Raw genomic sequence first — 57671 nt, forward strand, 5'->3', positions numbered from 1 at the left:
TACCTCTGCCGGTGTTTCGGGATCGAGCCCTCGCGCGTCGCGGCTTTCGGGGACGCAGACAACGACGTGGACATGCTGCGCTTCGCCGGGCTCGGGGTCGCGGTCGGGGGGATGACCGGGGAGGTCCGGGCGGCGGCCGACGTGGTGGTGCCCCCGGTCGGCGAGGACGGGGTCGCGCGTTTCCTGGAGGAGCTCATCTAGTGCCCGAGCTGCCCGAGGTCACGGTCATCTCCGAGGACATCCGCACCCTCGCCGCCGGGAAGAGGGTCACGCGGGCGGCGGCCTTCAGGGACGACGTCACCAACGTCGGGGTGGAGAGGTTCGGAAAGGTGCTCGCCGGCAGGACGCTGCGTACGACCGGGCGGCGGGGGAAGATGATCCTTCTGGACTTCGGAGATCTCGTCGGGGTGGTGCACCTGGTGATCTCCGGACGGGTGCTGCGGCTTCCAGGCTGGCGTGTCCCCGACAGGATCCATACCGCGGTGGTCGAGTTCGAGGGTGGTCCCGTGCTCGGGTTCACGAAGCTCTGGCTCGGGTACTTCGACCTCTACCCGCCGGAGGACGTGGAGCGTCACCCCCTCATCTCACGCCTCGGCCCCGACCCTTTCTCCGAAGGATTCACCCCGGAGTACCTGCAGGAGGCCCTCCGCCGACGCGCGACGGTCAAGAGCCTCCTGCTCGACCAGTCGGTCATCGCCGGGCTCGGCAACATCTACGCCGACGAAGTGCTTTACGCCGCCGGCGTCCACCCCGCGCGCAAGGCGAACACGCTGGATCCCGGCGAGGTGCGCAAGATCTTCGAAGCCACCCGCAGGATACTCGCCCGCGCGATAGAGCTTCGGGGTACGACCTTCGACTCCTACCACGACGCCTTCGGGGAGAGCGGCCGCTACCAGCACGAGCTCAGGGTCTTCACCCGGGTGGGCGAGGGCTGCTACGCGTGCGGCATGGAGATCGTGAAGCTCCGGGTCGCGGGAAGGGGCACCTACGTCTGCCCCTCCTGCCAGCCGCTATGATGCGGTGGGATGGGGTATGTCGTGTGAGGCTTCACCTGATTCCGGCACGGCGGTTGGTGCCGCCCGGGATGAGACGGGGATGTGAGGCGGCGATCCTCTGTGCCCGATGGTAGAGGGTCCTCGCCCTGCGGTACTCGGCGTTGGCTCGCAAGACCAGCCTGAGCGCGCTCTCGCTATCCTTGCCGGAGCTCGTGTTCTTCTCGAGCATCCGGTAATATTTCGCCTCATCACCTTCCGCCCTGAGCTGCACGCCCGTTGCCCTCGCAAGCAGTGCTGCATAGTCCCTCACCGCCGGAGCCACATCCATCCCGCTCACCTGCTTCAGCTTGTCCCTCGCTTCCGAGAGCCTCCCCCGGGCCCTGAACACGAGGTGCCCGGCCTCCCGCAGCCTGCGTCGGGCGTCACCGGAGGAGGCCTTGCCGGCTTCGATCTCGCGCCGTGCCCGGCCGTAGGTCGCGTGGGCTCTGTCCAGGAGCCTGTTGTGCTCCTCTATGCTCGTGCTGGCCTGCGAGAGGATTCTACCGGCGCCTGAGGATGCGGCGCAGCCCGCGGCGAGCGTCGAGGTTGCAAGACAGATTACTCCCAGCAGGACGACAGAGTTTAATATACGTGCCATGAGAAGAGAGAGCTTGATGACCTTGCGCCGGTTCGGGGGAGCTTTCCCGTTCTCACCCGGTCCGCTCCTTCAAAGGTTGCAGCGTATCTTGCCGCGCAGATCCGGGGGCCCGGGAGCGGAGGTGTACGAAGAATACCGGGCCGGGGCGGAGCGTGTGATCCTCGAGTGCCACGAGAGGAACCCCGCCGTCTTCGAGCGTGCGCAACGTTTGAGCGAGAGAGCGGAGCGACTCTTTCGCTCCGGTACCCCCAGCGAGAGCGCCTCCAACCGCGCCGTCCGGGCCAGGGAAGACGCGCTGGAGGCGCTTTTCGAGCTGCGGGCCTCGTTCTCGGCCGGGATCCCGGAGAAAGCCCGCATCTTCGATGAAGAAGCCCGCAGGATCTATCCCTTCCTCGAGCTCCCCGGGTTTGGCCCCTGACCTCCCCTCAGCTGCGGGAGGCCAGTGAGGAGTATGCCTCCCGGGCGAACCGCCTCGCCGCGGGGCCGGTCTTGGGGTTGAGGAACAGCACGCCGGTCGCGGCGGCCAGGACGAAAAGGATCTTGCCGGAGGAACTCCCGCCGTCCCTCACCTTTTCCCCCCGTATGCGGCGGCTTCCGGCCTCGGCTGCAGCCACGGCGGCCTCCACCTCCCGCCTGAGCTTGTCGTCGTCCCAGAGCCGCGAGACGACCTCGGTCGGGCTCTGCCCGGAGACCTCGTCGTAGATCCTGCGCCCGGAATCTATCAGGGTGCGGATATTGTTCCTGAGATCGTCGTCGTAGAGCAGCCTCTCGACGAACGGTCGGACCTCTTCGTAGAGGGACTCGAATGAGCCCAGCAGGTCGAAGGATGTGTCTTCGGCCTGGTTCTTGAGTTTCTCGATGCGGCTCGTCCTTCCGAACAACGCAGGAACCTCCCTGTCTATCCTCAAAGGGCCGGTCTATGCCACAGGACACATCATACCCGTTTTGCCAGACTGGTATCTGCCTCCTCTCCTGACGGTTTCTGCAGCTCCACCCGGACCTCTTCGCCTTCGGCCACCAGGAGCTCTCCACCGTACTGCTCCTGCGGCAGCAGGTTGAGCTCCCGGGCGAGCACCTCGGACTCGAAGTATTCCCGCCAGCGTCCCCCGAGCAGACCGAGCACCCGCGGGCTCCCGGAGAGGGTGACCGAGATCTGCTCCTCTATCTCAAAGCCCAGCTCCCTCCTCAGGTTCTGGACCTTGTGCACGAGCTCGCGCACCAGCCCCTCATCCTCGAGCTCTCTGTCGAGCCGGGTGGAGACGGCGACCGAGAGGCCTCTCTCCTGGGCCATCGAGTACCCTTCGCGCTCTTTGGGCTCGACGAGCAGCTCCTCGGGGTAGAGGGTGATCTCCTGTCCTCCGGCCCGTACGCTCACTTCCTCACCGGCGGCCGCCCGCTCCCGCACCTCCGGCGGAGCCTCGTCCAACGCCCGCCTTATCTCCGGGACGAGCCGGCCGTATTTCGGCCCCACCACCGAGAGATTCGGGCGCAGCTCGTAGGCGACGATCTCTTCGGACCGTCCGATGCGCAGTTCCTTCACGTTGAGCTCGTCGAGCACGATGTCTCCCAGGCTCTCGAGCGCCCGGCGCACCAGTTCTTCTTCGTCCCTTCCCGGCGCGACCACGACCTCGCGCAGCGGCTGTCGGGTCTTGATCGCGGCGGCGTTGCGCGCCGCCCGGCCGAGCGTGACGACCCGGCGCGCGGCGGCCATCCTCTCGGAGAGCCCCCGGTCTACGAGGGCCTCGTCCGCCTCCGGCCAGTCGGCGAGGTGCACGCTCTCCGGGGCCTCGTCGTCTACTCCGGCGACCAGGTTGCGGTAGATGGCCTCGGCCACGAACGGGGTGAACGGTGCGGTGAGCTTCGCCACGGTCACGAGACACTCGTAGAGGGTGGAGTGCGCGGCCTTCTTGTCCGTGTCGTCCTCCCCCTTCCAGAAGCGCCGCCGGCTGCGCCTGACGTACCAGTTCGAGAGCTCCTCGACGAAGTCCTGGATCGCCCGCCCGGCCGAGGTCGCGTCGTAGTCGTCGAGCCTCACGGTGACCCGCTCGACGGTGAGCTGCAGCTCGGAGAGCACCCAGCGGTCGAGCAGGCTCCTCTCGGAGGGGGCGACGCGGTCTCTTATCGGATCGAAGCCGTCGATGCGGGCGTAGGTGACGAAGAACGAGTAGGTGTTCCACAGCGTCAGCAGGTACTTCCTGACGGCCTCGTCCACCTGCTCCTCGGAGAAGCGCCGGGTGTTGCCGGGGGCGGAGGCGGTGTAGAGCGCCCACCTCAGGGCGTCGGCGCCCTGCTTCTCGAAGATCTCCCAGGGGTCTATCACGTTGCCGAGCGACTTGCTCATCTTGCGCCCCTGGGCGTCCAGGATTATCCCGAGCACCAGGCACGTCCTGTACGAACTCCTCCCAAAGAGCATCGTCGAGATGGCGAGCAGCGAGTAGAACCAGCCCCGCGTCTGATCTACGGCCTCGCAGATGTAGTCCGCAGGGAAGAGCCGCCCGAACTCCTCCCGGCCGCTCTTCGGGTATCCCCACTGCGCGAAGGGCATCGAGCCCGAGTCGAACCACACGTCGAGTACCTCGGGAACCCGGCGGGAGACCCCGCCGCACTGCGGGCACGTGATCTCCACCCGGTCTATGTACGGGCGGTGCAGGTCTTCCGGAACCTCATTCTTCGCCAGGGCGCGCAGCTCTTCCGTGCTCCCCACCACCGTCACGTGTTCTCGCTCACAGCGCCAGATCGGGAGCGGCGTCCCCCAGTAGCGCTCGCGGGAGAGCGCCCAGTCGACGTTGTTCTTGAGCCAGTCCCCGAAGCGGCCCCACTTTATGTGCTCGGGGACCCAGTTGATCTTCTCGTTCTCCGACAGGAGCTCGTCGAGCACGGCCGTAGTCTTCGCGTACCACGCCTTCTTGGCGTAGTAGAGGAGCGGCGAGCCGCACCTCCAGCAGTGCGGGTAGGCGTGCTCGTAGCGTCCGGAGCGGAAGAGCAGCTCCTTCTTCCGGAGCTCTTCGATGAGCCCCTCGTCGGCGTCCTTGACGAACTGCCCTGCAAACGGCCCGACCCTCTCGTCGAAGGTCCCGTCCGGCTTTACCGGGTGTATCGTCGGCAGCCCGTAGCGCTGCCCGGTGCGCGCGTCGTCCTCGCCGTACGCCGGGGCGGTGTGCACCAGCCCGGTTCCCTCGGTGGTGGTGACGTAATCCGCGAGTACGACGGTCCAGAGGTTCTCGCTCTCCTCGACCTCGACGTAGTCGAACGGCCTGGTGTAGCGCAGCCCCTCGAGCCTGCGGCCTTTCCTCGACTCGAGGACGGTGTAGGTGCCCTCGCCGAGCACCTCGTCGGCCAGCTCTTTCGCCAGGATGAGGCGTTCGCCCTCGCGCTCGGCAGTTATGTATTCGACGTCGGGGTGGGCGGCCACGGCGGCGTTCGAGACCAGCGTCCAGGGGGTGGTGGTCCAGACGAGGAGGCTAGTCCCCTCCTCGTCGGCGAGCGGCAGCCGGACGTAGACGCTCGGGTCCTCGACCGGATCCGGGTACTGCTGGTAGCCGAGCGCGACCTCGTGCGAGGAGAGCGAGACCTGATCCCGGGGGCAGTGCGGGGTGACCTTGTAACCCTCGTAGAGGAGTCCCTTCTCGTGCAACGTCTTCAGCGCCCACCACACGCTCTCGATGTACGAGCCGTCGAGCGTCTTGTAGGCGTTCTCCATGTCCACCCAGAAGCCCATCCGCGAGCTCATCTTCTGCCAGTCGTCGACGTAGCGGAAGACCGACTCGCGGCACAGACGGTTGAACTCCTCGACGCCGTACTCCTCTATCTGCGCTTTGCCCGAGATGCCGAGCTCCCTCTCGACCTGTATCTCCACCGGCAGACCGTGGCAGTCCCACCCCCCCTTCCGCTCGACCCTGTAACCCCGCATCGTCTTGTATCTGGGGATGAGATCCTTGAACGACCGGGCCAGCGTGTGGTGGAAGCCGGGCCTGCCGTTGGCCGTCGGTGGTCCCTCGTAGAAGACGAAGTTCCTGTCCTCGGGCCTCCTCTCGACGGACTTCTCGAACGTGCCGTCCTCCTCCCAGAACTCGAGGATCTCCCTCTCCAGCTCCGGGAATCTCACCTTCGGGTCTACCTTCTCGAAAGCCATGGGTACCCCTCTTCTTCTCTCGAAGACGACCGGCTCCCGCCCCCGGCCGGAGCCTCCTCCACTCCGCCGCAGGGACGGGAGCCGCCCCGGAAGCGCGCTCTCGCGGTACCACCCTGCTTGTCGGCTGCCTTGCGGCACCCGACCTCTCTGCGGGTGCTTCCCACACCCTCCCGCTGTAACGGGCGGACCCGTCCGACCCTACTAACGCCTGGGACCATGCCCTTCGCTTTGGGGCCGGCGGCTCGGGGAGGATCTTCGGAACGCCTCCCGCGCCGGGCTCCCACCATCCCCGGCTCGCTCCTGCGGGACACGGCGGACCTACTCGTTCCCGTCGTCGCCTTTCGAGGAAGTTTTGTAGCCTGCCGGAAAGTGTATGTCAAGCAGGAGCGGCGGGTGATCCGGAACACCGCCCCCTTTCGTTACCGCTGATAGAAATTCCGTAGTGCCTGCCCACCTCTGAGGAGCTGATGAATCTGTCAGGTAATGCATCGAAGAGCGCGCTCGCCGGCGCCGCAAGTGGCGTGCTGGCCCTCGGCGTGACCGAGCTGGCGCACGGTCTCTCCCCGGCGGTGCCTTCGTTCGTCGTCTCGGTCGCCCAGCAGGTGGCCCGCCTCACCCCCGGCAGGGTGGTGACGGGGGCGATAGAGACGCTCGGCACCGCCGATGTGGCGTTCCTGATCGGGGCGACGGTGCTCCTCACGCTCGCCGTCTGCGCCCTGCTGGCGCACCTGAGCCGGAGCAACCCCCCGGTATCACTCGCCGGTGTGCTGCTCCTCGGGGCCGTGGGCGTGCTCTCGGCTTCTTCCGAACCGGGCTCTTCTTTTCTCGCGGTCGCCCTTACCGCCGCGGTGGCGCTCGCCGCCGGCTCCGCAGCGGCCCTCCTCATCCTGCGCAGTCCTCGCCGGGACCCCGGCGCGCTAACCGCCGCCCGGGAGCTCCCCGTCGGACGTAGCCGGCAGACGGGGGAGAGGGAGGTCTCGGTCGGACGGCGGGGTTTCCTCGCGGCGAGCGGGCTCGTCGTCGTGGCCGGACTCGCGCTGGCCGGCGCGGGACGCCTGCTCGGAGGCTCATCCTCCCTACGGACTCCCCGTCCCCGCAGGCTGAAGCTTCCCGCAGGAAACCCGAAAAAGGGTGCCGGCGACGTCCTCCACGAGACGCTCCCGCCGCCTCCGAAGGCCGCCTCGATAGAGGTGAAGGGGATGCCGGAGCTCATCACCCCACCCAGGGACTTCTACCTGATAGACACGGAGCTCTCCTCCCCCCGGCTCGACGCCGATACCTGGAAGCTCAGCGTGAAGGGCGCGGTGGACAATCCCTTCGAGATCTCCTACAAAGAGCTGCTCGAGATGCCCACGATCGAGGCAGACATCACCCTCTGCTGTGTCTCGAACCCGGTCGGCGGCGGGCTCGTCTCGAACGGCCGCTGGACCGGCGTCCTCCTCTCCGACATCCTCAAGGAAGCCGGCATGAGCCGGGATGAGATCACCCGTGCCTCGGAGCAGCTCGTCGGCCGCAGCGTGGACGGCTTCACGACGGGCTTCAGGACCGCCCTGGCCCTCGACGGCCGCAGGGCGCTCGTCGCTTTCGGCCTCGACGGAGACCAGCTCCCCGTAAAGCACGGCTACCCGGTGCGCCTCGTCGTCCCCGGCCTCTACGGCTACGTCTCCGCCACCAAGTGGCTCACCGAGATAGAACTCACAGGCTGGAGCTACGACGCTTACTGGGTCAGGCGTACCTGGTCCAAGCAGGGCCCCATCAAAACCCAGTCCCGGATAGACACAGTGAAGGACGGCCAGACCCTCGAAGCAGGAAAAGTTCCCATAGGCGGCGTCGCCTGGGCCCCACACCGCGGTATCTCGAAGGTCGAGGTCTCGACCGACGGCGGCAGAAGCTGGCATGCGGCGAAGCTCGCCCGCTCCCTGAGCCCCGACGCCTGGCGCCAGTATGTCTACTACTGGAACGCTACCCCAGGCTCCCACACCCTCCAGGTGCGCGCCACCGACGGAACCGGAAAAACCCAGACACCCAGACAATCTCCTCCCCACCCATCCGGTGCAACCGGCTATCACACAATCCGTGTCTCCGTCTCATAGCCGGGGCTCTACCCGTATAACCCAAACCCTGTACTTCAGGTATAGTCTAAGAGATATTCTTTGAGTTAAATATCTAACTATATGCTAAGTTTTGTATAACAAATTTTTGTTACGTAACTGAACTGTAACCTCTGCGAAAGCCAAACGCAACAAAGAAGCGGTATATTGGCAGTCGACCGGATTCCGGCCGCAGGATTTTTCATTTCCCCCCTCCAGATCCTGTGGCCGGATCGGTTTGCTCTGTGGGGTATCATGTCTCCGATGAGGGTTGGTGAGTTATACGGTTTCGATCTCTCACCGTCTGAGGCGCGGCGGCTGCAGGAGGATCTTGCGCCGCGGGTGGTGTGTAGGCCGCCGTTGGATCTCGGTTCTGTGCGGTATGTCGCCGGCGCGGACGTTTCCACGCAGGATGGGATGGCCTACGCCACGGTTGCCGTCCTGAGCTTCCCTGAGCTCGAGGTGGTGGAGGTCGAAGGGGAGGCCCGGCCGCTCGAGTTTCCGTACATCCCGGGGCTCCTGGCTTTCAGGGAGATCCCATCGGTCGCGGCGGCGCTGCGCAAGGTAGAGACGCCGCTCGATGTTGTCATCTTCGATGCCCAGGGTATCGCGCACCCCCGCAGGCTCGGGCTCGCCTCCAACCTCGGGCTCTACCTCGACGTGCCGAGCGTTGGGTGCGCCAAGAGCCGCCTCGTCGGGACATACGAGGAGCCCGGGCCGCGCAGGGGCGAGAGTTCCCCCCTTGTGGACCGGGGAGAGGTGGTGGGGAAGGTCGTCAGGACTCGGGACCGCGTATCGCCCGTCTTCGTCTCGGTCGGGAACAAGATAGATCTCGAGAGCGCTGTGGATCTGGTCCTCGCCTGCTGCACCCGCTACCGGCTGCCCGAACCCACCAGGCAAGCCCACAACGCGGCGAACCGGCTGCGCCGGGAAGGCGGAACAGGGGCACTCTTCTGAGGGCCAGGGGCTGCTGGCGAGCCGCTGCGGCCGATGCTAAGCTACGACTCGAATCGGTTGAAGATTCCACGTGTTTGCTTGTGATCTCGGGAGGGGATCTTAGATGAGGGGCAGAGGAGAAGAGCAACGCGCCGTAAGCCGCCGGGATTTTCTAAAGGCCGGGGGAACGGGGCTGGTTGGGGTGGCGTTGCTTGGCGCGGCCGGTTGCGGCGGGGGCAAGAAGATACAGGGCGGTGCCGGAGGCCAGCAGGCCAGCGGAGGCGCCTCGAGCAAGAACGTGCTCGTCTACGGCCGCGGCGCGGACTCTGTCTCCCTCGACCCGATAAACGCCACCGACGGAGAGTCCTTCCGCGTCACCACACAGGTCTTCGACAGCCTGCTCGCCTTCGCGCCCGGTACCACCGACGTCATACCCTGGCTCGCGGTCGAGGTTCCGAAACCGGAGAACGGCGGGCGCCTCTACACCTTCAAGCTGCGCAAGGGCGTGAAGTTTCACGACGGGACAGACTTCAACGCCGACGCCGTCGTCTTCAACTTCGACCGCTGGAGGGACACCAAGAACCCTTACCACAAGGGCGGCGGCGGGCAGAGCTCTAACTTCGCCTACTACAGCTCGCAGTTCGGCGGCTTCGATGAGAAGTCGATCATCGAGAAGGTAGAGGCGGTGGATCCCTACACCGTTCGCTTCACGCTGCGCGAGCCGCAGGGGCCGTTCCTCAGGAACATAGCCATGCACCAGTTCGCCATCGCCTCGCCCACAGCGATAAAGAAAGACGTCGAGAACTTCTGGCAGCACCCGGTGGGGACCGGGCCTTTCAAGTTCGTCTCCTGGAACCGGGGTTCGGAAGTCGACCTGAAGAAGAACCCCGACTGGTGGGGCAAAGACTACCCGGTCTCCAAGGGCGGGGGAGGCCCGAAGGTCGACAAGCTCGCCATACGCTCCATCCCGGACAACACCTCGCGGGTGGCGGCTCTCTCCGGGGGGCAGCTCTCGATCGCCGATGGGCTCAACCCCGACGACGTCCCGACCCTCAAGAAGAACGGCAGCCTCAAGGTCATACTCCGTCCGCCGCTCGACATAGGCTACCTGGCGATGAACCTGCAGAAGAAGCCCTTCGACAAGAGGGAAGTTCGCCAGGCGGTCAACATGGCGATAAACATGCCGAAGATCGTCGAGGCTTTCTTCGGGAGCACCGGAGAACAGGCCTCGACCTACATCCCGCCCACCGTGCCCTACTTCGACAAGAGCATCAAGCCCTACCCCTATTCCCCCGCGAGGGCGAAGAAGCTCCTCGCCAGAGCCGGGCTTGCTGGAGGGTTCAAGACCGAGCTGTGGTACATGCCGATCCCACGCCCCTACATGCCGGACGGCAAGGGCATAGCGCAGGCGATGCAGTCCGACCTCAAGAAGGTCGGGATAAACGCCAAACTCGTCACCTACGAGTGGGGCACCTACCTGCAGAAGACGAGCAGCGGACAGCACGACATGTGTCTGCTCGGCTGGACGGGTGACAACGGCGACCCGGACAACTTCCTCAACGTCCTGCTCTCCAGCTCGAGCGCCACCCCGAAGGACGCGCTCAACGTCGCCTACTACAAAAATCCCGAGGTCGACCGCCTGCTCAAGACCGGCCAGCAGAGCATAGACCCGGCCGTGCGCCGGCGCGTCTACTACAAGGCGCAGGAGATCCTGCACCAGGACGCCCCCTGGGCCCCGATAGCCTACGCCAAACCGCCCATAGGAGCCCGCAAGGACGTGAGCGGCTACAGGCCGAGCCCGACCGGGAGCGAGGCCCTCAACACTGTATCACTCTGAGGTATAGGTGCAGGTTTTCGGAGGTAGAGGCTGGCCGTCTACATAATCCGCAGGATCTTTCAGATCATCCCGGTGCTGCTCGGGGTATCTGCTGCGGTGTTCTTCATGGTCCGGGCGATACCGGGGGATCCGGCGCAGATCCTGTTGGGGCAGAACGCCACGCACGCCCAGGTGGTGCGTCTCAGGCACAAGATGGGGCTCGACCAGCCCATCGTCGTCCAGTACGTGGACTTCCTGAAGAACGCCGCCCACGGGGATCTGGGGCAGTCCATCGTCACGGGGCGTCCGGTGACGGCGGAGCTGGCGGCGAGGTTCCCGGCGACGCTCGAGCTCACGCTGTTCGCGATGGTGATCGCGGTGGCGATAGGCGTGCCGGTAGGCGTCATCGCTGCGGTGAGGCAGTACTCGCTCCTGGACAAGATCACGTCGGTGTTCGCGCTCACCGGGATCAGCATGCCCATCTTCTGGCTCGCGATGATCCTGATAGTCATCTTCGGGGTCAAGCTGGATGTGCTGCCTTTCCCGGGGCGACTCTCGGCGGGGGAGTCGATCCCGCAGGTCACCGGGCTCGTGCTCGTGGATTCTCTGCTGGCGGGCGACTTCGGGGCTTTCCGGGACGGTTTTCTGCACCTGCTGATGCCCGCGGCGGCGCTCGCGACGATACCCCTCGGCACGATAATGCGGATGACCCGCTCGAGCATGCTCGAGGTTCTGGGCGAGGACTACGTGCGCACCGCGCGGGCCAAGGGGCTGATGCCCTGGAGCGTCGTCTTCAAGCACGCCCTCAAGAACGCCATGCTCCCCACGATCACCGTGATCGGGCTCCAGGTGGGGCTTTTGATGGGAGGAGCGATCATAACCGAGACCATATTCTCCTGGCCCGGGGTCGGGCAGATAGCCTACGAGTCGGTCTACCGCAGGGACTACGCGATGATACAGGGGGTAGTCCTCTATGGGGCGACGCTCTTCGTGCTGGTGAACCTGGTCGTGGACGTCCTCTACGCGGTCCTCGACCCGAGGGTGAGGTATTAAGGTGACCGCGGAGGCCCAGCGCGACGTCGCCCTCTCGCCGGCCGGGGTCGAGACCCGCAGCCGGGCGAAGGATTTCCGGAGGGTCTTCTTCAGCAACCGGCTCGCGCTGTTCGGGACGGTGGTGATGACCATCTTCGTGCTGGCGGCGATCTTCGCGCCGCTGGTCGCGCCCTACGACCCGCTCGCACAGGATCTCACGGCCAAGTTCGCGCCCCCCAGCCTCGCACATCCTCTGGGGAGGGATGAGCTCGGGCGTGACATCCTATCGCGCATCATCTACGGGGCGCGCGTCTCGCTCACGGCCGGGCTCGCAGCGGTTGCCTTCTCCACCGTGGTCGGTACCACCATCGGCCTCGTGGCCGGATACGCCGGACGCTGGGCCGATTCCGTGCTCATGCGCCTGATGGACGTCCTGCTCGCCTTCCCGAGCATCCTGCTCGCGATAGTCGTCGTCTCGATCCTCGGGCAGGGGCTCACCAACGCGATGCTCGCGGTCGGGATCGTCTACGTGCCGCAGATAGCACGGGTGGTGCGCTCGGCGGTAATAAGCGTCCGGGGGCGCGACTACGTCGAGGCGGAAAGAGCCCTCGGCGCCTCGCATCTGCACATAATCCGGGCGGCCATCCTGCCGAACAGCATGGCGCCCCTGATCGTGCAGGCGACGCTCACGCTCGCGACCGCCATCCTGGACATCGCCGCGCTCTCCTTCCTCGGGCTCGGGGCTCAGCCTCCCACCCCGGAATGGGGGGCGATGCTCACCTCGGCGTTCCAGTCCGGTTACGGGGTCTTCGTCGAGGGGCAGCACGCCATACTCTTCCCCGGTATCGCCATAGCGCTCGCCGTGCTTTCGGTGAACTTCATCGGCGACGGCCTGCGGGACGCCCTCGACCCGCGCCACCGGCGCTAGGACGCCGACCCCGTGGCTCGAGGGTGGCTTCAGGAATAAATTCCTGGCTTTGGGGGAATCATAAAGCCCATGACTGTAGTGCATACCGGATTTTCAGGATGCTGGAGCCTGCTCGCCTTACTCCAGAGCGGCGGCAACAGCTTTTCGGTGTCCAAGGCCTGGATCGCGGTCGGGATACTGGTCGTCGTGCTCGTCGTGCTTTTCGCGGCAGGTTTCCTGCGTTCGAGGGGCCGGGAGGGGAGCGGTGTGGAGGGCGCCGAACCGCAGCGTCCCGGGCGGGCCGACCCGCACGCGGGCTCCTCCCCGATAGAGGTCTACAAGAGCGTCGGGGCCCTGCAGGAGAAGGCGGAGCTCAAGATCCTTATTTACACCCCGGAGGAGTATGAGAACCAGCTCGGCGGCGACGAGAAGCTGCTGGACAGGGGGTTCATCGGGGCCGTGAAGGCCTACCGGCAGGTGGAAGGGGAGGGATGGCTGGAGCTGCCGGCCGGTCGGGCCGCGGAGCTTCTGGAACTGCGCGCGGGCGAGTACGAGGAGGACGCCGGGCGTTCGGTCCTGCTCGTCAGACGGCTCCCACCAGGGCTCCCGGCTTCGGTGCAGGACAGGTTCAGGTCGGCTGACTAGCGGAGGTCTGTGGCTGTCCGGCTTGCTCTGAGAGAGTACATGAGCGGCAGCGAAGGCATCCCCTCCGGCAGCCGGTAGATGCCTGGCTCCGTCTCTACCAGAAACGGCCAGCGCCTGAAGAGAGTGTGGTCGTGCTCGTTGAGCATCTCCAGCCGCAGACCGGCGTCTATGAGAGTGGTGATCACTTCACCAAGCGGATGGTTCCACTCGTGGATCCGATTGTGGGTGGTCTGTGCGTCCGGATCCGCGTAAGTCCCCGGCTCGTTGGAGACGACGCCCTCCTTTCGGAAATAGTCGTATCTTACGGTCAGGTCTCCATCGGAGAAGACCCAGGTGATGGGGTGGAACTCGGCGAGGTAGAGGAAGCCACCGGGGCGGAGCAGACCGACGATTGCCTCCGCCCAGCGGCCCAGTTCCGGCAGCCAGTCCAGCGCGCCTATCCCGGTGTAGACGACGTCGAAGCTCTTTCCGGCGAGCGCCTCCGCCGCCTCGTAGACGTTCGCGCAGACGAACTCGGCTTCAAGCCCGGTGTCGGCGGCCAGGCTGCGCGCGGCCTCGACCGCCGCGGGAGAGAAGTCCAGCCCCACCACGCGCGCCCCGCGCCTGGCCCAGCTCAAGGTGTCGAGGCCGAAGTGGCACTGCAAATGGAGCAGGTCCTTTCCCGCGACTTCCCCGACCTCTTCGATCTCGAACGGTGGCAGGGGGTCACGCCCGGCCCTGAAGCCGACGACGTCGTAGAAGCCGCTCCGAAGGTGTATCGGCACCCTCTCGTCCCAGAAGGCCCGGTTTTCTTCCAGCCACCTTTCGTGTGATCCGCTCACGGCAGGTTTTCGATGCGCACGGGCTCGACCGGATCGGCGAGGTCGAAGCCGAAGACGCGCGAGTAGAAGTAGAGCTCGCCCTCGAGCGCGCGCTTTACGTTTTCGGCCCGGCGGAAACCGTGCTGTTCGCCCTCGAAGGGGACGTAGGCGACCGGCAGTCCCTTCTCCTTCAGCGCCTCGACCATCCTCTCTGCCTGGTTGGGGGGCACGACCTCGTCCTCGAGACCCTGGAAGAAGATCACCGGGCACGAGAGCCGCTCCGTGAAGTGTATCGGGGAGCGCTCGCGGTAAAGGTCGGCCCTCTCCGGGTATGGTCCGATCAGGTGCTCCAGGTAACGCGACTCGAACTTGTGCGTCTCTCTGGCGAGCGCTTCAGCGTCGCTCACCCCGTAGTAGCTCGCCCCGGCGCCGAACGTATCCCGGAAGGTGAGCGCGCAGAGCGTCGTGTACCCGCCCGCGCTCCCGCCCGTGATGATGAGGCGTTCCGCGTCGGCCAGGCCACGCTCCGCCAGGTATCGGGCTCCGTTCACGCAGTCGTCGACGTCCACGACCCCCCACCTGCCGTAGAGCCTGCGGCGGTACTCGCGCCCGTAGCCCGTGCTCCCGCCGTAGTTGACGTCGAGCACCGCGATGCCGCGGCTGGTCCAGTACTGTATCTGCGGGCGCAGCGTCGGGGTGGTCATCGAGGTGGGTCCCCCGTGGCTCTTCACGACGAGCGGCGGCAGCTCCCCCTCGGGGGCGGCGTAGCTCTCGTTCTTCGGCGGGTAGAAGAAGGCGTGCGCCGTGAGACCCCCTCCGGTCGGGAACTCCACCGGCTCCGGAACGGAGATGTACGCGGGATCCAACCCGAGTTCGCTCGAGCGGCGCAGAACCTCGTGCCCCCCGGTCGCGGGGTCGAGTCGTACGACCGAGAGCGGCTCTGTCGGCGAACCGCCGATGAAGACCACCCCGGCATCCCCGGAGCGTACGTGGGAGATCGACTGATAGGGCGTTTTTATCTCTTCCAGGCCGCCGGAGCCGACGTGGAGCCGGGCCAGGTGTGAGATGCCGCGTTCTATGTAGCTGCAGACGATCGTCGTGGGGGAGAGGAAGGCGTAGGTGGACGTGCCGAAGACCCACTGCGGCACCCCGAACTCGGCCTCCATCTCGCACAGGGGTTCGACTCCGCCTTCCGTCAGCCGGTAGAGGTTCCACCAGCCCGTACGATCCGAGACGAAGCAGAGTGTCCCCTCCGGAGACCACTCCGGCTGGAAGATGGACTCTTCCTCCCCGCCCGCGAGCCTCACCGGGTCTTTCGGCGAGCCGTCTCCGTCCAGCTTTGCCACCCACAGCTCCGTGCCGTCCCAGGGCATGTTCGGGTGGTTCCATGTGAGCCAGGCCAGCCGGGTTCCGTCCGGGCTCAGGCGGGGCGAGGAGTAGAAGTCGTTGCCGGAGGCGAGCACCCTCTCGGAGCCGTCTTCGAGGTCTATGGCGACCAGCCGGTTCTCCGGTTCCCTGCCCGCCTCCTCGTGGTCCTCGCAAACAGCGATGAGGAGGCCGCGGCGAGCATCCACGACCGTGTCCGCGTAGCGCCGGGCGGAATCCGGGGTGATGGGCTCCGGCTCTCCGCCGGGGGATTGGCGGTAGAGGCGCTGGTCCGAGAAGTTGGAGAAGTAGACCACCCCGTCGTGGACTGCGAAGTCGCCGCCGCCGTACTCGTGCACCCGCGTACGCGCGTTGAAGGGTTGGGGTGCGACCTCTTCCATTCGGCCCTCCGGCGTGCGGCGCACCACCACGTTGCGGCCGCCCTCCTCCGGGCGTGACTCCAGCCAGTAGATGTCCCCGCCGTCGAGCGCCGTCTGGCCCAACCCGACGCTGCCACTCGCGACCATCTCTGCGGAGATGGGGGATCTCCAGGAACCGTAGGGGGCGGTTCTGCGCGCGACCATCCGCTAATCCTCACGCACGTAGCGGGCCGTGACCTCCTGGCGGTTGCCGCACCGCGGGCAGGTGAACGGACGGACCTTCCTGGAGCCGTAGGCCGGGACTATCGTCGTCTTGTTGTAGTCGAAGACGTAACCGCACTCCTCGCACTTCTGGCGGAAGGTGACGACCGTGCCCCGCGTGTTGACCACCGTCGCTCCCGTCATCTCTATGGCCATCTACTCACACCTCCGAAGTGACGTTCTCAGGCAGGATTTTACGACCCGGAGCGTTCCCCGGAGGTTTTAAAGGAACAACGAGGCTATCAGGGTGACACTTCAAGGGGGTGAGGGTTTCGGTGGAGATCGGGTAGGACTTTCATACCCTCTCTCCGGCCGAAGTCTTCCTCTCCTTCCTGAGCTCGAGCCGGGCTATCTGCGCGCGGTGGACCTCGTCGGGGCCGTCGGCGAGGCGCAGGGTGCGCGAGGAGGCCCACATGTACGCGAGGGGGAAGTCGTCGGAGACGCCGGCCCCGCCGTGCGCCTGTATCGCCCGGTCGAGGACGCGCAGGGCGACGTTGGGGGCGACGACCTTTATCTGGGCGATCTCGCTGCGGGCCTCCTTGTTGCCTACCCGATCCATCATGTATGCCGCCTTGAGGGTCAGGAGGCGCGCCTGCTCTATCTCTATCCGGGAGTCTGCGACCCACTGCTGGATGACGCCCTGCTCGGAGAGGGGTTTGCCGAAGGCCACGCGGTTCTTGACCCGCTCGCACATGAGCTCCAGCGCCCGTTCGGCGACCCCGATGAGGCGCATGCAGTGGTGGATGCGCCCGGGGCCGAGCCGACCCTGGGCGATCGCGAACCCCTTGCCCTCGCCCCAGATCATGTTCGAGGCAGGTACCCTGACGTCCTCGAAGGTGATCTCGGCGTGGCCGTGCGGGGCGTCGTCGTAGCCGAAGACGGGGAGCGTCCGCTCTATCTTCACCCCCGGGGTGTCGAGCGGGACCAGGATCATGGACTGCTGCTCGTGGCGGGGTGCCTCCGGATCGCTCTTGCCCATTACGATGGCTATCCTGCACCTCGGGTCCCCGGCCCCCGAGGACCACCACTTCCGGCCGTTTATGACGTACTCGTCACCGTCGCGCACGATGCTGGCCCGCACGTTGGTCGCGTCCGAGGAAGCCACGTCCGGCTCGGTCATGCAGAAGCAGGATCGGATCTCGCCCGCGAGCAGCGGCTCAAGCCAGCGCTTCTTCTGCTCCTCGCTGCCGTAGCGTACCAGCACCTCCATGTTGCCGGTGTCCGGGGCGTTGCAGTTGAAGGCCTCGGGTGCGATGGGGCTGCGGCCCATGATCTCGCACAGTGGTGCGTACTCCAGGTTGGTGAGCCCGGCCCCGTACTCCGAGTCGGGGAGGAACAGGTTCCAAAGCCCCTCGGCGCGGGCCTTCTCCTTGAGCTCCTCCATCACCGGCGGGATGCTCCACCGGCTCTCCGCCGCGTCGAGCTGCTCGCGGAACACCCGCTCCGACGGGTAGACGTGCTCGTCCATGAACGCCTCCAGACGCTTCTGGAGGTCTCTGACCTTCTGCGAGTATTCGAAGTCCACTCTCCCGCCTCTCCTCGCCGTTCCCTGCGTTTCAGGGTGTATTCTAATGGAAGGAGGAATCGTTTTATCCGCCGCTTCCGGCGGGCCTCTGGCCTAGCTTCACGTCTATGGTCTGTTTGCTGCCACCGTGCACGACGGTAACCTTCACGGTGTCTCCCGGCCTGTAATTGCGCAGCGCAGCGACGAGGTCCCCTGTACTTTGCACCTCGTAAGAACCGACCCTGGTTATCACGTCCGTGCGCTTGAGACCCGCGCTCTCGGCCGGGCTGTTCTTCGCCACCTTGACGATGATCGCCCCGTGGTCGACCGAGATCCCGAACCGGCCGGCTATCGAGGGGGTGAGGTCCACCGTGTAGACCCCGAGGTACGGGTGAACCACCTTGCCGTGGCTGATGATCTGGTCGGCCACCGAAGTCGCCACCCGGGCCGGGATGGCGAAGCCTATGTTCTCCGCACCGGTCTGACCCGGCGGCAGGTAGGCCTCGTTTATCCCTATTACCTCGCCTTTGATGTTGGCCAGCGCCCCGCCGGAGTTACCGGGGGAGATGGCGGCGTCCGTCTGGATCAGACCGGTCAGGGACGGAACCTGCACGCCTCCGGTGTAGCGGGACGGGATCGAGCGGTTGGTGCCGCTCACGACCCCGAAGGTGACCGTGGACTGGAAGCCGGAGGGGCTGCCTATGGCTACAGCCCACTCTCCGACCCGGAGGTTCTTCTCGCCGGAGAACTTGGCTGCCGGGAGGTTGTTGCGGTTCACCTTGAGAACCGCGATGTCGTCGTAGGCGTCACGTCCGACGACCTGCGCCCTGGCGATCGAACCGTCCGCGAAGGCGACGTTGACCGAGCTTGCCCCCTGCACGACGTGGGCCGCGGTGATGATGTAGCCGTCGCTGCGGTAGATCACGCCGCTGCCGATTCCCTGGGCGCTTTGCGGTCCGAAGGGAGTCTGCTGGACTTCGCGCACGTTGACCTGTACCACGCTCGGGCTGAGCTGGGCGTAAACCCGCGCCACCGGCTGGTTCTTCGGGATGCTGGAGGGGGCCGCCGGGACCGTCTGGGCCACGCTACCGGTGGTCCGCGAGGTGCCGCCGGAGTTGCTCCCGTTACCGCAGCCGGCGGCCAGCAACCCCACGATCAGCCCGCTCAACAGCAGCAGAAAAGCTCTCCGGGATCTCAAGCTGGCACCTCCCAGGATGTGTCGATGCACATGTCTGTTACGGATCTCTGATTGCCTAGTTTCGTTATACCTTAAGGAAGGAGTGGATGCGTGCAAAACCGAAAAGAAGTTCCCTGGACCTTGCCCGTGCCGGAGGGGCCGTGCGCACCGGTGTCTACCTCTCGGGCTGGAAGGGATGCTGGTGATCGAGCCTCACGGGAACATCGGGGGGCTTGAGATGCAGCCGACCCATCCCGTGCTGGAAGGGCGCCGGAGAGATTTCTCGACCGCTACGAGCTCTCTCCAGGCCGGGCGGTGCTCGTCGAGAATCTCGGGGATGGCGCGCAGGGATGCTTCCGCGTCCCTTCTTTATGTAGAAGAGGCCGGAGGTCGTCTGCGGCGAGGTGGATGCTGGAGACCGGCCCGGTCCGCCGGAAGATCCCCGTCGCCGCCGGATTCGCGCCGGGCGCAGCGGCTCCTGCACGCCGTAGAGCCGGTGGATGCTCTCCGAACGCCCCGGTCCGGCCGGCCTCGTGGCCTACCCGATGGTCGGCTCTCCCGTGTGTGCCAGGTCTACGGTCTTACCCTGGGGCAGGGTCAGGTCGTTCCCCAGATCTTCTGTGCGGTCTCGACGATGGTACGGAGCTTGTGCTCCTCTTCCTCCGGTGTCAGGGCGTTGCCGATGACCGAGGTGGCGAACCCGCACTGGGGGCTTATCGCCAGCCGCTCGAGCGGGACGTAGCGGGCAGCCTCGCGGATGCGCGCTTCTAACTCCTCCACGGTCTCGCGGCGGGGGTTCTTGGTCGTCACCAGCCCGAGGACCGCTATCCTGTCCTCCGGTAGGTGTCGCAGGGGCTCGAAGGTGCCGCTCCTCTCGTCGTCGTACTCGAGCATGAACCTCCCGGCGTTTATGCCGCCGAAGATCCTCCGCGCCAGCGGCTCGTAGGAGCCGGAGACGAGCCAGCGGCTGCCCTGGTTGCCCCGGCAGAGGTGGAACGCGAAGGTCACGCCGGGATGATCCCCGATGACGTGGTTGTCGAGCTCGACGCCGCGGGTGAGCCAGCGGTCGAGGTTCCAGCCACGCGCCTCGTAGAACGCCCGGGTCTTCGGGTCCAGGAGCAGCGGGTAGTGGGGGGCGTCGAGCTGGATGTAGGTGGCCCCGAGCCGCACCAGCTCCTCGACCTCCTCCCGCAAGAGCCGCGCCACGTCCTCCAGGAACTCGTCGAGCGTCGGGTAGGCCTCTCTGGAGACCTCCGGAGACCAGAAGCTGGCGTACAGGGAAGGGCTCGGGAGCGTGACCTTGATGGTCCTGTCCGTGCGCGCCCGGGCGTAGACGAACTCCTCAGCCGAGAGGTTCCGCACCCGGCGGAGTCTGCCTCTGACCCCCAGGTCTTCCGGCCGCTCGGTACTCTTGTCTCCCACCCGCTCGTCGCCGTGCCACTCGCCCCAGAGGTAGGCGTCCACGGTGTGGGGGCCGAAGCCCTCGGTGGACTCGACGAGCTGGCTCTGGAAGGACTCCCGGCGCATCTCGCCGTCGGTCACGACAGAGAGCCCCGCCCGCTCCTGCAACGCGAGGGCCTCGTCCACGGCCCGATCCTCGACGCGCTTGAAATCCGCCGCGGAGAGCTCGCCCGCCGCGCGGCGCTCCCTGGCCTCGAGCAGGTAGGGGGGACGCAGCAGGCTCCCGACCACGTCGGCGCGGGCGGAGATCATACGCCGGGTGAGCGCTCCCCGACGACCTCCACGTCGTCGCGGTACGCCTCGTAAGCCCTGGTGTACTCCATGACCCGCGCGACTTCGGAGACGAACTCCTCGTCGTATCCGGCGCGCTTCAGCAAATAGAAGCCCATCTCCATCCCGGAGGAGATGCCGCCTGCCGTCAGGATGCGCCCGGCGTCCACGACCCGGGCCCGGCTGACTCTGCAGGCGGGCGCGATGTCGGCGAGACGATCGATTGGGGGCTTGCCGTTCGGGGGCTTCTCGGTGTTGTCCGGCTCCTTGCGGTTGGTCGCGGCAAGCCCGTCGAGCAGGCCCATCTTCGCGTAGACCCACGAGCCCGTGCACACGCTGACGAGCAGCGTCTCCTCCGGGAGGGAACGGACGTAGTCGTGCAGGTTGCGGTTGTGCATCTCCGGCCGGGTCCCGATGCCGCCCGGGATCAGGAAAGCGTCCATCGCCGGATGGTCCCTGAAGGAGTAGTTCGGCAGGATGGTGAACCCCGCCTGGGCCTGCACCGGCCGCATCGCCTCCCCGACGAGGAAGACATCGAGCTCCGGATCGAAGCGCCGGGCTACCGAAAATACCCCGTAGGGCGCGGCGAAGTCCACTGTCTCGGCGCCCTCGAACACGTAGATCCCGAGCCTGAACCCCTCTTTTCGTGCCATCCTTGGGCCTCCTCTATGTCGGGGGATGGGCTGTTCCTTTGTTTATACTCCCCGGGAGACCAGCGCGACGGCCCTGCCGGGCCCGCCGCTCGATCCGGCGACCTTGAGGGGGAGGAAGATGAAGTACGCCCCCCGCACGGGCAGCTCTCCGAGGTTCGTCAGGATCTCGACGTAGCGCATCCCCCTGCCCAGGCCCTCCCGGTGCACCGGCACCCCGTCGTGTGCGCTGCCGATGCTCGGGGCGTCTATGCCGAGCGCCCTTATCCCCTTCTCGTGCAGGTAGACGGCGAGCTCCGGTGAGGGTGCGGGCCAGCCCGGGGATTTCCCGGTGACGAGCGGGGCCCGCATGAACCTCTCGCCCTCCTCGCCCTCGGCGTAGTAGCGGTCCCAGCCGGTCCGCAGCAGCACCACCTCGCCCTCCTCCAGCTCCCCGTGCTCTTCCTCGAAGGCCCTTATGTGCTCCGGCTCGATGAAGGGGCTCACCCCGGGCTTACCCTGCCCGGAGAGGAACCGCACGTCGACCACGACGGCGGGTCCCATCAGCTCCTCCGGCGGCACCTTCTCCCCACTCTGGCTCCCGAGCGGGCCCGCCGCTGGGAGTCCCGAGCTCTCCGGCGGGATGAAGTGGGTGGGGGCGTCGAAGTGTGTGCCGCAGTGTTCGTCGATGACGATGAAGTTGGTCTGGTAGGGGGCTGTGCTGCGGGTCCTGCCGGTGGGACCCTCGACCTCGGCGAACCAGTTCCAGTTGTGGTGGGCGAAGCTCATGTGTCCCGGCCAGGTGCCCGGAAGCCGCTCGGAGAGCGTGACCGAGAGGTCGACCACCCGCGCCGCGCCGATCCCGCCGAGATCTATCACCGCGCCTCCTTCCCGCCGAGCATCTCCTGCAGGCTCGCCTCCGCCCGCACCATCGGGTGCTGCATCACCCGGGCGTACAGCTCCTCCAGCGCCTTCTCCCCCTCCTGGCGTTTCGCGGACCACTCCGCGTCGAAGCTCCCTGAGCGTATGCGCTCCTCGAGCGCCTCGCGCAGGAAGGATTCTATCCCAACCCGGTCCGTCTCCGCGAGGCGGGAGAGCTGCCCGTACTGGCTCGTGTGCGAGTGGAGCCTGAGCTGCTCGAAGAAGCCCACCTCGGCCGCCCGCTCGAAGATCTCGGCCGGCTCCTTCGAGACGTAGAGCTCCAAAAGCGCCGCCTCGGGCGGTATGCCCGCCTCGACCTCGAGCTCGAACGCCGCGAGGAAGATCCTCATGATGAGCGGCCAGATCCCCTGCTCGGCGAGGAGGTCCATCCAGGTCTCCTGCTCGAAGCCGACCTCTATCGCCCCGGCCCGCGTGCAGCCTATCGCCTTCGCGAGCGCCAGGCAGTCCTCCCGGGCGTGCCCGGAGGCGTCCCGGTGGACATCCACGAAGCACGGCGCCCCCTCCCCGGAGAGGTAGAGCGCCCTGAGGGCCTCCCCGATCATGCGTGGGGCGACCATCACCACGTCCACCCCCTCCGGCGGTTCGATGTGGGAGAAGGTCACGTTGTAGCCACTCGCGAAGACGAGCGTCTTCCCGGGGGTGAGGTGCGGCCCGATATGCTCCGTGTAGACCTCCGGAGCCACCTCGTCGGGGATGAGCAGGAGGATCACCTCCCCCCTTCGTGCGGCCCCGGGGATGGGCATGACCGGGAAGCCGTCCTCCTCCGCCTGGTCCCAGCTCTCGTCGCGGACGTTGCCGACGATGATGTCCTCTATCCCCGAGTCGCGCATGTTCAGGGCCTGGGCGCGGCCCTGGTTGCCGTAGCCGATCACCGCGACGGTGCGCCCGGAGAGCCTCCCGATATCCGCGTCCTGGTCTGTGTAGATGCAGGCCAACTTTCCCTCCTCTCTTTTCCGGTGGGGCGATGGTAAGCCCGGAGGGGCTCGAAGTGAAGCCCGGTGTACCGGGGGATGAAAAAGGGCCCCGAAAGGGGCCCCGACGGGAGGAGGTCCGCGGTATCCCTACCGCGGGCAGGAGGTGATGAACGGCGAAGCCTCCTTCAGGACCTGCTGCTTCGACTTGGGTTTGTCGAAGGAGGCAGGGAAGGGGACGTAGCCGTTTATGAGGTTGAGGTAGGAGGCGTGGCGCGCCTCGACGGTCGCTATCGTCGCGCCGGCGGTCAGCAGGTCGGGGTTCTTTATCTTGTGGATCGCACCGTCGTAGGCCGAGACGCCAAGGTTCTCGAAGATGCGGGCGAGCTGCACGAAGCCCTTCACGTTCTTGTACGGGAAGCGGTAGCGGCACTCCGGCACGGGTTTGCCGCCGAGCTGCCGGATGACGGCCGTCAGCGTCTTGACGTGGTCGTGCTCGTGCTCCCGGATGAGCTCGAAGTACTTCCTTACCTCGGCGCCGTCGAGGATGCGTATCCCCGCCTTCTGGTAGCGACGGTACCTGAGGAACGCGAGCCGGAAGTCCTGGGTGGTGAACCTCTTCAGGCCCTCCCTGTAGAACGCGTACTCCAGATGTTCCAGCGTGAGCGCGTAGTTGAGGACGGCGATGTCCCCCGCCGTGTTCGCGGCCTCGGCGGTCTTCGGGAGCAGGGCTCCGCCGCCGAGCGCGAGCGCCAGCGCCCCCCCGCCGAGAAGCCTGCCCGAGCCGGAGAGGAAGCCGCGCCGCGAGAGGGCCTCCTCCGTGAACGACTGCTGGACCATTACCGCTCCTTTCTCCAGAGACCGGTTTCGGATACGCCGTATACGGCGCCTGCGGGTTCCCGGATCACAGGAGTCGGCTCGATTCCGCCAGCGGCCTCAGGTTCCCTGATTCATCGAAGCTCAGCTCTGCGGGCCCATCCACGATCTCTGCGTCGCCCGCCGCGAGCACCTCTTCGAGCAGGTTCTCCGAGACGAGGGCGTATCTGAGGTCGAGCGTGTTCGGGATGCGCACGAAGCGCGCCCTCTCCGGCGGGACACCCCAGTTGCAGCGGACGGCGGCCTCGAGCGCCTCGCGGTCGTTCTCCAGGATCAGCGGGATCTTACCCCGCTCGACGAACGTGCTGGTGAGGACGTTCTGGTTGGTCGCGGCGAAGTCCATCTTCTCGAAGAGCCGCTTCGTAGTGAAGTCCGCGAGCCCCACCCCGAGCGCGTTGCCGTGCGAGGCCTCGCTGAGATCACCCACGATGATGTACCTGACCTTCGGGCTCTCCGGCTCCTCGACGCCCGGGATGCGGTAGCGGCCGATGACGTTGGTGTCCATCCCGGTCCCGCTGTAGTTCTTGCCGAGCTCGTCGACGAAGAGGATGTCGATCTCCTCTGCGGGGAGCTTCGGGGCAAGGTTTCTCGCCCGCCGCAGCAGCGCCTTCTCGCGTTCGATTACGGCCTCCGGCAGGATGGCCTCCAGGATCGCGGTCTCCTCGCAGGCGTTCTCGACGAGCGCGACCCCGAAGAGGATCTTGCCGGAGGAGAAGACGAGGCTTCCGGCCTCGACCATGTGGTCGCGGATGCCTGGGATGCCGCGGGCGTGCAGCTTCAGGGCCCCGGCGTGCTTGCCGAGTCCGATCGCGGCCATCTTCAGGAGCCCGCTCTCTATCTCCGAGTGGAAGTCGGTGTGCTGCTTGATCCGGCCCACGACGACCACGCCGTCCGCCTGCGCGGCCAGCCGGTCCATGTAGACCGGGATGCCGTGTGGGGTGCGTCCGATCTCGACGGTCTCCATCGAGGAGCGGATCGGTGCTCCGACGCTCCGCTCGGTGACGCCCAGGCTCTCGAGCACCTCGAGCTGTCCCTCGGCGGTGGCCCCGCCGTGGCTGCCCATCGCCGGGACTATGAACGGCTCCGCCCCGGCCCCTCGCACGATGCCGACGAGTGTCTCGAGCACCTTCGGGATGTCCGAGATGCCGCGGCTCCCGGCGGTGATCGCGACGCTCATCCCCGGTCGGAGCTTCTTCCGGATCTCCGGGCGCGCGCACTGCCTGCGCAGCTCCTCCTCTACGTCCTCCACCCGCGGCCGCGGGAACCCGCGGCGCACGAGGGCCACCTTCGGAAACTCCACCCCCATCACCTCCTCGCTATCCGGCCGCTCAGCTCGCGGGCAAGCTCTATCGCGGCCTTCATGCTGCGGTGGTCCGCCATACCCGTACCCGCGATATCGAAGGCGGTCCCGTGGTCCACGCTGGTGCGGAAGAACGGCAGGCCCACCGTGACGTTCACCCCCGTTTCGAACCCCGAGAGCTTCACCGGGATGTGGCCCTGGTCGTGGTACTGCACGACCACGATGTCGAACTCCCCCTTCCTGGCCCGCGAGAAGATCGTGTCCGGCGGGTAGGGACCGCTCGCGTCGATCCCCTCTTCCCGTGCCCGTTCCACCGCCGGCCTTATGAGTCTTTCGTCTTCCTCGCCGAAGAGGCCGTTCTCCCCGGCGTGGGGGTTGAGGCCCGCGACGGCTATCCTGGGTTCCTCGATGCCGAGCTTCCTCAGGGTCTCGTGGGCGAGACGGATCACGGCGAGCTCCCGCTCGGGCTGCACCAGCTCTATGGCCTCTCTCAGTGGGACGTGGGTCGAGACGTGGATGACGCGCAGATCCTCTGAGACGAGCATCATCGCGTAGTCTCTGGTGCCGGTGAGGTCGGCGAGGATCTCGGTGTGACCGGGGTATTCGTGCCCGGCGAGGTGTATCGCCTCCTTGTTCAAAGGCGCGGTGGCGACCGCGTCCACCTCTCCCTCGAGCGCGAGGGAGGTCGCGTGGCGGACGTACTCGAAGGCGGCGTCTCCGGCCCGGGCGTCGAGCTTGCCGAACGGGAGGTCCATGGGCAGCTCGCTCCGGGTGATGACGTCGGCGATGCCCGGCTCGAAGCGGGCCTCCGAGACTCCTCCTATGACGTTCATGCTCAGGGGGAGCCCGAGGAGGCTTATCGCGCGCCCGAGGATGCCCGCGTCCCCGACGATGACCGCGTGGTTTTCTCGCTGAAAACCCTCCTCGGCGAATGTCCTGGCGACCACCTCCGGGCCGACGCCCGCCGGGTCTCCCATCGTGACCGCGACGGTGGGAAGTGCTCTTCTGTCCTCGGTCATCGTCCTCCTCCGGTCAGGGTGAGAAGCGCGTTCCAGAGCGTCTCGGGCCCTCCAAAACCCCCGGCCTTGGTCACGACCGGGTACGGGCGATCCCCGATCAGGGTGCCCGCTGGAACGCCGGGCTCCACCTCTCCTCTCAACAGGATACCGCGCGCTCCGAGCGCCGAAGCGATCCGACGGGCCGTCTCTCCTCCGGTGAGCGCCAGCGCGTCGAAGAGGTCCTCCTCGGCCAGGCTGACCACGACCCGCGCGAGCGCGGCGGATATCCTCTGTTCCGCCCTCGCACTCCTCTGCAGGGCGGAGCACAGAGCGGCGCTGCGACCGGCCATGAGGACGCGGCACAGGCAGTCGGTAGCGTCTTCTGCGAGCGGGACGACCTCCAGGCCTCGTTGCTTGAGGACATCGAGCTGCTCACGGGCGGTGGCGCTGGTACTCCCCACGACGACGAGCACCCTGCGGGCGGAGAAGGTGGGCGGGCCCGGCACCTTCCGCGGGCCGGGATGGACCGAGCCGAGCGCCCGGGCGAGCCCCGCCGAGCCGGCCCAGAGTACGGAGGCGGGATCCCGAACGCAGCGTACCAGATGCTCCAGGTGGCTTTGCTCTTCTGCGTCCGCCACGATCCATCGCGCCCGCGCCAGCGATCGGCCTGCGTCTTCGCGGCGGGCTCTTGCCGCCAGCACTTCCACCGGACCGAGCCCGGCTCTCTCGAGCAGGGTCGGGAGGTGCCCCCCGGGTAGCGGCTCTCCGTGGAGAACCTGCGTCCCCTCACGGGTCGTGCGGCCCATCTCCGGGAAGGCAGGGGCGAGGAGGCAGGCCCGGCGTCCCGAGGTCTCGAGCGCGGCGCCGAGCTCCGCGGCGACGTTGCCCCGCAGGGTGGAGTCGAGTTTCTTGTAGAGGATGGTGGCGTGCCGCACGCGCTCCGTGGCCCCGGCGGTTATGTCCGCGGCCCCTTCTCTCCCCAGTTCCCTGGAGCCGGTGTCCAGCGCCAGGGCGTCGGCCTCCGGCAGGGTGGTGCTGTTCTGGAAGAGCACGGCCGTACGGTACCCGGAGCGGGCGAACTGCACCCCGCAGTCCGCCGCCCCGGTGAGGTCGTCGGCGACGATGGCGACTGCCGGTTGCGCAGGCGGTCGCATTTCAGGTGCTTATCGCCTCGAGCTCCTGCCCGGGCGGTATCCTGCGCAGCGCGAGCGTCAGCAGCTGACCGAGGGCGAGCACTACGGCCACCACGACCCAGGCCGTGGTCTCCGTGGTGAAGGTGGTGAGGATGGTCCAGATGCCGGCCCCGATCAGGAGCCCGCCGGCGAAGATGGCCCCGAGGAAGCCCACCGCCGTGCCGCGCACGCGGGTGGGGAAACTCTCCGCCTGGTAGGCGTAGCCTGCTCCGGACCAGGTTCCGTTGGTGACCTGGTAGATCAGGAAGTAGATTATGCCGGCGAGCACGGTGCCGTGCACGAGCAGGAAGATCAGGTTGAGCGGTGCCACGAGCATGGTCGTCCGGATCAGAACCTCCCTCCGGCCCCACTTCTCACCGAGCCATCCGCCGAGGATGTAGAAGAAGAACCCTATCCCCCCGGAGAGCAGGAGCAATACCCCGGCCTCTCCTCCGGTGAACCCTTTGACCCGGGTGAGGAAGTCGGTGACGTAGAGGTTCGAGGCGGCGAAGGAGCTCGAGTAGAACAGCCAGACGACCGTGAGGAGCAACAGCTGGCGGCGTACCGGTCCGGGGTGGGCGAAGGGCTGCTTGAGCGTGACCTCCTCGACCTCTTCGACGTTGACCTCGTACTTCTCGAGTAGACGGGCGAGGTGTTCTTCGTCCCCGGCCTTCTTGGCTCGCTTGACCTCCTGCGGGTGCCGGAAACGGTCGCTCTCCCTTATGAAGGCCCGGCCGATGATGACGACGATGATCGGGATGACGCCGAACAGGAATACGAAGCGCCAGCCGTAGCCGATGAACAGCGTGTAGACCGCCGAGGCGAGGAAGACGCCAAGCGGCCAGCCTCCCTGCACGATGGAGTACAGGAGCCCCCGCCGGCGCGCGGTAACCTGCTCGTTCACGAGCGTGATCGAGACGGCGAGTTCCGACTGGGCGAAGGCCGAGGCGAGCATCCGGATCACGACGAGCTGCCAGAAGTTCTGCACGAAGAAGGTGAGCCCGGTGAAGACCGCCGCCGCAGCGAGGCAGATCATCCACATCCTCTTGCGCCCCAGGGTGTCCATGCCGTATCCGACGAAGAGCGTGACCACGAACTGCGCAGCCGAGACGAAGAAGACCAGGGTTCCCACCAGGGAGGCCGAGAGCCCGAGATCCTGTGAGATGTTCGGGATCGTGAGGACCAGGAGGTTGAGGTCGTACGATGCGAGCGACCAGCCGGCGAGCGCTATTATTATCAGATAAAGGGTGTATGCTCTACCTCCTTCGGTGCTGCCGAGCATGCTTTCGTTTTGCGTGGTCATCGGTGTTCATCCTCCTAACCCTTTCCCCGTTTGTTTTCGTGGAGTCCACCTCTACGCTTCGTTCAGACGAGATGCACCTCCAATCCTCCGATCTTCGAGATCTCCCGCAGCTTCGCTTCTGACAGCGAAGAGCCGGTTACCAGATCGTCCACCTCCTCCAGGGTGCACACGTCGAAGAAGGCCGGAGGCCCAAACTTGCTGTGGTCGGCGAGCAGCACGACCCTCCGCGCGGCGCGGATGATCGCCCGCTTGACCGCCGCGACCTCCAACCCGGCCTCGGTGAGCGTCGTGCCCGCGACCGCGTGTATCCCGACGAGCGCGACGTCCGCGTGCAGCCGCTCGAAGAACGCCTGGGTCTCGGGCCCGAGCAGCGTGAACGAACGCTCCCTCACCACTCCTCCTGAGACCAGGACCTTCACCCCGGAGATCGGCGCGAGCAGCGAGGCCGCATACACGTCGTTCGTGACCGCGGTGATCCGGAGGGGCCGCCTCGCGAACGCCTCTATCGCCGCGATCACCGTCGATGAGGAGTCGAAGATGACGCTCTGACCCTCCTCCAGGAGCGAGGCGGCATGCCCGCCTATCCTCGCCTTCTCCTCCGCGTGGCTGCGCCGCCGGTCTTCGAAGAGGGGCTCGAAGGTCGCCCTCTCGGACGCCACCGCCCCCCCGTGCGAGCGGCGTATGACACCCTCCTTGTCCAGCAGCCTGAGATCCCTGCGCACCGTGGACTCCGAAACCCCCGTCTCCCGCGCGATCTCGGCCACCGACGCCGCCCCCCGCGACCGTAGCAGGCTCAGAACCCGCGTCCTGCGCTCCGCCGGTATGCTCCTGTCCCTGCTCCTGCCCTTCATCCGCCTCTCCCCGCTGGCACGAACAATTTACCAGTATCGGTCATATGTTGTCAAATAAAGTCGTTTATGAGCAAAAATGAGCGGAAGGCACTTCATGGTGAGGTGTTTAATTACCTGTATGGGATATACGCTTTTGTGATGTTTGGAGGCAGAGGAGGTTTTGAGGATTGATCTTTGCCGGAGGGGTTGACGAGAGCGGAAGGGTGTTTTGAGTTTTGATCTGTGGCAGGGGGTGGTGCTTGCGGGTGCGGGGTTTCTCTCCGGCGCGCTCAACGCCGCCGCAGGGGGAGGTTCTCTGATCAGCTTCCCTGCCCTGCTGTGGGTTGGTTATCCGCCGATAATCGCCAACGTCACCAACAACGTCTCGGCCGTGCCGGGTTACGTGGGAGGGGGATGGGGGTATCGGGAGTACCTCTCGGGGCAGAGAGGCAGGATCGTCGCCCTCTCCGCGGCGAGTACTTTGGGCAGCGCGATCGGGGTATTTCTGATCCTGAAGAGCTCGCGGGCCCAGTTCGAGGGGGTGGTGCCTTTCCTGGTGCTGATGGCGTGCGCCCTGCTCGCGCTGCAGCCTTATCTGGGCAGGATACTCGGCGGATTTCAGAAGCGGAAGAGGGAGCGGCCCGGCCTCGGGGCGCTGGTGGCCCAGACCCTCGCCGCCGTTTACGGGGGATACTTCGGGGCTGCGCTCGGTGTGGCCGTGCTGGCGCTGCTCGGGATAGCCATAGACGACAGCCTGCAGAGGATAAACGCCCTGAAGGCGTTCCTTCAGATCGTGATAGGCGGGGTCGCTGCGGTGGGGTTCATACTGCTCACCCCCGTCGCCTGGGGAGCGGTGGCCATCGTCGCTCCGGCTTCGATCGTCGGCGGGAGGTTTGGTGCCTGGGTGGCTCAGCGGCTCAGCGACCGCGTCCTGCGCGTCTCGATAATAGTCTACGGGGTGACGATAGCGGGCTGGCTGTTCATGCGTTAGGGACGAGTCAGGCTGTAGAATTCCGTTCCGTGGGACACGGTAAGCTCTGGAGAGAGGCTGCTCGTGCCGGCGTGCGGTGGGGGATAACCGGCGGCGTCGTCGGTTTCGCCGTCTCCCTGCTCGGCGCCCTCGCCGGGATCATCGCCGCCGGCTTCGTGGGAGTGTTCTGCGGGCGTCGGGTGGCCCGTTCTGCGGTCGGTGGGGACCATCCGTCGGAGGGGGCCGCTGCCGGGCTCGCCGGCGGCGCCGTGGCGATGCCCCTCTTCGTCGTGGGCAGCGCCGCCGGAGCGCTCGTCTCAGCGAGCAGCCTGGGCTCCCGCAGGATCGCCGCAACCCTCTCCGACGCCACCGGGATGGAGCTCGGTCCCGGCGAGGCCTGGCAGATCTTCCTGCTCTCAGTAGCCCTCGCCGCTTTTTTCGAGGCCGTGATCTTCATGGTCTCCTCCTGCATCGCCGGTGCCATGGCCTGCAGGAAGGACCGCTCCTAGCCGCCCGAGACTGGGACGCTGACCCCCTCGAACTGGCCGGTCTTCGCGCTCGCGGAACCCACCTGGAGCGTGCCAGTACCGCTGAAGTCCCTGAAACCGAGGGTCGTCCTGAAGTAACCCCAGGTGTTCGACCAGTCATTGGCCTTCGTGCTCTTGCGGGCGATGACGTCTCCGTTCGAGTTCTTGAGCAGGACCGTGACCTGCCCCTCGAAGGTGCGAGCGTATCCCTCCACCGTGAGCGGACTCGAGACCGACTCGCCCTTGCGGGGCTCCATGACCACGACCTGCCTGCCACGCACCGGGAGCGGGCGTCCTAGAGCGGAACCCGACGGCTGGTAGTCGATCACCAGCCGTCCCGGGTTGTCCAGGCCGAACACCCGGTAGCGGAACCCTCCGGTCGCGAACACGTCTACGAAGAGCCCCCCGTTCGGGGCACGGACCACGTAGTAGTCGTCCATGATGGAGCCGCCCAGCTTGCCGCCGGAGGCGGAAGTGGACCTGACCCCGGGGAGGTAGATGCGGCTGTAGCCCTCACCTGCCGGGCTCGAGAGCCTCCACAGCGGAACCGAGACGGCGGCACCGTCTTTCTTGCCGAAGTCTATGACCAGTCGGTCATAGCCGCCGTGTCTGCCGAATCTGATGTCTTGGATGCTGTCCGCGGCTCCCGGTGTGCCTCCTCGAGCCTGCGGCACTGCACTGAAACCCGCGGACGCGATCCGAGCCTTGGCTGTCGAGCCCGGTGCACCGCTGGTTCTACCTTTGCCGGTCTCTGCCTTCGCCGCGACACCGGTGCTACCCGCGTCCTGCCCGCCCGAAACGACGTCGGAGGAACTTCGAGAGGAGGATCGGGGGGAAGACCCCGTACTCTGAGAAGGGGTGGCGGACGTGCCGGAACTTGCAGCCGCCGCAGACGCGGTACCCGACGAGGCGCCACCCTCTCGCCCGCCACTCCCCTGGCCGCCCTGGCTGCATGCCACCGCCAGTGCAGTTGTAGCAAGAATGGCAAAAAGTGCCAGAGCCAGCCTTCTCATCTCCTCCTCCCCTACGATACTCCGCGCACGGGCCGCTGGCGCGGTTCGTTCTCAGATAAGGATAAAGCAAAAAGGAGCTACTTTCTGCGAGCTGCCTCCTCGGCGCCCTCTCCGAAGACCAGCCCCTCGCTCTCCTCGCGCTTCACACCGGCCTCGTCGAGCCGCAGGTCCTTCTGATAGCGCCGGATCGCGGCCTTGAGCGTACCGAGGCCCAGGGTGGCGCACCTCGGGCGGGAGGCGACGATCTGACGCCCAAGCTTCTCGATCATCTCGTTGTAGTCCATCTCGAGGATCTCGTCCATCGTCAGATTCTTCTCGTGGACCTCCTCGAGGAGCATGCTCGCGGCCGCCATGCTTATCGTGCAGCCCTCCCCCTCGAAGGTCACGTCCTCGATGTGCTTTTCGTCCTCTGCGCCCTTCAGGTAGATAGTGACGACGTCGCCGCACCCTGGGTTGCCCCCGGGCATCGTGACGTCGGCGTCTTCGAGGGACCCCCGGTGACGCGGCCTCTGATAGTGATCGGTGAGGATCTGTATCTGGAGCTGCCTGTCCAAGACTCGCCACCTCTTCGCTGCTCGCTCTCGCAGAGAAGGATTCTACCTCAGGCTTGCAATACGTACGCCGGAGACTCCTCTTGAAGAGGAGCTAGCTCAAATATTTCGCATGCGACCCATAGACACGGGACCGCTCCGGTGTAATATGTCGTATACGACGTGTAGAGTGCGGCATATAGGAGTGAGCGGTATGGCGGGGGATACAGAGGATCGTGATGCGGTGTTGATCCGGGAGGCCGAAGAGGTGACGGCGCACGTGCACGCGCTACCCCGGCTACTGCGGCGTTCCTTCGAGCCGGACATCGCCCGCAGCGGGCTGACTGCGCCTCAGATCCGGGCGCTCGACGAGCTTACCAGGGAGGATGGTATTAGCCTCAAGGAGCTCAGCTCCAGGATGGAGCTCTCTCACTCGACCGTCTCGGGCATCGTAGACCGTCTGGAGCAGAAGGGTTTTCTCTGGAGGACGCCGGACCCGAAAGACCGGCGCTACAGCTGCATCTTCCTCTCCGAGGAGGTTAAGGACTACCTGCGGACCGAGATGCCGTTCCGCAGGCGGGACCCGATCCTGCGAGCGCTCGCGCTCGCCAGCCCCGAAGAGAGGTCGCAGGTCCTCCAGGGTATCAGGGCGCTCAGGCGCCTTCTGGAGATGTCCATCACGGCCGGGGATCAGCAGGTAGAGCCGGAGCCGGCCTGGGGTACGGAGGAGTAGTGGAACCGGCGACGAATACGGAGGCTCCTGATGGCAGGGGTCTCTCGTTTCTGGCGCAGATCGGGCTTTTAGCCGGTCCTTTTCTCTCCATGGTTGACTCCAGCGTCGTCACCGTCGCCCTGCCGGAGATAGCCAGAGGGCTCTCCAGCACGCTCGCCGGCGCCCAGTGGGTGGTGAGCGGGTACCTTCTGGCGCTGGCAGCGGTGCTCGGCTTCAGCGCCTTCCTCGCCAAACGTTACGGTACCCGGCGGGTCTACCTGGCGAGCCTCCTCGGCTTCACCGCCGCGAGCGCCATGTGCGCCCTGGCTCCGGATATCGGGTTCCTGATCGCCGCGCGAGCGTTGCAGGGCTCCCTGGGCGCGCCCCTAGTGCCGCTGGCGATGAGTATGCTGCTCGGCAAAGGCGGGGCCGGGCGCGAGATGCCGGCGACCAGCGGTCTACTACTCTTCCTCGCCCCGGCGGTAGGGCCAGCACTCGGCGGAGTCCTGGTAGAAGCCTTCGGGTGGCCCTCCATCTTTCTTGTCAACGTTCCTCTCGGGTTGCTCGGGGGCTTCGCCGTGCTCCGTGCCGTAAGGGACCCCGGAGGCGGCGACCGCAACGTCCGTCCGGACCTGGTAGGAGTCCTGTTACTCGCCGGTGGGCTGGCGCTCGCCACCTACGGCGCCTCGGGAGGTCCGGACCTCGGCTGGTTTGCCGCAGACGTGTGGCCGTTTTGGGCTGCCGGCGGATGCCTCCTGGGACTCTACGCGCTGTGGGCCCTGCGCCGGGAGCAGCCGGCCGTGGACCTCAGGCTCCTGCGCCACCCTCAGAGCGCCCTCGCTATCTCTCTGTGCGTCCTCGTCTCCGTGGTGCTGTTCTTCGTGGTCTTCCTGCTCCCCGTGTTCATGCAGGATGTCCAGGGCTTCTCGGCCTTCGAGGCCGGAGTCGTCCTTTTGCCGCAGGGCATAGTGACCGGGGTAGGGACCATCCTCGGCGATATGCTGACCAGGCGTTACGGCGTGCGCCGGACCGTGGTCCCGGGCATGGGGATCCTCACCGCCGGCACGGCAGCCCTGTTGATGGTCGGCTACGGCACCCCTGTCTGGCTCACCGCCACGGTCCTCAGCGTCCGGGGTCTGGCCCTGGGGCTGACCATACAGCCTCTGCTGGCGGCTACGATCGGCGACCTCGACACCCGTGAGATCGCCGACGGCAACGCGCTGTTCAACGTCGCCGAGCGTCTCGGGGGCTCGGCGGGCATCGCCCTCCTGGCCACCTTCTTCCAGGTCCGCGAGCGCCTCCATATCGAAGGAGCCCTGCGGGGTGTCGGCGCAGCCGGTACCGGGGGACGGAGGGTGGGGATGGGCGGCCTCGGCGCTTTGCCCGCCGGGGTACGGGGCAGGCTGGCTGAAGCGGCCACGAGCGGCTTCCACGACACAGTGTGGGTGCTCGTAGCCGTCTGCGCGCTCGGGTTGTGCGCCGCGACGTTGCTCGGAGGTAAAGCCCGGCCAGCCGGGGATTAGAGCCGGTCCCGGCAGGAAACGATCCTCTCCTCTGCGGATACAATAGCCCTCATGAGAGTAGGGATAGTCGGTCTGCCCAACGTAGGAAAATCCACGCTGTTCAACAGCCTCACCCGGGCGGGAGCGGAGGCGCAGAACTATCCGTTCACCACGATAGAACCCAACCTGGGCGTCGCCGCCGTGCCCGACGACAGGCTCGACGCGCTGGCGCAGACCATGAACAGCCGCCGCAAGGTCCCGGCGACGGTCGACTTCGTCGACATAGCCGGGCTCGTGCGCGGGGCGAGCCGGGGCGAGGGGCTCGGGAATCAGTTCCTCGGGCACATCCGCGAGTGCGACGCGATAGCCCACGTGGTGCGCTGCTTCGCCGACGAGAACGTCTCCCACGTGCACGCGGGCGTGGACCCCGAGGGCGACATAGAGACGATAAACACCGAGCTTCTGCTCGCCGATCTCGCGACCGTGGAGCGCAGGATCGAGCGCGTCTCGCGTGCGGCCAAGAGCGGCGAGAAGAGCCTGGTCGAGGAGGCCGCCGCGCTCGAGCGGCTGCGCGAGCACCTCTCCGAGGGAAACCCGGCGCGCACCTTCCCGGAACGGGAGCCCGTCGAGGAGGCCTTACGGACGCTCATCACCGCCAAGCCCACCCTGTACGTGGCCAACGTGGACGAGGATTCGCTCGCGGAGGGGGATGCCTACAGCGCCGGGGTGGAGAAGGTGGCGGCGCGCGAGGGTGCGGAGGCCGTGCGGCTCTCGGCGAAGCTGGAGGACGAGATCGCCGGTCTCTCGCCGGAGGAGGCCGGGGAGTACCTCGCGATGCTCGGCGTCGGCTCCAGCGGGTTCGAGGAGTTCGTGCGGGCGGCGTACCGGCTGCTCGGTCTCATAACCTTCTTCACCGCCGGGGAGAAGGAGAGCCGGGCCTGGACCGTTCGCGAGGGGGCGACCGCCAGGGAAGCTGCAGGCAGGATCCACTCCGACATGGAGAAGGGCTTCATCGCCGCCGAGGTCGGTCGCTGGGACGACGTCGTCGAGGCCGGATCGTGGGCGAAGGCCCGCGAGGAGGCGAAGGTCCGGCTCGAGGGCCGCGACTACGTCGTGAGAGACGGCGACGTGATGCTGGTTCGCTTCAACACGTGATGGTGCCGTTCGCGCGGCCGGAGAAGCCGCTCTCCGAATGCCGGGTCGCCCTCGTCTCGACCGGTGGGGTGCACCTGCCGGAGCAGCCCCGCTTCGACATAGACGACCCCGCGGGCGACTGCTCGTACCGCGAGATCCCGGCCGGGGCAGAAGAGCTCACCTGGACCCACGCCTACTACCCGCGTCCGGGACGGCCCGTGGAGGACCTCGACAGCGTCTTCCCGCTCTGGACCCTGCGGAAGCTCGCGGAGGAGGGTGTGGTGGGAGAGCTCAACCGGAGACACTTCAGCTTCATGGGGGCGATCCACGATCCCGCCCCGCTCGCAGGAGAGACCGCTCCCGAGGTGGCCGGGAGACTGCTCCGGGATTCGGTCGACGCCGTACTCCTGACCCCTTCCTGACCGCTGTGCCACCGGTCCGTGGGGCTGGTAGCACAGGCGATAGAGGGACGTGGGATTCCGACGGTCACCCTCGCGATGGAGGAGGGGGTCGAAGCCCCCAGGGTGGCCCGGGTGCCCTTCCCTTACGGGTTCCCGGCGGGGGAGCCCCACGACGCACGCAGGCACCGGGAGGTCGTTCTCGCCGCGCTCGCGCTGCTCTACGAGCTCGACGCTCCCGGCGAGCTCAGGCTCCCTTTCCGATGGAGCGGGCCGTGAGAACTTTACCGCCCGGGATCGGGTGGCGGGGTATACTCTTCAGGAGATGTGAGTCTTCGTACGGGGCACAAGTGAGAGTGAGACGTTGAGCATAATATTTCTGTTCGTTGGGGTCTTTCTGGCCGTGTTCTTCCTGTTCTTGCTGCCTGTGATCTTCTCTTTGCAGGCCGTGGGTAGCCTCTTCGTCTACCCCAGACAGCTCGCCGCGATGTTCGGGAACAGGATACTCAGGCGCAACCACGCCCTCGAGCATGCCACCATAGCGGTGATGATGGAGCGGGAGCCCGGCCGCAGGCTCAATGGCTTCTCCACCGACGAGGGGTTCTTCGTTCAGGGTGTGCGCTCGATCGAGGAGGTCGAGAGCGCCGTGCGCGAGGCGCTCCAGCGCCTGAAGCGGGGCGAGAGGAGGCTCGCCATCCACCGCAACTGCGGCACTACGATCGTCGCGGCGAACCTGCTCGCTGCAGTCTTCTTCCTCATCGCGCTCGGCGTGGGCATATACCTGGGTGGCCAGGGTCTCTACGCCATGATCGTGCTCGGGGTCTTGCTCTCCTTCCTGCTCAGGGTGCCGTTCAGCCTCTTCCTGCAGCGGTTCGTGACCACCGACGCCGACCTCTCCAACGCCGAGGTCGGCTGGGTCGATCCCGCCCGACCGCAAGAGCTGCGCGCCGGTATCCTCGGCATGCTGCTCGCGGCCACCACCGTCAAGGTTTGGGTCTTCCACACCGATCCTGAGGCCGTCGAGTTCGTCCCCGACGACGAGACGATAACCCGCTAGCGAGATCAGCTTGTCAGGGGGCGAGGGTGCGGCCGAGCCGCCCGGCGACCTCGAACGGGTCGGAGGCGACCACCGGCGCCGCGTAGAGCTCCATCGCCCCGATGTCCGAGGTGCGGTTCGCTGGTGAGCCCCGGTCCACCAGGCGCACCATCGCCGGGAAGCTGGACCAATCCTCCTCTACGGGGGCGAGCGGCGGCAGGTAGAAGGCCACGTTGAAGCTCTTCGCCCCGAGATCCTCAACGAAGGCCGCGAGTACCCGGGCGAAGGCGCGGCGCAGGGACCCGTCCTCCGGGTCTCTCCCCAGCAGGATCACCTCCCTCTCCTTGACCGGCGTGAGGCTCGCGAAACCCCGGGCGCCGGAAGGGAAGGGGATCGAGAGCCCCAGGGAGTCGTGGACGCGGTAGAGGTCCTCGAAGTAGTTCGAGCCGTACTCCGCGGCGTATCCCAGAGCCGAGCGCCGCAGATGTTCGATCTTCGGGTAGTGGCCGTGGCGGGTCGCGGTGACCTGGGCGTGGCCGTGGATGATGGAACCCCCGGCGCGCCACAGGCAGTTCCAGATCAGCAGGAAGTACCGGGCGTCCGGATCCGTCTCCAGCACCCTCCTGCTCCATTCGAGTCCGACCGAGACGTAATCGTCAACCCTCTCCGGGGTGAGTAGCAGCGGGTCGTGCTCGTCGAAGACGATTACACCGTGGAAGGCATCGTACTTGGCTATGTTCGAGGCGGTGATGGAATGCGCCCCCCGCACGCGCCCGAAGATGTCCTCAGGGGTGCCTTTCTCGGGCTGGCAGAACGGGTCGCCTGTGGTGCGGGAGATCTCTGCTTCCAGGTTCGCGTCCACACCGGTGTCGAGCGGGCGGGAGGCCCGCAGGCCGTTGAAGAGGGCCCCTTCCAGCGTGATTCTGTTGGTCACCCGCACGATGCGCTGCTCTTCGACCTCCTCTACCGACCCGAATGCCTCCCCGACCCACGCTCGCATGCTACCGGGGATGACGAGCCTTCCCGTGGCGGTGTCTACCGCAAAGAGGCGGTGGGTGAGGACCCGCTCCTCGTCCGGCAGGGTCTCTATGCGCTCCTTCAGTTGGGTGATGGAACACCTGCTCATGGCGTTGATCGGGTCGGGTGAGAACCTTTTGAGAGGGCCTCGATATCCTGCACGACCCTTGCCAGTTCGTCCGCGAGCGGCCCGCCGTCGGTCTCCTCGAACACCCGGGCCAGCGTGCGGTAGTACCAGAGCGTGCCCTCCCTGCCGCCGTGGAAGCGCCTGAAAACCACCTCCCCGCAGGTTCTGAGGTCCGTGAGGATGCTCCTCGCGTTGTGCAGCTTGTCTGCGGCGGAGACGAGCCGAACCGAGCGCGAGGCGTGGCGCATGCGTTCTATGTGGGACTCCTTGCGCTCGCGCCAGGGTGGTTTGGGGATCGTGTCGGCATCCGAGCAGCCTGCTACTATACTTGCGACATCCTCCCCGAAACGAACGGCCAGGTCTTCCCTGGTCGTAGGGGTGTCCTCGATGGTGTCGTGCAGCAGCGCCGCCGCGACCTCGTCCTCATTCCCGCCGTGCTCGCCGACGATGGCGGCGACCGCGAGCAGGTGGGTTATGTAGGGGATCCGGGTGCCCTTGCGCCACTGTCCCGCGTGCACCCGATTGGCGAAGAGCAGCGCTTTCTCGAACTTTATGCCGTAACCCGAGCTCATCACGACTATTCAAGCAGCGCCGGGTCAATAATCCAACCCTCGTCCGGTTCGCACCCCTCCGGAACGCCCCAGCGCTCCTCCCTCCTCGAGTACGCCCACGCCGCCTGCACAGCGCACAAGACCGAGTCCAGCGTGTCTGCGGCGGGTTCCCGGGTAAGCCGCTCGCGCCACGGCTCGTCCAGCTCGACCGTGAGCCCGTAGACGTGCCGCAGACCGGCAGATGCGAGCCCGGCGATGAGAGCCTCCCTGGCAGCGCGCAGCTCCTCCGTCCGCTTGCCGCGTTCGTCGCTCTTGTATGGTCTCCTCCCGATGAGGCACCGGGCGACGAGCGCCGGGTAGGATTCCACCGCCACCCGCGGGTCTTCGTTCTGGCGGCAGGGCACGACGCTCATACCAGAAGCGAGCAGGAGCGGCGCCCCTCGGTAGAACATCTTCGCCACCGGCACCCGGAAGAGCATCATCGCGCTCGCGGAGCCCGAGAGCCGGTCGGCCAGGCGGTGGCGAAACCTGCTCCCGACGGGCCTCTTGGCCATGTCGTCCCGGATGGCCTGCTCGAAATCCTCTTTGGAGAGCTGACCGACCTCGGCGACGTATCCCTCCCAGCGTTCGGGCCAGCCCAGCGCCTCGACGAACCCTTTGGGCTGTCCGAACGGGAAGTCCAGCCCGCAGACCCACGGCTCCGGCCGCCGTAGGAATTCCCTCAGCTCCTCGAAGCTTCGCATCTCCCGCGCTCTCTCGACCCGCAGTATCCCGCCGCCGAAGCTGCACCCGACCGCGACGAGCGGCTTGCGCCTGCCCGGGGAGCTGGTGAAATCGAGGCCGTAGATCCTCACCGCGTCATATCCGTCCGCTCCCGTGCCGGGCGATGCTCCGCGAGCCGGGGGGCGGGATGCTCACCGTGGCGGTGGTCATCCGTATCCCGGCGGCTTCTCGCCTTCGCGGCGGACCGTCCCGGACGGATGGTCTACGTCGTGGTCCAGCAGCTTCGCCATGTAGAGCTCGTCCACGAACGAACCTTCGACGAAGAGCGAATCCCTCCTGCGTCCCTCGACGGCGAACCCCATCTTTTTGTACAGCGAGACCGCGGCCTCGTTGTGCTCCATCACCGTGAGCTCCAGACGGTGTATCCCGTGCTGGCGGGCCCAGCGTTCGGCCTCGGACATGAGAGCTGTCCCTATCCCGCGGCCGACGAACTCCTGGAGGATGCCTATCACGAGCTCGGCGGTGTGGCGGTTGCGCCGGTAGTCACCGCCGCGCGCCTCCAGATACCCCACCAGCTGGCCGGAGGCCTCGGCTACCAAAATCGTGCGGTTGCCCGCGTCGAAGGAGCGTCTTATCTGCGCGGTCTCCTGGCGTACGGTGGTGGTGCGTTCCCCGGGCTCGAGCAGCATGAAGGTCGTCTCCCGGTCGAGCTGCCGCTGCAGACTCAGCAGATCTTCGGCATCACCCTCCCAGGCGTGCCGGATGCGTATCCTCTCCCGGCCGTGATCTTTCACCGTTCGGCGGGCTCCTTCATCGAGGTCACCCCCTGCCTCTCATGGGTCCGAGCAGTCGCGACGGTAGCCGCAGTTGGGGCAGATGAGTTCGCAGTGGAGTTCGTACATCCTTGTATTGCAGATCTCGCACCGGATCTCTTCTCGTTCTGGACGGTTCTGCGACGAGTCCGTTCCGGTCTCTTTTCCCACGTATCTTCTCGACGGGGATTTATCCTTCGACACACGACCTCCGGAGACTTTACAAACCCCGACCCGATGATAAACTATCTCCCGCGACGCGGGGTGGAGCAGTCTGGTAGCTCGTCGGGCTCATAACCCGAAGGTCGCGGGTTCGAATCCCGCCCCCGCTACTATCTGCCCCGGGCTCTCCCGGGGTTTTCATTTGCCCGTATACTCGTCACCGTGAACGGCGGTTCCCCAGACCCTTTCGTGGGCAAGGTCGGCGAGACGGCGCGACGCTACCGGATGGATCTCTCACGCCCGCTGGTGCTCGTCTCCGGGGGGCCGGATTCGGTGGCGCTTTTGAGGGCCTTGCTCGATCTTGGGGAAGACCCCGCCGTGCTGCACGTGGACCATGGGCTGCGGGGTGAGGAATCGCGGGCGGACGCCAGGTTCGTGCGCGGGCTGTGCGCCGAACTCGGGGTGCGTTGCGAGGTGAGGCGCCTGCAGCTGCGCGGCGGGAGCGGCGTCGAGGAGCGGGCGCGCAGGGAGCGTTACCGGCTGGCCCGGGAGGTGTCTGCGGAGATCGGGATGCGCACGATCGTCACCGGGCACACGGCGGACGACGTCGCCGAGACGGTGCTGCTCAACGTCTCGCGCGGTGCGGGGTTGCGCGGGCTCGGCGGCATCCCACCGGTCGCGGGTCGGGTCGTGAGGCCGCTCATCGGCTGCCGCCGCAGCGAGGTGCTCGCCTACCTCGAGCGGCTCGGGCAGCCGTACCGCACGGACAGCACCAACCTGCTCCCGGAATATGCCCGCAACCGGGTACGCCTGGAGGTGGTGCCGGTGCTGGAGGAGCTGTACCCGGGCGCGGCCTCGAACATCGCCCGCATGGCTGCCCTAGTCCGCGAGGATCTCGAGGCCCTGGAGGAGATCGCCGGCAGCCTGCTGGAGGTGCGCGGGGAAGAAGTGTTCCTGGTCCGGGAGAAGATCGAAGGCGCCCACCCCGCCCTGCGGCGCCACGCGGTCAGGATGGCGTACGACCGGCTCCGTCCCGGATCTCCGCCACCGGAGGCCAGGATGGTCGAGGATGTCCTCGGCCTGTTGCGACTGGGAGGGCCCACGAAGACCCTCAATCTCCCCGGTGATATCGTGGCTGCCAGCCGTCCCGGTGGGGATGTGGCCCTCTACCGCAGGCCCGTGCCGGACGAAAGAGAGGAAGCGCTGCGTCCCGGCGTCATCTCTTTCAGCGGGTGGACCTTGGAAGTCAGGGAGGTTTCGGGCTTTAATCTGGAAGATGCCGCCCGTCCGGAGGTCGCCTACCTGGATGCCTCCCGCGGCCCCTACAGGCTGAGGATGACGCGCGAAGGAGACACCATGAGACCGCTCGGTCTCGGGGGGCGCAAGAAGGTGATGCGGGCTATGATGGACCGCAAGATGCCCAGGGATCGCAGGCGCAGGACCCCCGTCGTGGTCGACGAACGTGGGGAGGTGGCCTGGATTCTCCTCGGTGAGCTTGGTGAGGAATTCAAGGTTGGCAGCGGGACGAGCAGGGCGCTCAGGCTGGAGGTGAAGGGGAGTCCATGGAGATGAAGAGCATGATGCCCGACGTGGAGAAGATCCTCATCCCTTCCGAGGAGATCCAGCAAAAGGTACGCGAGCTGGGTGGGAGGATCACCGAGGATTACCGGGACAAGAATCCGCTTCTCGTCTGTATCCTGCGCGGGGCGGTGATAGTGCTCGGGGACCTCATGCGATACATCGACCTGCCGTGTGAGATAGATTTCATGGACATCTCCTCCTATGGGACCGGAACCTCCTCGAGCGGAGTGGTTCGCATCCTCAAAGACCTCGAAGAGAACATAACCGGCCGGCACGTGCTCATCGTGGAGGATATAATCGACACGGGGCTGACCCTCTCCTACCTGAAAAGATCGCTGCTTGCGCGCAACCCGGCGTCTTTGGAGATCTTTGCGCTTCTGAGCAAGCCGAGTCGCAGGAGGGTTGAGATAGAGGTGAAGTACCTGGGTTTTGAGGTGCCGGACGAGTTCGTCGTCGGTTATGGGCTCGACTACGCCGGGGCGTACCGCAACCTCCCTGACATCTGCGTGCTCAAGCCCGAGGTGTTCCAGGGAGACGGGAAGCGCTAGAGTCGCGGAGAGCCTTCGCTTGCCGGAGCGGGCCGGGTAGTATAATTCCGGTGTCCCTTGCCGTATTTCGTGAGAGGTTAGAGAGTTGGGCAGATTCTTGAGAAACGGCGGACTGCTGTATTTCATCATACTGCTGATCTTCGCCGTTATCCTGGTACGGGTGCTCTCCACGGGTAACCAGAACGTCGAGACACTCAACTCCCAGCAGTGGATCAAGGCCGTCAGGCAGCACGAATTCGTCACCAATGTTTCGAACGGCAGCAGCAACATGCTCACGGTCCACGACCAGGAGCAGAAGGTGACGGGCAAGCTGAAGAACGGCAAACACTTCCAGTACTCCTACCCTTCGGGTTATGACGTCGCCGGCGTTCTCAATCAGCACAACATAGCTTTCGTCACCGACGTCCAGAAGTCCGGCTTCTGGCTCAACCTGCTCAGCTACCTCGCTCCCGCTATCCTGATCCTGATCCTCTTCGTCCTGTTCATGAGCAGCATGCAGGGCGGGGGCAACCGGGTGATGAGCTTCGGGAAGAGCCGGGCCAGGCGAATGAGCAAGGACCAGCCTAAGGTGACGTTCAAGGACGTGGCCGGGGCCGACGAGGCGGTGCAGGAGCTCACCGAGATAAAGGAGTTCCTGGAGAATCCACAGAAGTTCCAGCGGCTCGGGGCGCGTATCCCGAAGGGGGCGCTCCTGGTAGGGCCTCCGGGGACCGGCAAGACGCTGCTCGCCAGGGCCGTCGCCGGGGAGGCCGGCGTGCCCTTCTTCAGCATCTCCGGCTCGGACTTCGTCGAGATGTTCGTCGGCGTTGGGGCGAGCCGGGTGCGCGACCTCTTCGAGCAGGCCAAGCAGAACTCCCCGTGCATAATCTTCATGGACGAGATCGACGCCGTGGGGCGTCAGCGCGGGGCCGGGATGGGCGGCGGCCACGACGAGCGCGAGCAGACCCTTAACCAGCTTCTGGTCGAGATGGACGGGTTCGACACCAAGAGCGGGATCATCATGCTCGCGGCGACCAACCGGCCGGACATCCTCGACCCGGCACTGCTGAGGCCCGGACGTTTCGACCGGCAGATAGTGGTGGACAGGCCCGATTTGCCGGGGAGGGAGAAGATCCTGCAGGTGCACACCCGCGGCAAGCCGCTCGCCGACGACGTGGACATCTCCACCATCGCGCGCAGCACGCCCGGGTTCACCGGAGCGGATCTGGCCAACCTGGTCAACGAGGCTGCGCTGCTTGCGGCGCGGCACAACAAGGACCAGATCGGCATGGCCGAGATGGAGGAGGCCATAGACCGGGTGATAGCCGGGCCGGAGCGCAAGACCCGCATCATCTCCGAGAAGGAGAAGGAGATCACCGCCTACCACGAGGCCGGTCACGCGATAGTCGGTGCGCTCCTGCCGGACGCCGATCCCGTGCACAAGATAACGATCATCCCGCGCGGGCAGGCCCTGGGTGTCACGATGAGCCTGCCGGCCGAGGACCGGTTCATGATGAGCCGCAAGCAGATGATGGCCCATCTGGCGCAGATGCTCGGGGGGCGGGCCGCCGAGCGGGTGGTCTTCGACGAGATAACCACCGGTGCCTCCAACGACCTCGAGCGGGTTACCCAGACCGCCCGGCAGATGGTCACCCGCTACGGCATGAGCGACAAGCTCGGCCCCCTCGCGCTTGGCCGCAACGACGGGCAGGTGTTCCTGGGGAGGGACTTCGCCTCCCACCAGCCGGATTACTCCGACGAGATAGCATTCCAGATCGACAAGGAGATAAGGCGCATCGTCGACGAGTCCTACGACACGGCGGAGGACATCCTGATCCGCAACCGGACGCTTCTGGACAAGCTGGCCCAGGCGCTCATCGAGTACGAGACCGTCGACTCCGAGCACCTCAGGAGGCTGGTCGAGGAGTACGCGGTGGACGAGGTCCATTTCGAGGGCCCGTCGGCGAGAAACGGCCACTAGGAGACCGCGGGTTTTGGTCTGGCAGATCACGCGGGAGGTGCCCGGCGGGGCCGGGGAGTGCGGGGTATCCGGCTCCTCGCCCCGCCTCATGGGGGTGCTGAACGTCACCCCTGACTCCTTCTCCGACGGGGGGGAGTTTTTCTCTGTCGAGTCCGCTCTGGAGCACGCTCTTGCGCTGCTCGACGAAGGGGCGGAGATCCTCGATGTAGGCGGCGAGTCCACCCGCCCCGGCGCCGAGCCCGTACCGCAGGAGGAGGAGCAGAGGCGGGTGCTGCCCGCCATCCGTGCCGTCCTCGACGCTCGGCCGGGAACGAAGATCTCCGTCGACACCTACCACGCGCAAACCGCGGAGGCCGCTCTCGAGGAGGGGGCGAGCATCGTCAACGACGTCACCGCGTTGCGGGGGGACGAGCGGATGGCTTCGGTGGTCGCCGGGGCTGGATGTGAGGTCGTGCTCATGCACATGCTCGGGGAGCCGAGGACGATGCAGCGGGACCCGCGCTACGAGGATGTGGTGCGCGAGGTGAGGGACTTCCTGCGCGAGCGGGTGGATTACGCGGTCGGGTGCGGCATCGACCCCGGCAGGATCATACTCGATCCCGGCATCGGGTTCGGCAAGACCGTGGAGCACAACCTGGAGCTCTTGCGCCGGCTGGGCGAGATCTGCGAGCTCGGGTTCCCGGTTCTCGTGGGAACCTCCCGCAAGCGTTTCATCGGGACCATAACGGGCGTGCAGACCCCGAAGGAGCGCCTGTTCGGAACCGTGGCGACCACCGTGCTGGCCTACGAGCGCGGCGCGAGCATCTTCCGGGTGCACGACGTGCGCGCCAACCGGGAGGCGCTGGACGTCGCGAGGATGCTTCTGATCGGTGAGCGGGGTGGGTGAGAGGGTCTTCCTCAGCCTGGGGAGCAACCTCGGAGATCGCCTGGGGCACCTGCGCTCGGCGCTCGACGCGCTAGATCTGGGCTATCCCACGGCCATCAAGGACATCTCCCGCCTCTACGAGACGGAGCCGGTGGAGGTCTCGGGGCCCCAGCCCCCTTATCTCAACCTCGTCGCGGAGGTCGACTCCCTGATATCTCCGATGGAGCTTCTGCGTTTCTGTCAGGGTGTTGAGGCCGGACTCGGACGGCGGAAGAAAGGGGAGAAGGCGCCGCGCACGATCGACATCGACATCCTGCTCTTCGGTGATGTGGTCGGCGAGTGGCCCGGGCTTTCGCTCCCGCACCCCGGCATCCTCCGGGCGTTCAACCTCGTGGGGCTCGCGGACATAGACGCAGGGCTGTGCATCCCCGGTGCGGGGCTGGTCGTCGATCTGCTGCAGCGTTCGGACCGGGGCGGCATCAGAGAGGTAGAGGGGGTGGAGCTGCGTTGTTGATGGCGGCTGACGTGGGCAACACCCAGACCGTGCTCGGCATCTTCGAGGGGGACGAGCTGCGCGCGACGTGGCGGATGGCGACCGAGCCCCACCGCATGGCCGACGAGGTGGGGGCGAGCTGTGCGTCGCTGTTCGCGCTGCGCGGGGTCGGGCTCGGGGACATCAGCGCCATGATCATCTCCAGCGACGTACCGCCGCTCGTCCGCTCCTACAAGCACCTCGCCGAAGACCTGATGGGGGTTCCCTTCTACGCCGTCTCGGCCGGGATGAAGACCGGGCTCGAGAACCGCTACGACAACCCGGCGCAGGTCGGTTCCGACCGGATAGTCAACTCGGTCGCCGCGAGCCGCCTCTACGGCACCCCGGTGATAATCGTGGATTTCGGTACGGCGACGACCGTCTGCGCGGTCGACGCACGCGGCAGCTACCTCGGGGGGGCGATCATGCCCGGCATCTACGTCTCGCTCGAGGCCCTCGTCTCGCGGGCCGCCAAGCTCACCAGCGTGGATCTGGAAGAGAAGGTTCCCAAGGCCATCGCGACCAACACCCCGGATTCGATCCGCAGTGGCTTCGTCTACGGGTACGCGGGGGCGGTGGACTCGCTCATCCGCCGTTTCAAGGTGGAGCTCGACGCCGGCGAGGACACGAGGGTCGTGGCCACCGGGGGACCAGCTCCGGTCATCGTCGATCATTGCCGGGAGATAGAAGTCTTCGACCCCGCCCTGACGCTCAAGGGGCTCAAGATACTCTACGAGATGAACGCGGCGTGAAGCCGTTCGGAAAAATTGTCCGCGGCCTCGTTGAAACCTGCGGGGGGCGCTCTTATACTCTGCCAGCTTATGAGCGAGAAGAACCAGGAACTGCTGACTCCAGAAGGTTACAGGAAACTGCAGGAAGAGCTCGCCTACCTGACCGAGCACCGGCGCAAGGAGGTGGCCGACCGCATACGTCAGGCCCGGGAGTTCGGGGATCTCTCCGAGAACTCGGAGTACGACGACGCCAAGAACGAGCAGTACCTGCTCGAGCGTAGGATCAGCGAGATCCAGCGCCGCCTGCGCAATGCACGGGTGGTCGAGCGTTCGGCTTCAAACGGGGATGCCGTGGAGCTGGGCAGCCGGGTCACGATCCGGGCCGTGGGCGAGGGGAAGGAACGTACCTTCGAGATCGTGGGTGCCAACGAGTCCGACCCCACGAGCGGCAAGCTCTCCCACGCCTCCCCGGTCGGGCGTGCCGTACTCAAGCGCCGCCCGGGAGAACGCGTGGTGGTCTCCACGCCACGCGGTTCGACGGAGTACGAGATCGTGAGCGTCGAGGACGCTGGCTAGGGAGGGCCGGTATACCCGTTTCACGATCCGGCCCTACGCCGGCGGACGGTGAGATCTTGAACAGCATGGTGCGCGCCACGACACCCGGATGGGCATCGCAGGTGGCAGGGGCCCTCGGGAGGGGCCCCCATGTCGTCGTCTCCGGGATCAGCCCCTCCGGCAACATCCACGTCGGCAACCTGCGGGAGGTGCTGGTCGCCGAGGCTGTGGCGCGGGCGCTGCGCGAGCGGGGGGAGAGGACGCGCTTCATCTTCCACGCCGACACGATAGACCCGCTGCGCAAGATCGCGCCGGGTATCCCCGAGACCTTCGGTGAGTTTCTGGGCCAGAGCCTCTCGCACGTACCCGACCCGGTCGGGGACTGTCATCCCTCCTACGCGGAGCACTTCCTCTCCCCGTTCGAGGAGGCGCTCGAGGAGATGGGGATGGAGATAGAGGTCCTGCGCTCGCACGAGCTCTACGAGAGCGGCGTCTACACCGACGTCATCCGCGAGGCCCTGGAGCACACGGAGGAGCTGCGGCGTATCCTGCAGGAGGTCACGGGCAGGAGGATGCCCGAAGGGTGGTCGCCCTTTCTGCCGCGTGCGGCCTCCGGACGCCTCACCGGCAACCGGGTGGTGGAGCACCTGCCGGAGGAGAGCCGGGTCGTCTACGTGGACGAGGAGGGGCACAAGGAGGTGGCGGACTACTCGAAGGGCGAGGGGAAGCTCGGCTGGAGGGTCGAGCTTCCGGCGCGCTGGAAGGCGCTCGGGGTGACCTTCGAGCCCTTCGGCAAGGACCACACCAGCCGCGGTGGATCGACCGACTCGGCGGACAGGATGGCCCGGGAGGTCTTCCGCTACCCGGTGCCGGGCCGTTACGAGTACGAGTGGATCAACATCCGGGGCCAGGGGGCGATGAGCAGCTCCAGGGGCGTGGTTCTGCTCCCGAAGGAGCTGCTCGAGGTGATGCCGCCCGACGCCCTCAGGACCATGGTGCTCGGCGCCGACCCTTCGCGGGCCCTGGACCTCGATCTGGAGAACGGGTTGCCGCGCTTCATGGACGAATACAGGCGGGAGAGTGGACGTCCGTTCGTCCCGTTCACCCATCTGGCCATCGTCGCACAGACCGTCGGCGAGGACGTCGAGGCGGCCGCGGCGATGCTGCGCCGGGGAGGGTACGGGGAGGCTGCGGCGGATACCGGGAATCTGGCGCGGGACCTCGCCTACGCCCGCAACTGGGCTGCGCGGTGGGCGCCCGCGTCGCTGCGCTACGAGCTGCTCGACCCCGCGCAGCTGCCCTCCGCCGTCGAGAAGCTGGACGAGGAGCAGCGGGCTTATCTCAGGCGGGTGGGGAACAGGCTGCCCGACGAGTCGGAAGCCGCAGAGATACAGGACCTTCTCTACTCGACGGCCAGAGAGATGGGGCTCAAGCCGAAGAAGGCCTTCGCGGCGGTCTACACCGTGCTGCTCGGCAGGCAGAGCGGGCCCAAGGCCGGGCCCTTCCTGGCCTCTCTCCCCACCGAGGTCGTGAGGGAGCGCTTCATGGTGTAATATTTATCACCAGTTCGATCCGTCGGGGTGCTAGACTCGCGGATGTACTGGCGTTTCTAAGGTTGAGGAAGAGACATCTTTAGCGCTCTTAGCGTAAAGGCCCGCGAAAGTCAAATGGGCGTGGCCGAATCCTTGTATACTTCATGGTGGTTGGTGTGATGAGAAAGAGGTTCCGCAGGTGGCCCCGAAGAGCAAGCTCTCACCGATGTACAGGCTATATAGATCAAACCATATACACAGAGTAACTGTACCCTATACCGTGAAGGACCCTCGGGATTATAGAGGAGGCTCCCGCTGATGTTTGAACGATTCACGGAGAGGGCCCGCAAGGTCGTCGTTCTGGCCCAGGAGGAGGCCAGGCACTTCAACCACAACTACATCGGGACCGAGCATCTGCTCCTCGGTCTGCTGCGCGAGGACGAGGGCGTCGCCGCCCGGGCGCTGACTTCACTCGGGGTCACGCTGGACGACGTCAGAGAGCAGGTCGAGAGCATCGTCGGCTACGGCGAGGAGGGGACCGGTGGTCAGGCTCCGTTCACGCCCCGCTCGAAGAAGGTTCTCGAGCTCGCGCTGAGAGAGGCGCTGCAGCTCGGGCACAACTACATCGGCACCGAGCACATCCTGCTCGGGCTCGTGCGCGAGTCCGAGGGGGTGGCGGCGAGGGTGCTCTCCAACCTCGACGTCGATCCGGACAAGGTCAGGCGCAAGGTGGTGGAGCTCCTCGGCGGCGGCCGGGCCCAGAGGGGGCGCGAGGCCGTCGGGAGAGGTGGGGCCGAGGCCCGCAGGCCGAAGACGCGCCAGCTCGACCAGTACGGGCGCAACCTCACGGCGCTCGCGATGGAGGACAAGCTCGACCCGGTCATCGGACGCACGCAGGAGATCGAGCGGATCATGCAGATCCTGGTGCGCCGCACCAAGAACAACCCGGTGATCATCGGCGAGCCGGGGGTCGGCAAGACCGCGATCGTCGAGGGGCTGGCCAACGAGATCGCGGCCGGGCGTGTTCCGGACCTGCTCGCCAACAAGGAGGTCTACACGCTCGATCTGGGGGCGCTGGTCGCGGGCTCGAAGTACCGCGGCGAATTCGAGGAGCGCCTCAAGAAGATAATGAAGGAGATCACCGACCACGGTGACATCATCCTCTTCATCGACGAGATCCACAACCTCGTCGGAGCGGGGGCGGCGGAAGGGGCGATCGACGCCGCTTCGATCCTCAAGCCAGCTCTCGCCAGGGGCGAGCTGCAGGTGATCGGTGCCACGACGATCGACGAGTACCGCAAGCACCTGGAGAAGGACAAGGCGCTCGAGCGTCGCTTCCAGGTCATCCAGGTCGGCGAGCCGAGCGTCGAGGAGACCGAGCTCATCCTCAAGGGGCTCAGGGACAAGTACGAGGCGCACCACAAGCTGCACATAACCGACGAGGCGCTGCGCGCCGCCTCGCAGCTCGGCGACCGCTACATCTCCGACCGCTTCCTGCCGGACAAGGCGATAGACCTGGTCGACGAGGCGGCCTCGAAGATGCGCATAAAGACGATGTCGCAGCCCCCGTACTACAAGGAGGTCGACGAGGAGCTCGCGCAGGTTCGGGCCCAGAAGGAGGCCGCCATCGACGCGCAGGAGTACGAGAAGGCGGCGCGACTGAGGGACAGCGAGCGTGAGCTGGCGCTCAGGCGCCGCGAGCTCGACCAGCAGTGGCGGCAGGGCGAGGGCGAGAAGCAGGTCTCCATCGGGGAGAACGAGATCGCGGAGATCGTCTCCATGTGGACCGGCATCCCGGTCAAGAAGCTCACCGAGGAGGAATCCGAGCGGCTTTTGCACATGGAGGAGGCCCTGCACGGGCGCGTCGTGGGGCAGGACGAAGCCATAAAGGCAGTCAGCCGCTCCATCCGGCGCACGATGGCGGGCCTCAAGGACCCGAACCGCCCGAGCGGCTCGTTCGTCTTCCTCGGGCCGACCGGCGTCGGGAAGACCGAGCTCGCCCGCACGCTCGCAGAGTACCTCTTCGGTGACCAGAACGCGATGATCCGGCTCGACATGTCCGAGTACATGGAGCGGCACACCGTGAGCCGGCTGGTCGGCTCGCCTCCGGGGTACGTCGGCTACGACGAGGGTGGACAGCTCACCGAGGCCGTCCGGCGCAAGCCGTACTCGGTGGTGCTCTTCGACGAGATCGAGAAGGCCCACCCGGACGTGTTCAACATCCTGCTGCAGATCCTGGAGGACGGGCAGCTCACCGACGCCCAGGGGCGCAAGGTCGACTTCAAGAACGTCGTCCTGATCATGACCTCCAACGTCGGGGCGCAGCACATCAACAAGACCAAGACTCTGGGCTTCGGCGCCGGTGAAGAGGGGCTCTCCTACAAGGAGATGAAGTCCCGGGTGACGAGCGAGCTGAGGAAGATCTTCCGTCCCGAGCTCTTGAACAGGATCGACGAGGTCATCGTCTTCCACAAGCTCGAGCGGGAGCACGTGCGCCAGATCATCGAGATCCAGATAAAGCGGCTGCGCAACCAGCTCGCCGAGCGCGACGTGACCCTGGAGTTCACCACCGAGGCGCTCGACAAGCTCGCCGAGGCCGGCTACGACCCGGCGTTCGGGGCGAGGCCCTTGAAGCGGGTCCTGCAGCGGATGGTCGAGGATCCGATGAGCGAGATGATCCTGCGGGGTGAGGTCCCCAACGGGTCGAAGGTGATCGTCGAGGCGAACGACATCTCGGCCGACGATGCCACCGACGACCAGTCCATCGTGGACTTCAAGGTCATCCAACCCAAGGAGGTCGTGAAGGCCGAGTAGCCGCTCTCTCTGCGAGAGCTGGTTCTGCCGGGAAGGCTGCGCCCCCACTCGAGTGGGGGCGCAGCTCTTCTTTCACTGTTTTCTTCTGGAGAAGGACCGACGATACCTTACAATCACCTCATGCCTTCGAAGACCGTCTACGTCTGCTCTAACTGCGGTCACGAGGAGCCCAAGTGGCTCGGCCGCTGCCCGGAGTGCGGGCAGTGGAGCACGTTCGCCGAGGAGCTGAGGGATTCCGCAAAGGGTTCGGCCACGGGTTTCGCGAGCCGGGCCGCGAGGCGTGGCGCCGCCGCACCGACGTTCTCGATGGGGGATGTGGTAGCGGAGCGGGAGAGACGTCTCAAGACCGGTATGGCCGAGCTCGACCGGGTGCTCGGGGGCGGTCTCGTGCCCGGGTCTCTGGTACTCGTCGGAGGGGAACCCGGGGTGGGAAAGAGCACGCTGCTTCTGCAGATGATGGGACACCTCGGGGGGAGGTGCCTCATGGTCTCGGGCGAGGAATCCCCGCGGCAGGTCGCGATGAGCGCCCGCAGGATAGGGGTCGGGGAGTCCGGTTTCCGGGTGCTCGCCGAGACCGACGTCGACGTGATAGAGGCGACCATCCTGGAGGAGAGGCCCGAGGTCGTGGTGGTCGACTCGATCCAGACGCTCTACTCGCCTGATCTCTCCGGGGCTCCGGGGAGCGTCGGGCAGGTACGAGAGAGCGCCGCCAGGCTGATGCGTGTGGCCAAGAGCGAGGGAATCGCGGTCGTCCTCGTCGGGCACGTGACCAAGGAGGGTTCGATCGCCGGGCCGAGGGTGCTCGAGCACATGGTGGACACAGTGCTCCAGTTCGAGGGGGACCGCTTTCAGGCCTTCCGCGTGCTGCGGGGGTTGAAGAACCGTTTCGGCTCGACCAACGAGGTCGGCGTCTTCGAGATGACCGGCAGGGGGATGGTCGAGGTCTCCGATCCTTCGGCTTTCTTCCTCTCCGAGCGTGAGGGAGGGACTCCGCCTGGGGTGGTGACGGTCTGCCTCATGGAGGGTACGAGGCCGATGCTGGTCGAGATAGAGAGCCTAGTTTCTCCGAGCCACCTCGCCGTGCCGCGCCGCATGGGGGGTGGGGTGGATGCGGGCCGGGTGAGCATGCTCTGCGCCGTGCTCTCGCGCCGGGCCGGCCTCTCCCTCGGCTCTCAGGACGTCTACGTCAACGTCTCCGGAGGGGTGCGTGTCGAGGAACCCGCGGCCGACCTCGGGGTGGCGCTGGCCATAGCATCGGCCCTTCGGGACCGCCCGATACAGGCGGGAACGGCGTGCTTCGGCGAGGTAGGGCTGACCGGAGACCTGAGGGCCGTCCCCGGGGCCGAGCGGCGTGAGAGGGAGCTCCTCAAGATGGGCTTCACGCGTATAATTAGGCCGAAGGTCCGTTCCAGGCGTCGTGCGGCAGACGGAGGTGCCCGTCGAGCAGGAAGAGATCCAGGTCCGGTGGAGGTAAGGACGCTGCAGGAGGCGGTAGAGGCCGCACTCTCGTGAGCGGCCGGCAGCGCAGGATGCCTCCCGAGCTGGCCGAGGCGCTCGCGCTGGTGGCCCCCGGGACCGAGCTCAGGGAGGGCATAGACAACATCATCCACGCCAACAACGGCGCTCTGATCGTCGTCTCCACCCCGGAGAAGCTCAAGCGCCTCGGCATCATCTCGGGTGGGATAAAGATAGACTGTTCCTTCACCCCGATGCGTCTCTACGAGCTGGCCAAGATGGACGGGGCGCTCGTCGTCTCTCCGGACTTCTCGGTCATCCACTACGCCAACGTGCAGCTGAACCCGGACCCTTCGCTTCCCTCCGAGGAGACCGGGATGCGACATCTCTCCGGTCACCGCACCGCGCAACAGACCGGGGATCTCGTGATCGTGGTCTCCGAGCGGCGGCGGGTCGTCAGCCTCTACCAGGGCTCCTACGGGCCACACGTGCTGGAGGACATCGGGGTGATGCTCTCCAAGGCTGACTCCGCGCTCGCCACCCTGGAGAAGTTCACCCGCCGGCTCAGGGACGAGGCGAGGATACTCACGCTGCACGAGTACGACGGGGTGGTAACGCTGCGGGAAGTGATAAGCGCGGTGAGCACTTTCGAGACCTCGGTGAGGATAGCCGAGGAGATAAAGGCCTACATCCGGGAGCTTGGCAGCGAAGGACGGCTGGTCGAGATGCAGCTCGAGCAGGCCTTCCACGACGTCCCGGAGCAGTATGAGGCCCTGCTCCGGGACTACGTGGAGGAAGATGTGGGCTATCGAGATGCGCTCGGGCGGCTGCGGGCCCTCACTCCCGAGGAGCTCTCCGAGCCCATGCAGATAAGCCAGGCCCTCGGCTACGGCTCGGTCGGGCAGACCGAGGACTTCTTCGTCAAGCCCAGGGGTTACAGGCAGCTGGCGCGCGTTCCTCGCCTGCCGAGGAAGGTGGCCGAGCGGCTCATCAACGAGTTCGGTTCCCTGAAGGGGTTGCTCGAGGCTTCCGAGGAGGAACTCGACGACGTCGAGGGGGTTGGGCAGGCCCGCGCCCGGGCCATCCGGCGCGGCCTGAAGCGGCAGCGGGATCTCGATCCTTCGGAGGATGCCCTCTGAGCTCCGTGGGTCCATCCCGGCTTCGAGGAGGTCTTCCGGGCGGGTCGTGAGCGTAAGGACCAGGTTCGCGCCGAGCCCCACCGGGATGTTGCATCTAGGGGGGGCTCGGACCGCACTCTTCGATTACCTCTTCGCCCGGCACGAGGGTGGTGAGGTGCTCCTTCGGATTGAGGATACCGACCGCTCGCGCAGCCACCGCCGTTTCGAGGAGGCTCAGCTCGAGGATCTCGCCTGGTTGGGGCTCACGTTCGACGGGAGCCCGGTTCGTCAGAGCGAGCGGGGGGAGCTGTACCGGGAGGCTGCGGAGAAGCTACTGCGTTCGGGGTTCGCCTACGAAAAGCGGGACGAATCCGGGAGGCGGGCGCTCTACTTTCGCCCGCCCCTGCGGCGAGGGAGCTTCCATGACGGGTTGCGGGGGGAGATCCATTTCTCAAGGATCGAAGACTTCGTCATCATGAAGTCCGACGGGATGCCCGCCTACAACTTCGCCTGTGTGGTCGACGACGCCGAGATGTGCATAACCCAAGTGATCCGCGGCGAGGAGCACCTCTCTAATACGGCCCGGCAGGTTCTGCTCTATCGTGCTCTGGGACTCCGGGAGCCGGAGTTCATCCACCTCGGGGTGGTCCTCGGGCCCGACGGGAAGAAGCTCAGCAAGCGCAGCGGGGCGACGAGCGTTTGTGAGTACAGAAAGGATGGGTACCTGCCGGAGGCACTCGTGAGCTACCTGTCACTCCTTGGTTGGTCTCATCCCGGGGGAAGGGAGGATTTCCGAGGTCTCGACGAGCTCGTGCGGGAGTTCGACCCCTCCCGGTTGCACGCGAGCCCGGCGATATTCGACCCGAAGAGGCTCCTCGCGGCCAACGCCCGCCGCATCCGCTCGCTCCCGGCTGGTGAACTCGAGAGGCTACTCGAACCCGCGCTCGATGGGGCGGGTATCCCCCCCGGGCGCAGGCCCGCCGCCGTTGAGGCGATACGGAGCGAGCTGCGCACCCTCTCCGAAGCTCCCGGGCTTCTGAGTGCGATCACCTCTCCGGTCGATCCGGAGGACTTCGTCCGGGACCTTCCGCGCTCGAGTGCTGAGGTCTACGGATGGGTGGCGGTGATGTTGGAGGAGCGGGAGATTGAGGATGTGGAGGATGCCCGACGTTTTGTCGAGGAGATCCGGGGCCGGGCGAGGGAGGAAGGAATAAGCGCTCGGGAGCTACTGCATCCGCTGCGCCTCGCGCTCACCGGCAGGGAGAAGGGGCCTGGGATGCCCTATATCATCGCCGTTCTCGGGGTGGAGGAGTCAGTGAGGAGGATAGAAGCCGCGAGAGAGGCTAGACTAGGGGCACTATGAGCGTGATGGTCAGAGACACCCTGAGCGGAGGGCTGGTGGACGTGGTCCGGGACGGGCGGGTGGGACTCTACGTCTGCGGCCCGACCGTTTACAACGACATACACATAGGGAACGCCCGGGCGCCTCTTTTCTGGGACGTCGTCGTGAGGTACCTGCGCAGCAGGGGGTACCGGGTCACCTTCGTCCAGAACATAACGGATGTGGAGGACAAGATCATAAACCGGGCCAACGCCGAAGGTGTCTCCTGGAAGGAGATCGTACGCCGCTACACCCGCTCCTACCACGAGCGGCTCGCGGCGCTGGGGGTGGGCCTGCCGGACGTGGAGCCCCGGGCCACCGAGCACATACCCGAGATCATCTCGCTCGTGGAGGTGCTCATCAGGCGGGGGCACGCCTACGCTCCAGGTAACGGTGATGTCTACTACCGGGTGGGGAGCTATCCCGGGTACGGCCGGCTCTCGCACCAGCGCCCGGAGGAGATGCGCGAGACCGAAAAAGGGGCCAGCGGCTACAAGGAGAGCCCGCTCGACTTCGCGCTGTGGAAGGCCTCCAAGCCGGGAGAACCCTCCTGGGAGAGCCCGTGGGGGCCGGGGAGGCCGGGCTGGCACATCGAGTGCTCGGCAATGGTCATAAAACACCTGCCGGATGGGGCGGACATCCACGGTGGCGGCACCGACCTGCGCTTCCCGCACCACGAGAACGAGCTCGCGCAGAGCGAGGGGGCCAACCCCGGGCGCACCTTCGTGCGGGCGTGGGCGCACCACGGGATGGTCAACTTCGCCGAGGACAAGATGGCCAAAAGCGTGGGCAACGTCGTGGACGTCATGGAGGCCGTCGGCCGCCACGGCAGGAACGCCATCAGGATGTGGCTTTTGCAGAGTCACTACTCGCAGCCGGTTGAGTACGCTGATGAGATCCTCCTGGAGAAGGGGCGCTCCTCCGAGCGGCTGTTCCGTTTCTACCGGGAGATTTCCGACTCGCGCGATTCCTCCGCTCTCTCCGAGAGTCTCGCTGCGGAGCTGCGCGAGCGATACCACGCGGCGATGGCCGACGACCTCAACACGCCGGAGGTGGTGGCGGCTCTCTTCGATGCCGCCCGCGCTGCGGGGCGTGAGATCGCCGGGGGTCGGGAATCCGCAACCCGGTTCGCCTCGCTCGCGGCGGCGATGCGCGAGATATTCGACGTCTTCAGCTTCGAACTCTCGGAGGAACGGACGGCGGAGGTAGACGGTGTCACCATCCGCTATGCCGGTGGGGACCCTGGCGAAGAGCTTCTGCGGATGGTTGCCGAGCGGGAGGCGGCGCGCCGACAGAAGAACTGGTCCGTCGCAGACGGGCTGCGCGAGGAGATAAGGGGACGCGGCTGGGTGCTGGAGGACACGCCGGCTGGACCCGTCCTGAACCCGTTGAGGTAGTGGAGCCCGAGCTGATCTACGGCGTGCGCCCGGTGCTCGAGGCGCTGCGGAGTGGTCGCCGGGAGGTGCTGGAGGTTCTGATGGCAATCCGCAATCCCGAGATCTCCTCCCTCGCGGCTTCGCGCAAGGTGCCAGTGAGCGAGGTGCCGCGCCGGGAGATAGAGCGCCTCGCCTCCGGGGTGGTGCATCAGGGGGTCATAGCCCGCACGGGTGACTATCCCTACTCGGACCTTGACGAGATCCTCGACACTCCGAGCCCCCTCGTCGTCGTTCTCGACGGGGTGACGGATCCCCGCAACCTCGGGGCCGTGCTGCGCGCCGCCGACGGTACCGGATCGAGCGGTGTCGTCATACCGAAGGACCGCGCCGCCCCGGTGACACCGGCCGCCGTCAAGGCGAGCGCCGGGGCGAGCGAGCACGTGAGGGTCGCCAGGGAGACCAACCTGCGCCGGGCCATCGAGAGGATGAAGCGAGCCGGCATCTGGGTCTATGCGGCCGAGAGCGGGGAGCATACCCTCTACACGGACATCGACCTCAGCGATCCGGTGGCGATCGTATTCGGTGGCGAGGAATCCGGGATCAGACGCCTGGTGCGGGAGGGTTGCGATGGGGTCTTCTC

The 57671-nt window shown here is 66.3% G+C and carries 55 protein-coding genes and 1 tRNA gene (2 of these 56 only partly in view); 32 read left to right on the forward strand and 24 right to left on the reverse strand.

Translation table 11 applies throughout. The features are described from left to right. Together PJB24_RS02095 and mutM are read left to right on the forward strand one after the other, a co-directional pair. A protein-coding gene (locus tag PJB24_RS02095) for a Cof-type HAD-IIB family hydrolase (RefSeq protein ID WP_273842160.1) crosses the window boundary here: on the forward strand, positions 1-201 show its final stretch. 630 nt of this gene lie to the left of the window's left edge; 201 of the gene's 831 nt are visible here — the last part of the coding sequence; the start codon falls outside the window, past its left edge; its stop codon occupies positions 199-201. Then, entirely contained in the window at positions 201-1016 is an 816-nt protein-coding gene (gene mutM / locus PJB24_RS02100) for a bifunctional DNA-formamidopyrimidine glycosylase/DNA-(apurinic or apyrimidinic site) lyase (RefSeq protein ID WP_273842161.1), read from the forward strand. The genes PJB24_RS02095 and mutM overlap by 1 nt, the downstream gene beginning before the upstream one ends. Before the next feature lie 31 nt (positions 1017-1047). Here the strand turns inward: mutM and PJB24_RS02105 are convergent, their stop codons facing one another. Further along, positions 1048-1632 (reverse strand): hypothetical protein, encoded by a 585-nt coding sequence (locus tag PJB24_RS02105; protein ID WP_273842162.1) that lies wholly within the window; start codon positions 1630-1632, stop codon positions 1048-1050. 121 nt (positions 1633-1753) lie between these two features. Between PJB24_RS02105 and PJB24_RS02110 the strand changes: the two genes are divergently transcribed. Continuing rightward, the gene (locus tag PJB24_RS02110) at positions 1754-2050 is read left to right on the forward strand and encodes a hypothetical protein (RefSeq protein WP_273842163.1); all 297 of its coding nucleotides are present in this window, start codon (positions 1754-1756) and stop codon (positions 2048-2050) included. A gap of 7 nt (positions 2051-2057) precedes the next feature. Here the strand turns inward: PJB24_RS02110 and PJB24_RS02115 are convergent, their stop codons facing one another. Then, entirely contained in the window at positions 2058-2513 is a 456-nt protein-coding gene (locus tag PJB24_RS02115; RefSeq protein WP_273842165.1) for a hypothetical protein, read from the reverse strand. Between the two features lie 53 nt (positions 2514-2566). Further along, positions 2567-5764 (reverse strand): isoleucine--tRNA ligase, encoded by a 3198-nt coding sequence (ileS, locus tag PJB24_RS02120; protein ID WP_273842167.1) that lies wholly within the window; start codon positions 5762-5764, stop codon positions 2567-2569. A gap of 467 nt (positions 5765-6231) precedes the next feature. On the opposite strand from ileS, the gene PJB24_RS02125 reads away from it, so the two are divergent. From PJB24_RS02125 to PJB24_RS02150, 6 genes are all read left to right on the forward strand, one after another. Further along, complete coding sequence (locus PJB24_RS02125) at positions 6232-7857, forward strand: molybdopterin-dependent oxidoreductase (protein WP_273842168.1); 1626 nt, start codon at positions 6232-6234, stop codon at positions 7855-7857. Between the two features lie 261 nt (positions 7858-8118). Next, on the forward strand, positions 8119-8811 hold the full coding sequence (nfi, locus tag PJB24_RS02130) for a deoxyribonuclease V (protein ID WP_273842169.1): 693 nt from the start codon (positions 8119-8121) through the stop codon (positions 8809-8811). A 103-nt stretch (positions 8812-8914) separates the two neighbouring features. Continuing rightward, positions 8915-10627: an ABC transporter substrate-binding protein gene (locus tag PJB24_RS02135; RefSeq protein WP_273842170.1), complete on the forward strand. Its 1713-nt coding sequence runs from the start codon at positions 8915-8917 to the stop codon at positions 10625-10627. Between the two features lie 30 nt (positions 10628-10657). Further along, positions 10658-11659, forward strand: coding sequence for an ABC transporter permease (locus PJB24_RS02140; RefSeq protein ID WP_420541870.1), 1002 nt, complete (start codon positions 10658-10660; stop codon positions 11657-11659). 1 nt (position 11660) lies between these two features. Then, complete coding sequence (locus tag PJB24_RS02145) at positions 11661-12566, forward strand: ABC transporter permease (protein WP_273842173.1); 906 nt, start codon at positions 11661-11663, stop codon at positions 12564-12566. A gap of 147 nt (positions 12567-12713) precedes the next feature. Then, the gene (locus PJB24_RS02150) at positions 12714-13190 is read left to right on the forward strand and encodes a hypothetical protein (RefSeq protein ID WP_273842175.1); all 477 of its coding nucleotides are present in this window, start codon (positions 12714-12716) and stop codon (positions 13188-13190) included. Here the strand turns inward: PJB24_RS02150 and PJB24_RS02155 are convergent. The 15 genes from PJB24_RS02155 to PJB24_RS02225 form a co-directional block, all read right to left on the reverse strand. After that, positions 13187-14011 carry a class I SAM-dependent methyltransferase gene (locus PJB24_RS02155; RefSeq protein WP_273842179.1) on the reverse strand — a complete coding sequence of 275 codons (825 nt, stop codon included), beginning with the start codon at positions 14009-14011 and terminating at the stop codon, positions 13187-13189. The two genes, PJB24_RS02150 and PJB24_RS02155, sit on opposite strands and share 4 nt — an antisense overlap. Continuing rightward, positions 14008-15939 carry a S9 family peptidase gene (locus PJB24_RS02160; protein ID WP_273842181.1) on the reverse strand — a complete coding sequence of 644 codons (1932 nt, stop codon included), beginning with the start codon at positions 15937-15939 and terminating at the stop codon, positions 14008-14010. Before PJB24_RS02160 ends, PJB24_RS02155 begins: the two co-directional genes overlap by 4 nt. A gap of 3 nt (positions 15940-15942) precedes the next feature. Continuing rightward, positions 15943-16152 (reverse strand): hypothetical protein, encoded by a 210-nt coding sequence (locus PJB24_RS02165; RefSeq protein ID WP_273842182.1) that lies wholly within the window; start codon positions 16150-16152, stop codon positions 15943-15945. Between the two features lie 139 nt (positions 16153-16291). After that, positions 16292-17521 (reverse strand): acyl-CoA dehydrogenase, encoded by a 1230-nt coding sequence (locus PJB24_RS02170; RefSeq protein WP_273842184.1) that lies wholly within the window; start codon positions 17519-17521, stop codon positions 16292-16294. A 64-nt stretch (positions 17522-17585) separates the two neighbouring features. Further along, complete coding sequence (locus PJB24_RS02175; RefSeq protein WP_273842187.1) at positions 17586-18698, reverse strand: S1C family serine protease; 1113 nt, start codon at positions 18696-18698, stop codon at positions 17586-17588. Between the two features lie 576 nt (positions 18699-19274). Then, complete coding sequence (locus tag PJB24_RS02180; protein WP_273842189.1) at positions 19275-20390, reverse strand: cobalamin-independent methionine synthase II family protein; 1116 nt, start codon at positions 20388-20390, stop codon at positions 19275-19277. Then, positions 20387-21061: a DJ-1/PfpI family protein gene (locus tag PJB24_RS02185; protein WP_273842191.1), complete on the reverse strand. Its 675-nt coding sequence runs from the start codon at positions 21059-21061 to the stop codon at positions 20387-20389. Before PJB24_RS02185 ends, PJB24_RS02180 begins: the two co-directional genes overlap by 4 nt. A gap of 42 nt (positions 21062-21103) precedes the next feature. Then, positions 21104-21916 (reverse strand): cyclase family protein, encoded by an 813-nt coding sequence (locus PJB24_RS02190; protein WP_273842193.1) that lies wholly within the window; start codon positions 21914-21916, stop codon positions 21104-21106. Next, entirely contained in the window at positions 21913-22914 is a 1002-nt protein-coding gene (ilvC, locus tag PJB24_RS02195) for a ketol-acid reductoisomerase (RefSeq protein WP_273842195.1), read from the reverse strand. Before ilvC ends, PJB24_RS02190 begins: the two co-directional genes overlap by 4 nt. A gap of 126 nt (positions 22915-23040) precedes the next feature. Beyond that, on the reverse strand, positions 23041-23730 hold the full coding sequence (locus tag PJB24_RS02200) for a ferritin-like domain-containing protein (RefSeq protein WP_273842200.1): 690 nt from the start codon (positions 23728-23730) through the stop codon (positions 23041-23043). A gap of 64 nt (positions 23731-23794) precedes the next feature. After that, positions 23795-25066, reverse strand: coding sequence for a nickel pincer cofactor-dependent isomerase, group 22 (locus PJB24_RS02205; protein WP_273842202.1), 1272 nt, complete (start codon positions 25064-25066; stop codon positions 23795-23797). Between the two features lie 5 nt (positions 25067-25071). After that, positions 25072-26085: a 4-hydroxythreonine-4-phosphate dehydrogenase PdxA gene (gene pdxA / locus PJB24_RS02210; RefSeq protein ID WP_273842204.1), complete on the reverse strand. Its 1014-nt coding sequence runs from the start codon at positions 26083-26085 to the stop codon at positions 25072-25074. Further along, positions 26082-27218: a four-carbon acid sugar kinase family protein gene (locus PJB24_RS02215; protein WP_273842207.1), complete on the reverse strand. Its 1137-nt coding sequence runs from the start codon at positions 27216-27218 to the stop codon at positions 26082-26084. Before PJB24_RS02215 ends, pdxA begins: the two co-directional genes overlap by 4 nt. 1 nt (position 27219) lies before the next feature. Then, complete coding sequence (locus PJB24_RS02220; protein WP_273842210.1) at positions 27220-28539, reverse strand: MFS transporter; 1320 nt, start codon at positions 28537-28539, stop codon at positions 27220-27222. Positions 28540-28601: 62 nt separating this feature from the next. Then, the gene (locus PJB24_RS02225) at positions 28602-29390 is read right to left on the reverse strand and encodes a DeoR/GlpR family DNA-binding transcription regulator (protein ID WP_273842212.1); all 789 of its coding nucleotides are present in this window, start codon (positions 29388-29390) and stop codon (positions 28602-28604) included. 208 nt (positions 29391-29598) lie between these two features. On the opposite strand from PJB24_RS02225, the gene PJB24_RS02230 reads away from it, so the two are divergent. Both PJB24_RS02230 and PJB24_RS02235 read left to right on the forward strand, forming a co-directional pair. Next, positions 29599-30360, forward strand: a complete 762-nt coding sequence (locus PJB24_RS02230) for a sulfite exporter TauE/SafE family protein (protein ID WP_273842215.1) — start codon at positions 29599-29601, stop codon at positions 30358-30360. 29 nt (positions 30361-30389) lie between these two features. Next, positions 30390-30848 carry a hypothetical protein gene (locus tag PJB24_RS02235; protein ID WP_273842217.1) on the forward strand — a complete coding sequence of 153 codons (459 nt, stop codon included), beginning with the start codon at positions 30390-30392 and terminating at the stop codon, positions 30846-30848. On the opposite strand, the gene PJB24_RS02240 is transcribed toward PJB24_RS02235, so the two are convergent. Together PJB24_RS02240 and PJB24_RS02245 are read right to left on the reverse strand one after the other, a co-directional pair. Next, on the reverse strand, positions 30845-31540 hold the full coding sequence (locus PJB24_RS02240) for a Gmad2 immunoglobulin-like domain-containing protein (protein WP_273842219.1): 696 nt from the start codon (positions 31538-31540) through the stop codon (positions 30845-30847). The two genes, PJB24_RS02235 and PJB24_RS02240, sit on opposite strands and share 4 nt — an antisense overlap. Before the next feature lie 416 nt (positions 31541-31956). After that, positions 31957-32433 carry an iron-sulfur cluster assembly scaffold protein gene (locus PJB24_RS02245; RefSeq protein WP_273842221.1) on the reverse strand — a complete coding sequence of 159 codons (477 nt, stop codon included), beginning with the start codon at positions 32431-32433 and terminating at the stop codon, positions 31957-31959. A gap of 190 nt (positions 32434-32623) precedes the next feature. On the opposite strand from PJB24_RS02245, the gene PJB24_RS02250 reads away from it, so the two are divergent. The 6 genes from PJB24_RS02250 (at position 32624) to PJB24_RS02275 (ending at position 37212) form a co-directional block, all read left to right on the forward strand. After that, positions 32624-33142 carry a MarR family winged helix-turn-helix transcriptional regulator gene (locus PJB24_RS02250; RefSeq protein WP_273842223.1) on the forward strand — a complete coding sequence of 173 codons (519 nt, stop codon included), beginning with the start codon at positions 32624-32626 and terminating at the stop codon, positions 33140-33142. After that, complete coding sequence (locus PJB24_RS02255; protein WP_273842225.1) at positions 33142-34644, forward strand: DHA2 family efflux MFS transporter permease subunit; 1503 nt, start codon at positions 33142-33144, stop codon at positions 34642-34644. Before PJB24_RS02250 ends, PJB24_RS02255 begins: the two co-directional genes overlap by 1 nt. 51 nt (positions 34645-34695) lie before the next feature. After that, positions 34696-35778, forward strand: a complete 1083-nt coding sequence (ychF, locus tag PJB24_RS02260) for a redox-regulated ATPase YchF (protein WP_273842227.1) — start codon at positions 34696-34698, stop codon at positions 35776-35778. Then, positions 35778-36179: a glycine/sarcosine/betaine reductase selenoprotein B family protein gene (locus PJB24_RS02265; protein ID WP_273842547.1), complete on the forward strand. Its 402-nt coding sequence runs from the start codon at positions 35778-35780 to the stop codon at positions 36177-36179. Before ychF ends, PJB24_RS02265 begins: the two co-directional genes overlap by 1 nt. 18 nt (positions 36180-36197) lie before the next feature. Beyond that, a complete protein-coding gene (locus tag PJB24_RS02270; protein WP_273842230.1) occupies positions 36198-36434 on the forward strand; it encodes a hypothetical protein in 237 nt (78 codons plus the stop codon). Positions 36435-36519: 85 nt separating this feature from the next. Next, positions 36520-37212: a DUF6391 domain-containing protein gene (locus PJB24_RS02275; protein WP_273842231.1), complete on the forward strand. Its 693-nt coding sequence runs from the start codon at positions 36520-36522 to the stop codon at positions 37210-37212. A 13-nt stretch (positions 37213-37225) separates the two neighbouring features. On the opposite strand, the gene PJB24_RS02280 is transcribed toward PJB24_RS02275, so the two are convergent. The 4 genes from PJB24_RS02280 to PJB24_RS02295 all read right to left on the reverse strand — a co-directional run bounded on the left by PJB24_RS02280 (position 37226) and on the right by PJB24_RS02295 (position 40403). After that, positions 37226-38317: a hypothetical protein gene (locus PJB24_RS02280; protein WP_273842233.1), complete on the reverse strand. Its 1092-nt coding sequence runs from the start codon at positions 38315-38317 to the stop codon at positions 37226-37228. Further along, entirely contained in the window at positions 38314-38907 is a 594-nt protein-coding gene (locus PJB24_RS02285; protein ID WP_273842236.1) for an HD domain-containing protein, read from the reverse strand. The genes PJB24_RS02280 and PJB24_RS02285 overlap by 4 nt, the downstream gene beginning before the upstream one ends. Before the next feature lie 5 nt (positions 38908-38912). Further along, positions 38913-39740, reverse strand: coding sequence for a DUF429 domain-containing protein (locus tag PJB24_RS02290; protein WP_273842238.1), 828 nt, complete (start codon positions 39738-39740; stop codon positions 38913-38915). A gap of 75 nt (positions 39741-39815) precedes the next feature. Next, entirely contained in the window at positions 39816-40403 is a 588-nt protein-coding gene (locus PJB24_RS02295) for a GNAT family N-acetyltransferase (protein ID WP_273842241.1), read from the reverse strand. Between the two features lie 276 nt (positions 40404-40679). On the opposite strand from PJB24_RS02295, the gene PJB24_RS02300 reads away from it, so the two are divergent. From PJB24_RS02300 to rlmB, 15 genes are all read left to right on the forward strand, one after another. Next, a tRNA-Met gene (locus PJB24_RS02300) sits at positions 40680-40753 on the forward strand. A gap of 52 nt (positions 40754-40805) precedes the next feature. Further along, positions 40806-42155: a tRNA lysidine(34) synthetase TilS gene (gene tilS / locus PJB24_RS02305; RefSeq protein WP_273842243.1), complete on the forward strand. Its 1350-nt coding sequence runs from the start codon at positions 40806-40808 to the stop codon at positions 42153-42155. A gap of 5 nt (positions 42156-42160) precedes the next feature. Continuing rightward, positions 42161-42712 (forward strand): hypoxanthine phosphoribosyltransferase, encoded by a 552-nt coding sequence (gene hpt, locus PJB24_RS02310; RefSeq protein WP_420541871.1) that lies wholly within the window; start codon positions 42161-42163, stop codon positions 42710-42712. 85 nt (positions 42713-42797) lie between these two features. Next, positions 42798-44672 (forward strand): ATP-dependent zinc metalloprotease FtsH, encoded by a 1875-nt coding sequence (gene ftsH / locus PJB24_RS02315; protein WP_273842245.1) that lies wholly within the window; start codon positions 42798-42800, stop codon positions 44670-44672. Between the two features lie 13 nt (positions 44673-44685). Beyond that, positions 44686-45558, forward strand: a complete 873-nt coding sequence (folP, locus tag PJB24_RS02320; RefSeq protein ID WP_273842246.1) for a dihydropteroate synthase — start codon at positions 44686-44688, stop codon at positions 45556-45558. Further along, entirely contained in the window at positions 45542-46051 is a 510-nt protein-coding gene (folK, locus tag PJB24_RS02325; protein ID WP_273842272.1) for a 2-amino-4-hydroxy-6-hydroxymethyldihydropteridine diphosphokinase, read from the forward strand. The genes folP and folK overlap by 17 nt, the downstream gene beginning before the upstream one ends. Continuing rightward, on the forward strand, positions 46051-46821 hold the full coding sequence (locus PJB24_RS02330) for a type III pantothenate kinase (protein WP_273842274.1): 771 nt from the start codon (positions 46051-46053) through the stop codon (positions 46819-46821). The genes folK and PJB24_RS02330 overlap by 1 nt, the downstream gene beginning before the upstream one ends. A 69-nt stretch (positions 46822-46890) precedes the next feature. Beyond that, on the forward strand, positions 46891-47376 hold the full coding sequence (greA, locus tag PJB24_RS02335) for a transcription elongation factor GreA (RefSeq protein WP_273842276.1): 486 nt from the start codon (positions 46891-46893) through the stop codon (positions 47374-47376). A 101-nt stretch (positions 47377-47477) separates the two neighbouring features. Continuing rightward, positions 47478-48908 carry a lysine--tRNA ligase gene (lysS, locus tag PJB24_RS02340; RefSeq protein ID WP_273842279.1) on the forward strand — a complete coding sequence of 477 codons (1431 nt, stop codon included), beginning with the start codon at positions 47478-47480 and terminating at the stop codon, positions 48906-48908. Between the two features lie 297 nt (positions 48909-49205). After that, positions 49206-51701, forward strand: a complete 2496-nt coding sequence (locus tag PJB24_RS02345; RefSeq protein WP_273842280.1) for an ATP-dependent Clp protease ATP-binding subunit — start codon at positions 49206-49208, stop codon at positions 51699-51701. Positions 51702-51821: 120 nt separating this feature from the next. Then, positions 51822-53213, forward strand: coding sequence for a DNA repair protein RadA (gene radA, locus PJB24_RS02350; RefSeq protein WP_273842282.1), 1392 nt, complete (start codon positions 51822-51824; stop codon positions 53211-53213). Beyond that, positions 53210-54295: a DNA integrity scanning diadenylate cyclase DisA gene (disA, locus tag PJB24_RS02355; protein ID WP_273842284.1), complete on the forward strand. Its 1086-nt coding sequence runs from the start codon at positions 53210-53212 to the stop codon at positions 54293-54295. The genes radA and disA overlap by 4 nt, the downstream gene beginning before the upstream one ends. Then, positions 54285-55637 (forward strand): glutamate--tRNA ligase, encoded by a 1353-nt coding sequence (locus PJB24_RS02360; protein ID WP_273842286.1) that lies wholly within the window; start codon positions 54285-54287, stop codon positions 55635-55637. Before disA ends, PJB24_RS02360 begins: the two co-directional genes overlap by 11 nt. Further along, positions 55634-57052 (forward strand): cysteine--tRNA ligase, encoded by a 1419-nt coding sequence (gene cysS / locus PJB24_RS02365; RefSeq protein ID WP_273842287.1) that lies wholly within the window; start codon positions 55634-55636, stop codon positions 57050-57052. The genes PJB24_RS02360 and cysS overlap by 4 nt, the downstream gene beginning before the upstream one ends. Beyond that, positions 57052-57671 carry the 5' portion of a 23S rRNA (guanosine(2251)-2'-O)-methyltransferase RlmB gene (rlmB, locus tag PJB24_RS02370; RefSeq protein WP_273842290.1) on the forward strand. The gene runs 100 nt beyond the window's last position, so only the first 620 of its 720 coding nucleotides appear in the window; its start codon is at positions 57052-57054; its stop codon lies beyond the right edge, outside the window. Before cysS ends, rlmB begins: the two co-directional genes overlap by 1 nt.

Origin of the sequence: Rubrobacter calidifluminis (assembly GCF_028617075.1) — a bacterium.
Classification (GTDB): domain Bacteria; phylum Actinomycetota; class Rubrobacteria; order Rubrobacterales; family Rubrobacteraceae; genus Rubrobacter_E; species Rubrobacter_E calidifluminis.

Bases quoted from the DNA above. Each gene is read 5' to 3' on its own strand.
- PJB24_RS02105 (WP_273842162.1), bottom strand. From the start codon at position 1,632: ATGGCACGTATATTAAACTCTGTCGTCCTGCTGGGAGTAATCTGTCTT.
- ileS (WP_273842167.1), bottom strand. From the start codon at position 5,764: ATGGCTTTCGAGAAGGTAGACCCGAAGGTGAGATTCCCGGAGCTGGAG.
- PJB24_RS02125 (WP_273842168.1), top strand. From the start codon at position 6,232: ATGAATCTGTCAGGTAATGCATCGAAGAGCGCGCTCGCCGGCGCCGCA.
- nfi (WP_273842169.1), top strand. From the start codon at position 8,119: ATGAGGGTTGGTGAGTTATACGGTTTCGATCTCTCACCGTCTGAGGCG.
- PJB24_RS02135 (WP_273842170.1), top strand. From the start codon at position 8,915: ATGAGGGGCAGAGGAGAAGAGCAACGCGCCGTAAGCCGCCGGGATTTT.
- PJB24_RS02160 (WP_273842181.1), bottom strand. From the start codon at position 15,939: ATGGTCGCGCGCAGAACCGCCCCCTACGGTTCCTGGAGATCCCCCATC.
- PJB24_RS02165 (WP_273842182.1), bottom strand. From the start codon at position 16,152: ATGGCCATAGAGATGACGGGAGCGACGGTGGTCAACACGCGGGGCACG.
- PJB24_RS02180 (WP_273842189.1), bottom strand. From the start codon at position 20,390: ATGATCTCCGCCCGCGCCGACGTGGTCGGGAGCCTGCTGCGTCCCCCC.
- PJB24_RS02185 (WP_273842191.1), bottom strand. From the start codon at position 21,061: ATGGCACGAAAAGAGGGGTTCAGGCTCGGGATCTACGTGTTCGAGGGC.
- PJB24_RS02200 (WP_273842200.1), bottom strand. From the start codon at position 23,730: ATGGTCCAGCAGTCGTTCACGGAGGAGGCCCTCTCGCGGCGCGGCTTC.
- pdxA (WP_273842204.1), bottom strand. From the start codon at position 26,085: ATGACCGAGGACAGAAGAGCACTTCCCACCGTCGCGGTCACGATGGGA.
- PJB24_RS02215 (WP_273842207.1), bottom strand. From the start codon at position 27,218: ATGCGACCGCCTGCGCAACCGGCAGTCGCCATCGTCGCCGACGACCTC.
- PJB24_RS02220 (WP_273842210.1), bottom strand. From the start codon at position 28,539: ATGACCACGCAAAACGAAAGCATGCTCGGCAGCACCGAAGGAGGTAGA.
- PJB24_RS02225 (WP_273842212.1), bottom strand. From the start codon at position 29,390: ATGAAGGGCAGGAGCAGGGACAGGAGCATACCGGCGGAGCGCAGGACG.
- PJB24_RS02250 (WP_273842223.1), top strand. From the start codon at position 32,624: ATGGCGGGGGATACAGAGGATCGTGATGCGGTGTTGATCCGGGAGGCC.
- ychF (WP_273842227.1), top strand. From the start codon at position 34,696: ATGAGAGTAGGGATAGTCGGTCTGCCCAACGTAGGAAAATCCACGCTG.
- PJB24_RS02265 (WP_273842547.1), top strand. From the start codon at position 35,778: ATGGTGCCGTTCGCGCGGCCGGAGAAGCCGCTCTCCGAATGCCGGGTC.
- PJB24_RS02280 (WP_273842233.1), bottom strand. From the start codon at position 38,317: ATGAGCAGGTGTTCCATCACCCAACTGAAGGAGCGCATAGAGACCCTG.
- PJB24_RS02285 (WP_273842236.1), bottom strand. From the start codon at position 38,907: ATGAGCTCGGGTTACGGCATAAAGTTCGAGAAAGCGCTGCTCTTCGCC.
- hpt (WP_420541871.1), top strand. From the start codon at position 42,161: ATGATGCCCGACGTGGAGAAGATCCTCATCCCTTCCGAGGAGATCCAG.
- PJB24_RS02330 (WP_273842274.1), top strand. From the start codon at position 46,051: ATGGCGGCTGACGTGGGCAACACCCAGACCGTGCTCGGCATCTTCGAG.
- greA (WP_273842276.1), top strand. From the start codon at position 46,891: ATGAGCGAGAAGAACCAGGAACTGCTGACTCCAGAAGGTTACAGGAAA.
- PJB24_RS02345 (WP_273842280.1), top strand. From the start codon at position 49,206: ATGTTTGAACGATTCACGGAGAGGGCCCGCAAGGTCGTCGTTCTGGCC.
- radA (WP_273842282.1), top strand. From the start codon at position 51,822: ATGCCTTCGAAGACCGTCTACGTCTGCTCTAACTGCGGTCACGAGGAG.
- PJB24_RS02360 (WP_273842286.1), top strand. From the start codon at position 54,285: ATGCCCTCTGAGCTCCGTGGGTCCATCCCGGCTTCGAGGAGGTCTTCC.
- cysS (WP_273842287.1), top strand. From the start codon at position 55,634: ATGAGCGTGATGGTCAGAGACACCCTGAGCGGAGGGCTGGTGGACGTG.